Annotated in this window: 52 protein-coding genes and 1 pseudogene (1 of these 53 only partly in view); 25 read left to right on the top strand and 28 right to left on the bottom strand. The window is 72.5% G+C overall.

Features of this window, described 5'->3' with window-relative positions; translation table 11 throughout:
* Positions 1–939: the 5' portion of a glutamine synthetase family protein gene (locus ACIF80_RS06905; RefSeq protein WP_399800315.1), read on the bottom strand. It extends 423 nt beyond the left edge of the window; the window shows 939 of its 1,362 coding nt (coding positions 1–939); it begins with the start codon at positions 937–939; its stop codon lies beyond the left edge, outside the window.
* Between the two features lie 409 nt (positions 940–1,348).
* On the opposite strand from ACIF80_RS06905, the gene ACIF80_RS06900 reads away from it, so the two are divergent.
* Positions 1,349–2,536, top strand: coding sequence for a globin domain-containing protein (locus ACIF80_RS06900; protein ID WP_399800313.1), 1,188 nt, complete (start codon positions 1,349–1,351; stop codon positions 2,534–2,536).
* A 26-nt stretch (positions 2,537–2,562) separates the two neighbouring features.
* On the opposite strand, the gene ACIF80_RS06895 is transcribed toward ACIF80_RS06900, so the two are convergent.
* Complete coding sequence (locus ACIF80_RS06895) at positions 2,563–3,024, bottom strand: RrF2 family transcriptional regulator (protein WP_399800310.1); 462 nt, start codon at positions 3,022–3,024, stop codon at positions 2,563–2,565.
* A gap of 114 nt (positions 3,025–3,138) precedes the next feature.
* Between ACIF80_RS06895 and ACIF80_RS06890 the strand changes: the two genes are divergently transcribed.
* Positions 3,139–4,893: an NAD+ synthase gene (locus ACIF80_RS06890; RefSeq protein WP_399800307.1), complete on the top strand. Its 1,755-nt coding sequence runs from the start codon at positions 3,139–3,141 to the stop codon at positions 4,891–4,893.
* A gap of 69 nt (positions 4,894–4,962) precedes the next feature.
* Here ACIF80_RS06890 and ACIF80_RS06885 read toward each other — a convergent pair whose 3' ends face one another.
* The 3 genes from ACIF80_RS06885 to ACIF80_RS06875 all read right to left on the bottom strand — a co-directional run bounded on the left by ACIF80_RS06885 (position 4,963) and on the right by ACIF80_RS06875 (position 8,662).
* Positions 4,963–6,018, bottom strand: coding sequence for an endonuclease/exonuclease/phosphatase family protein (locus ACIF80_RS06885; protein ID WP_399800306.1), 1,056 nt, complete (start codon positions 6,016–6,018; stop codon positions 4,963–4,965).
* A 247-nt stretch (positions 6,019–6,265) separates the two neighbouring features.
* Positions 6,266–6,919 (bottom strand): TetR/AcrR family transcriptional regulator, encoded by a 654-nt coding sequence (locus tag ACIF80_RS06880; protein ID WP_399800304.1) that lies wholly within the window; start codon positions 6,917–6,919, stop codon positions 6,266–6,268.
* Positions 6,920–7,027: 108 nt separating this feature from the next.
* Entirely contained in the window at positions 7,028–8,662 is a 1,635-nt protein-coding gene (locus ACIF80_RS06875; RefSeq protein ID WP_399800302.1) for an MFS transporter, read from the bottom strand.
* A gap of 193 nt (positions 8,663–8,855) precedes the next feature.
* Here ACIF80_RS06875 and panB point away from each other — a divergent pair, with 193 nt between their 5' ends.
* The 3 genes from panB (at position 8,856) to ACIF80_RS06860 (ending at position 11,963) form a co-directional block, all read left to right on the top strand.
* A complete protein-coding gene (panB, locus tag ACIF80_RS06870) occupies positions 8,856–9,731 on the top strand; it encodes a 3-methyl-2-oxobutanoate hydroxymethyltransferase (RefSeq protein WP_399800300.1) in 876 nt (291 codons plus the stop codon).
* Between the two features lie 310 nt (positions 9,732–10,041).
* Positions 10,042–11,067, top strand: a complete 1,026-nt coding sequence (locus tag ACIF80_RS06865) for an ATP-binding cassette domain-containing protein (RefSeq protein ID WP_399800297.1) — start codon at positions 10,042–10,044, stop codon at positions 11,065–11,067.
* Positions 11,064–11,963: an ABC transporter permease gene (locus tag ACIF80_RS06860; protein WP_399800294.1), complete on the top strand. Its 900-nt coding sequence runs from the start codon at positions 11,064–11,066 to the stop codon at positions 11,961–11,963. Before ACIF80_RS06865 ends, ACIF80_RS06860 begins: the two co-directional genes overlap by 4 nt.
* Positions 11,964–12,043: 80 nt before the next feature.
* Here the strand turns inward: ACIF80_RS06860 and ACIF80_RS06855 are convergent, their stop codons facing one another.
* A complete protein-coding gene (locus ACIF80_RS06855; protein WP_399800292.1) occupies positions 12,044–15,544 on the bottom strand; it encodes an AfsR/SARP family transcriptional regulator in 3,501 nt (1,166 codons plus the stop codon).
* 301 nt (positions 15,545–15,845) lie between these two features.
* Here ACIF80_RS06855 and ACIF80_RS06850 point away from each other — a divergent pair, with 301 nt between their 5' ends.
* The gene (locus tag ACIF80_RS06850) at positions 15,846–16,646 is read left to right on the top strand and encodes a site-2 protease family protein (protein ID WP_399800289.1); all 801 of its coding nucleotides are present in this window, start codon (positions 15,846–15,848) and stop codon (positions 16,644–16,646) included.
* 52 nt (positions 16,647–16,698) lie between these two features.
* Here the strand turns inward: ACIF80_RS06850 and ACIF80_RS06845 are convergent, their stop codons facing one another.
* Both ACIF80_RS06845 and npdG read right to left on the bottom strand, forming a co-directional pair.
* Entirely contained in the window at positions 16,699–16,926 is a 228-nt protein-coding gene (locus ACIF80_RS06845) for a hypothetical protein (protein WP_399800287.1), read from the bottom strand.
* Positions 16,927–16,981: 55 nt separating this feature from the next.
* The gene (gene npdG / locus ACIF80_RS06840) at positions 16,982–17,716 is read right to left on the bottom strand and encodes an NADPH-dependent F420 reductase (protein WP_399800285.1); all 735 of its coding nucleotides are present in this window, start codon (positions 17,714–17,716) and stop codon (positions 16,982–16,984) included.
* 147 nt (positions 17,717–17,863) lie between these two features.
* Here npdG and ACIF80_RS06835 point away from each other — a divergent pair, with 147 nt between their 5' ends.
* Positions 17,864–18,466: a hypothetical protein gene (locus tag ACIF80_RS06835; protein WP_399800283.1), complete on the top strand. Its 603-nt coding sequence runs from the start codon at positions 17,864–17,866 to the stop codon at positions 18,464–18,466.
* A 41-nt stretch (positions 18,467–18,507) separates the two neighbouring features.
* Here ACIF80_RS06835 and ACIF80_RS06830 read toward each other — a convergent pair whose 3' ends face one another.
* On the bottom strand, positions 18,508–18,747 hold the full coding sequence (locus ACIF80_RS06830) for a hypothetical protein (protein ID WP_399800280.1): 240 nt from the start codon (positions 18,745–18,747) through the stop codon (positions 18,508–18,510).
* 60 nt (positions 18,748–18,807) lie between these two features.
* On the opposite strand from ACIF80_RS06830, the gene map reads away from it, so the two are divergent.
* Both map and ACIF80_RS06820 read left to right on the top strand, forming a co-directional pair.
* Positions 18,808–19,665 carry a type I methionyl aminopeptidase gene (gene map, locus ACIF80_RS06825; RefSeq protein ID WP_399800277.1) on the top strand — a complete coding sequence of 286 codons (858 nt, stop codon included), beginning with the start codon at positions 18,808–18,810 and terminating at the stop codon, positions 19,663–19,665.
* Positions 19,666–19,813: 148 nt separating this feature from the next.
* Positions 19,814–20,461, top strand: coding sequence for a heme oxygenase (biliverdin-producing) (locus ACIF80_RS06820; protein ID WP_399800275.1), 648 nt, complete (start codon positions 19,814–19,816; stop codon positions 20,459–20,461).
* Positions 20,462–20,590: 129 nt separating this feature from the next.
* Here ACIF80_RS06820 and ACIF80_RS06815 read toward each other — a convergent pair whose 3' ends face one another.
* A complete protein-coding gene (locus ACIF80_RS06815; RefSeq protein WP_399800273.1) occupies positions 20,591–21,733 on the bottom strand; it encodes an ROK family transcriptional regulator in 1,143 nt (380 codons plus the stop codon).
* Positions 21,734–21,824: 91 nt separating this feature from the next.
* Between ACIF80_RS06815 and ACIF80_RS06810 the strand changes: the two genes are divergently transcribed.
* On the top strand, positions 21,825–23,144 hold the full coding sequence (locus tag ACIF80_RS06810; protein ID WP_399800271.1) for a DUF1479 domain-containing protein: 1,320 nt from the start codon (positions 21,825–21,827) through the stop codon (positions 23,142–23,144).
* 83 nt (positions 23,145–23,227) lie between these two features.
* Here the strand turns inward: ACIF80_RS06810 and ACIF80_RS06805 are convergent, their stop codons facing one another.
* Both ACIF80_RS06805 and ACIF80_RS06800 read right to left on the bottom strand, forming a co-directional pair.
* Positions 23,228–23,815: a DUF4276 family protein gene (locus ACIF80_RS06805; RefSeq protein WP_399800268.1), complete on the bottom strand. Its 588-nt coding sequence runs from the start codon at positions 23,813–23,815 to the stop codon at positions 23,228–23,230.
* Entirely contained in the window at positions 23,805–24,989 is a 1,185-nt protein-coding gene (locus ACIF80_RS06800; protein WP_399800265.1) for an AAA family ATPase, read from the bottom strand. Before ACIF80_RS06800 ends, ACIF80_RS06805 begins: the two co-directional genes overlap by 11 nt.
* Before the next feature lie 20 nt (positions 24,990–25,009).
* Between ACIF80_RS06800 and ACIF80_RS06795 the strand changes: the two genes are divergently transcribed.
* Positions 25,010–25,447 carry a DUF5753 domain-containing protein gene (locus tag ACIF80_RS06795; protein WP_399801218.1) on the top strand — a complete coding sequence of 146 codons (438 nt, stop codon included), beginning with the start codon at positions 25,010–25,012 and terminating at the stop codon, positions 25,445–25,447.
* Positions 25,444–25,647, top strand: coding sequence for a DUF397 domain-containing protein (locus tag ACIF80_RS06790; protein WP_399800262.1), 204 nt, complete (start codon positions 25,444–25,446; stop codon positions 25,645–25,647). Before ACIF80_RS06795 ends, ACIF80_RS06790 begins: the two co-directional genes overlap by 4 nt.
* A 2-nt stretch (positions 25,648–25,649) precedes the next feature.
* On the opposite strand, the gene ACIF80_RS06785 is transcribed toward ACIF80_RS06790, so the two are convergent.
* Positions 25,650–26,294, bottom strand: a complete 645-nt coding sequence (locus ACIF80_RS06785) for a PhzF family phenazine biosynthesis protein (protein ID WP_399800260.1) — start codon at positions 26,292–26,294, stop codon at positions 25,650–25,652.
* Between the two features lie 162 nt (positions 26,295–26,456).
* Here ACIF80_RS06785 and ACIF80_RS06780 point away from each other — a divergent pair, with 162 nt between their 5' ends.
* Positions 26,457–26,879: a hypothetical protein gene (locus ACIF80_RS06780; protein WP_399800258.1), complete on the top strand. Its 423-nt coding sequence runs from the start codon at positions 26,457–26,459 to the stop codon at positions 26,877–26,879.
* 86 nt (positions 26,880–26,965) lie between these two features.
* Here the strand turns inward: ACIF80_RS06780 and ACIF80_RS06775 are convergent, their stop codons facing one another.
* Entirely contained in the window at positions 26,966–27,439 is a 474-nt protein-coding gene (locus ACIF80_RS06775; RefSeq protein ID WP_399800255.1) for a DNA-binding protein, read from the bottom strand.
* A gap of 211 nt (positions 27,440–27,650) precedes the next feature.
* Here ACIF80_RS06775 and ACIF80_RS06770 point away from each other — a divergent pair, with 211 nt between their 5' ends.
* Positions 27,651–28,820, top strand: a complete 1,170-nt coding sequence (locus tag ACIF80_RS06770; protein WP_399800252.1) for a serine hydrolase domain-containing protein — start codon at positions 27,651–27,653, stop codon at positions 28,818–28,820.
* A gap of 101 nt (positions 28,821–28,921) precedes the next feature.
* Here ACIF80_RS06770 and ACIF80_RS06765 read toward each other — a convergent pair whose 3' ends face one another.
* Together ACIF80_RS06765 and ACIF80_RS06760 are read right to left on the bottom strand one after the other, a co-directional pair.
* Positions 28,922–30,508 (bottom strand): HtaA domain-containing protein, encoded by a 1,587-nt coding sequence (locus tag ACIF80_RS06765; RefSeq protein WP_399800249.1) that lies wholly within the window; start codon positions 30,506–30,508, stop codon positions 28,922–28,924.
* Between the two features lie 71 nt (positions 30,509–30,579).
* On the bottom strand, positions 30,580–32,037 hold the full coding sequence (locus ACIF80_RS06760; protein ID WP_399800247.1) for an HtaA domain-containing protein: 1,458 nt from the start codon (positions 32,035–32,037) through the stop codon (positions 30,580–30,582).
* A 109-nt stretch (positions 32,038–32,146) separates the two neighbouring features.
* Here ACIF80_RS06760 and ACIF80_RS06755 point away from each other — a divergent pair, with 109 nt between their 5' ends.
* The 5 genes and pseudogenes from ACIF80_RS06755 (at position 32,147) to ACIF80_RS06735 (ending at position 36,466) form a co-directional block, all read left to right on the top strand.
* Complete coding sequence (locus tag ACIF80_RS06755; protein WP_399800244.1) at positions 32,147–33,190, top strand: hemin ABC transporter substrate-binding protein; 1,044 nt, start codon at positions 32,147–32,149, stop codon at positions 33,188–33,190.
* A 167-nt stretch (positions 33,191–33,357) separates the two neighbouring features.
* Positions 33,358–34,368 carry a FecCD family ABC transporter permease gene (locus ACIF80_RS06750; protein ID WP_399801216.1) on the top strand — a complete coding sequence of 337 codons (1,011 nt, stop codon included), beginning with the start codon at positions 33,358–33,360 and terminating at the stop codon, positions 34,366–34,368.
* Complete coding sequence (locus tag ACIF80_RS06745) at positions 34,365–35,186, top strand: heme ABC transporter ATP-binding protein (protein ID WP_399800242.1); 822 nt, start codon at positions 34,365–34,367, stop codon at positions 35,184–35,186. The genes ACIF80_RS06750 and ACIF80_RS06745 overlap by 4 nt, the downstream gene beginning before the upstream one ends.
* 148 nt (positions 35,187–35,334) lie before the next feature.
* Positions 35,335–35,466: pseudogene (locus ACIF80_RS06740) on the top strand (iron transporter); the annotation flags it as partial.
* On the top strand, positions 35,432–36,466 hold the full coding sequence (locus ACIF80_RS06735; RefSeq protein ID WP_399800239.1) for a hypothetical protein: 1,035 nt from the start codon (positions 35,432–35,434) through the stop codon (positions 36,464–36,466). The pseudogene ACIF80_RS06740 and the gene ACIF80_RS06735, both read left to right, overlap by 35 nt.
* Positions 36,467–36,557: 91 nt before the next feature.
* Here ACIF80_RS06735 and ACIF80_RS06730 read toward each other — a convergent pair whose 3' ends face one another.
* Entirely contained in the window at positions 36,558–37,298 is a 741-nt protein-coding gene (locus tag ACIF80_RS06730; RefSeq protein WP_399800237.1) for a bifunctional DNA primase/polymerase, read from the bottom strand.
* Between the two features lie 183 nt (positions 37,299–37,481).
* Complete coding sequence (locus tag ACIF80_RS06725; RefSeq protein WP_399800234.1) at positions 37,482–38,162, bottom strand: TetR/AcrR family transcriptional regulator; 681 nt, start codon at positions 38,160–38,162, stop codon at positions 37,482–37,484.
* A gap of 164 nt (positions 38,163–38,326) precedes the next feature.
* Between ACIF80_RS06725 and ACIF80_RS06720 the strand changes: the two genes are divergently transcribed.
* Entirely contained in the window at positions 38,327–38,545 is a 219-nt protein-coding gene (locus ACIF80_RS06720) for a DUF6243 family protein (protein WP_399801214.1), read from the top strand.
* A 2-nt stretch (positions 38,546–38,547) separates the two neighbouring features.
* On the opposite strand, the gene ACIF80_RS06715 is transcribed toward ACIF80_RS06720, so the two are convergent.
* The 3 genes from ACIF80_RS06715 to ACIF80_RS06705 form a co-directional block, all read right to left on the bottom strand.
* Complete coding sequence (locus tag ACIF80_RS06715) at positions 38,548–39,573, bottom strand: small ribosomal subunit Rsm22 family protein (protein ID WP_399800232.1); 1,026 nt, start codon at positions 39,571–39,573, stop codon at positions 38,548–38,550.
* Positions 39,574–39,673: 100 nt separating this feature from the next.
* A complete protein-coding gene (locus ACIF80_RS06710) occupies positions 39,674–40,792 on the bottom strand; it encodes a serine hydrolase domain-containing protein (protein WP_399801212.1) in 1,119 nt (372 codons plus the stop codon).
* A gap of 11 nt (positions 40,793–40,803) precedes the next feature.
* Positions 40,804–42,285: a multidrug effflux MFS transporter gene (locus tag ACIF80_RS06705; protein WP_399801210.1), complete on the bottom strand. Its 1,482-nt coding sequence runs from the start codon at positions 42,283–42,285 to the stop codon at positions 40,804–40,806.
* Between the two features lie 210 nt (positions 42,286–42,495).
* Here ACIF80_RS06705 and ACIF80_RS06700 point away from each other — a divergent pair, with 210 nt between their 5' ends.
* On the top strand, positions 42,496–43,521 hold the full coding sequence (locus ACIF80_RS06700) for a Gfo/Idh/MocA family protein (protein WP_399800229.1): 1,026 nt from the start codon (positions 42,496–42,498) through the stop codon (positions 43,519–43,521).
* A gap of 314 nt (positions 43,522–43,835) precedes the next feature.
* On the opposite strand, the gene ACIF80_RS06695 is transcribed toward ACIF80_RS06700, so the two are convergent.
* On the bottom strand, positions 43,836–44,162 hold the full coding sequence (locus ACIF80_RS06695; protein ID WP_399800226.1) for a nuclear transport factor 2 family protein: 327 nt from the start codon (positions 44,160–44,162) through the stop codon (positions 43,836–43,838).
* 126 nt (positions 44,163–44,288) lie between these two features.
* Between ACIF80_RS06695 and ACIF80_RS06690 the strand changes: the two genes are divergently transcribed.
* Together ACIF80_RS06690 and ACIF80_RS06685 are read left to right on the top strand one after the other, a co-directional pair.
* On the top strand, positions 44,289–44,831 hold the full coding sequence (locus ACIF80_RS06690; protein WP_399800224.1) for a DoxX family protein: 543 nt from the start codon (positions 44,289–44,291) through the stop codon (positions 44,829–44,831).
* Between the two features lie 138 nt (positions 44,832–44,969).
* Positions 44,970–45,398: a MazG-like family protein gene (locus ACIF80_RS06685; protein WP_399801208.1), complete on the top strand. Its 429-nt coding sequence runs from the start codon at positions 44,970–44,972 to the stop codon at positions 45,396–45,398.
* On the opposite strand, the gene ACIF80_RS06680 is transcribed toward ACIF80_RS06685, so the two are convergent.
* The 4 genes from ACIF80_RS06680 to ACIF80_RS06665 form a co-directional block, all read right to left on the bottom strand.
* On the bottom strand, positions 45,365–46,027 hold the full coding sequence (locus tag ACIF80_RS06680; protein ID WP_399800222.1) for a response regulator: 663 nt from the start codon (positions 46,025–46,027) through the stop codon (positions 45,365–45,367). The two genes, ACIF80_RS06685 and ACIF80_RS06680, sit on opposite strands and share 34 nt — an antisense overlap.
* Entirely contained in the window at positions 46,015–47,346 is a 1,332-nt protein-coding gene (locus ACIF80_RS06675; protein WP_399800219.1) for a sensor histidine kinase, read from the bottom strand. Before ACIF80_RS06675 ends, ACIF80_RS06680 begins: the two co-directional genes overlap by 13 nt.
* A 206-nt stretch (positions 47,347–47,552) precedes the next feature.
* Positions 47,553–50,102 carry an FtsX-like permease family protein gene (locus ACIF80_RS06670; RefSeq protein ID WP_399800216.1) on the bottom strand — a complete coding sequence of 850 codons (2,550 nt, stop codon included), beginning with the start codon at positions 50,100–50,102 and terminating at the stop codon, positions 47,553–47,555.
* A 3-nt stretch (positions 50,103–50,105) separates the two neighbouring features.
* Positions 50,106–50,942, bottom strand: coding sequence for an ABC transporter ATP-binding protein (locus tag ACIF80_RS06665; protein WP_399800214.1), 837 nt, complete (start codon positions 50,940–50,942; stop codon positions 50,106–50,108).
* A gap of 173 nt (positions 50,943–51,115) precedes the next feature.
* Here ACIF80_RS06665 and ACIF80_RS06660 point away from each other — a divergent pair, with 173 nt between their 5' ends.
* Positions 51,116–51,277 carry a hypothetical protein gene (locus tag ACIF80_RS06660; RefSeq protein WP_399801278.1) on the top strand — a complete coding sequence of 54 codons (162 nt, stop codon included), beginning with the start codon at positions 51,116–51,118 and terminating at the stop codon, positions 51,275–51,277.
* A gap of 153 nt (positions 51,278–51,430) precedes the next feature.
* Here the strand turns inward: ACIF80_RS06660 and ACIF80_RS06655 are convergent, their stop codons facing one another.
* Positions 51,431–53,746, bottom strand: a complete 2,316-nt coding sequence (locus tag ACIF80_RS06655) for an N-acetylmuramoyl-L-alanine amidase (RefSeq protein WP_399800211.1) — start codon at positions 53,744–53,746, stop codon at positions 51,431–51,433.
* Between the two features lie 302 nt (positions 53,747–54,048).
* On the opposite strand from ACIF80_RS06655, the gene ACIF80_RS06650 reads away from it, so the two are divergent.
* Positions 54,049–54,342, top strand: a complete 294-nt coding sequence (locus ACIF80_RS06650; RefSeq protein ID WP_399800209.1) for a hypothetical protein — start codon at positions 54,049–54,051, stop codon at positions 54,340–54,342.
* Between the two features lie 63 nt (positions 54,343–54,405).
* On the opposite strand, the gene ACIF80_RS06645 is transcribed toward ACIF80_RS06650, so the two are convergent.
* Positions 54,406–54,729, bottom strand: a complete 324-nt coding sequence (locus ACIF80_RS06645) for a hypothetical protein (RefSeq protein WP_399800206.1) — start codon at positions 54,727–54,729, stop codon at positions 54,406–54,408.
* Between the last annotated feature and the right edge of the window lie 439 nt (positions 54,730–55,168).

Genomic DNA, 55,168 nt, shown 5'->3' with positions numbered 1-55,168 from the left:
CGAGGGGGCCTCGCCGCCCGCGCCCGCGGTGCGCTCGGAACCGCCCCAGATGCGCTTGTAGGAGTTGACCCACTGGTTGGTGACCGCGGAGACCTCCGCCGCGTGCCGCAGCAGGCCCGCGATGAAGGAGCGGCCGACCTTGGAGAGCTGGTACTCCGCGCCCGACTCGTAGAACGCGTTGCGGTCGCCCTCGAAGAGGGACAGGTGGGTGTGCATGCCGCTGCCCGGGTACTCCGAGAACGGCTTCGGCATGAACGTGGCCTGCACGCCCTGCTCCAGCGCCACCTGCTTCATGACCAGACGGAACGTCATGATGTTGTCGGCCGTGGACAGCGCGTCCGCGTAGCGCAGGTCGATCTCCTGCTGGCCGGGGGCGCCCTCGTGGTGGGAGAACTCCACCGAGATGCCCATCGACTCCAGCATGGTGATCGCCTGCCGGCGGAAGTCCATGCCCACGTTGTGCGGGGTGTGGTCGAAGTAGCCGGAGTTGTCCGCCGGGGTCGGGCGGCTGCCGTCGACCGGCTTGTTCTTCAGCAGGAAGAACTCGATCTCCGGGTGGGTGTAGAAGGTGAACCCCTGGTCGGAGGCGCGGGCCAGCGCACGCTTGAGGACGTAGCGCGGGTCGGCGAAGGAGGGGGAGCCGTCCGGCATGAGGATGTCGCAGAACATGCGGGCCGTGCCGGGGGCCTCGGCGCGCCACGGCAGGACCTGGAAGGTCGACGGGTCCGGCTTGGCGATCATGTCGGACTCGTACACCCGGGCGAAGCCCTCGATGGCGGAGCCGTCGAAGCCGATGCCCTCGTCGAACGCCTGCTCCAGTTCGGCCGGGGCCACGGCCACGGACTTCAGGAAGCCCAGTACGTCCGTGAACCACAGGCGTACGAACCGGATGTCGCGCTCCTCCAACGTCCGGAGCACGAACTCCTGCTGCTTGTCCATCTTCCGCTTCCCCATCCTCGCCGGTCAGGCCGCCAGTCTCTCCCGCGCCGGGTGGCCTCCTCGGGCGGCGGTCGGGCACTCGGGCCATCCCACCACATCCGGGTTTCGCCCGTGTTGCCGACCTTGATCGTTCCACGGGCCCCGACCGCGCGTACGCACACGGCTCGACGCCTCGTCCACACCGGACGTGTCGCTCTGCGTACCACCCTGCGGCCCGTCCGGCCCACTGTCCATCCTGCCCCCACGGACCGGCGTCCGTAACAGCGGGAGCGGGCCCGCCTCCGGGATTCCTCTTGTACACGGTCCCCCCGACGGCACGACACCCGCCCCCCCTTAATTGGTATTTAAGATGCAAGTTTTAATGGGTGGCGCAGACAGTCGAGAAGGCAGTCGAGAACGAGGAGACCCGATGCTGTCCGAGCAGTCCGCCGCCACCGTCCGCGCCACACTTCCCGCCGTCGGCGGGGCCCTCGGCGAGATAACCGAGCGGTTCTACGCCGGGATGTTCGAGGCCCGCCCCGAGCTGCTGCGCGACCTGTTCAACCGCGGCAACCAGGCCGCCGGCACCCAGCGCGAGGCCCTCGCCGGGTCCATCGCGGCCTTCGCCACGCACCTGCTGGCGCACCCCGGCACCCGGCCCGACGCGATGCTGGGGCGCATCGCCCACAAGCACGCCTCGCTCGGCATCGCCCCGGACCAGTACGCGATCGTCCACGAGCACCTGTTCGCCGCGATCGTGGAGGTCCTGGGCGAGGCCGTCACGCCCGAGGTCGCGGCCGCCTGGGAGGAGGTCTACTGGCTGATGGCGAACGCCCTCGTCGCCATCGAGAAGCGGCTCCACGAGGAGCAGGGCGGGCCCGGCTGGCGGGAGTGGGAGGTCGTCGAGCGGGTCACCGAGACCGCCGACGTCGTCTCCTTCCGGCTGCGCCCCGCCGACGGGGGCCCGGTGCGGCAGTTCCGCCCGGGCCAGTACGTCTCCGTCCGCGTGGCCCTCGACGACGGGGCCCGGCAGATCCGCCAGTACAGCCTCTCCGGCGCACCCGGCCCCGACGAGCGGCAGTTCAGCGTCAAGCGCGTGCACGGCGACGGAACGCCCGGGGGTGAGGTCTCCGGCCACCTGCACGCGCGCGTGCGGGCCGGCGACGTCCTGGAGCTGTCCGAGGCGTACGGCGACCTCGTCCTCGACACCGAACCCGCCGCCCCCCTGCTGCTCGCCTCCGCGGGCATCGGCGTGACCCCGATGACCGCGATGCTGGCCCACCTCGCCGGCCACGGCCACGACGCCCCCGTCACCGTCGTGCACGGCGACCGCTCCCCCGCCGACCACGCCCTGCGCGCGGACCACGAGGCGTACGCGGCGAAGCTGCCGGACGCGGCGGTGCACCTCTTCTACGAGCAGGACGCCCCGGCCGGCACGTCCACCGGTTACGTCGACCTCACCGAGGTACCGGTCGCGGCGGGCACGCGTGCGTACCTGTGCGGGCCGCTGCCGTTCATGCGCACGGTGCGGGAGCAGCTGATCGGCAAGGGCGTCGCGCCGGCCGACATCCACTACGAGGTGTTCGGCCCGGACCTCTGGCTGGCCAAGCAGGGCTGAGCGCGCGGCCGTGGCCGCAGCGCGCGCTACGACCGCGGCGCGCGGGAGATCTCCAGCAGCAGCGGGCCCGTCGGGCCCGTGACGATGTCCGACACGGTGAGCGGGTCCAGCGAGGCGAAGAACGCCTCCTGGGCCTGCCGCAGCGCGCCCCGCAGCCGGCAGGCGGAGCGGAGCGGGCAGGGCGTGCCCGTTCCGGACCCGGACGCGCCGTCGCAGTCGACGACGTCGCCCTCCCCCTCGAAGGCGCGGACGAGGGCGCCCACCGAGGCCGTACGGCCCTGTTCCGTGAGGGTGAGGCCGCCGCCGCGGCCGCGCCGGGCCGTGAGCAGTTCCATGTGCTGGAGTTCGGCGACGACCTTCGCGGCATGGGTGTACGGCACGCCCATGGCCTCCGCGACATCACGCGTCGTCGGGTTGGCCTTCTCTCCGGCCACGGCCAGGCGCATCAGGACCCGCAGGGCCAGGTCGGTGGAGCGCAGCAGCCTCATACCGGCAGCGTAGGTAATACGCATCCCGCGTTCAAATTTTCCGGCCCGGGTGATCCAGGGCTCACCCGGGCCCGTCCACCCCATAGTGTCGAATTGACGATTACACTGGGCCGCGTGCCTCAACTTCGTCTCGCTCTGAATCAGATCGACTCGCGTGTCGGCGACCTCGCCGGCAACGCCGACACGATCGTCCGCCGGACCCGGCACTCCGCCGAGCAGGGAGCCCACCTCGTGGCGTTCCCGGAGATGGCGCTGACCGGGTATCCCGTCGAGGACCTCGCACTGAGATCGTCCTTCGTGCAGGCCTCCCGCGAGGCCCTGCGGGCCCTCGCCGCGCGGCTCGCCGAGGAGGGCTTCGGGGAACTGCCCGTGCTCGTCGGCTACCTCGACCGCAGCGCCGCCGCCCAGCCGAAGTACGGCCAGCCCGCGGGCGCGCCGCGCAATGCAGCGGCCGTGCTGTACGGCGGCGAGGTCGTGCTGGGCTTCGCCAAGCACCATCTGCCGAACTACGGCGTCTTCGACGAGTTCCGGTACTTCGTGCCCGGCGAGACGCTGCCCGTCCTGCGGCTGCACGGCGTGGACGTCGCCCTCGCCATCTGCGAGGACCTGTGGCAGGACGGCGGCCGGGTCCCGGCCGCGCGGTCCGCGAAGGCCGGGCTGCTGCTCTCCGTCAACGCCTCCCCGTACGAGCGGGAGAAGGACGACACCCGGCTCGAACTGGTCCGCAGGCGGGCCAAGGAGGCCGGCTGCACGACCGCGTACCTCGCGATGACCGGCGGGCAGGACGACCTGGTCTTCGACGGGGACTCCATCGTCGTCGACCGTGACGGCGAGGTCGTGGCGCGCGCACCGCAGTTCACCGAGGAGTGCCTGGTGCTCGACCTCGACCTCCCGGCGGCCGCCGCGGACGCTCCCCCGGCCGGCGAGGTGGTCGACGACGGGCTGCGGATCGACCGCGTCGTCCTGTCCGAGGCACCGCTGCCCGCGTACCCGCCGGAGCGGCCCGGGGCCTGCGCGCAGCCCCTCGACGACGACGAGGAGGTGTACTCGGCGCTGGTCGTGGGGCTCCGGGCGTACGTCGAGAAGAACGGGTTCGAGTCGGTGCTGATCGGCCTGTCCGGCGGGATCGACTCGGCGCTCGTCGCCGCGATCGCCTGCGACGCGGTGGGCGCGGAGAACGTCCACGGCGTGGCCATGCCGTCGAAGTACTCCTCGGACCACTCCAGGGGCGACGCGGCGGAGCTGGCGCGGCGGACCGGGCTGAACTTCCGGACCGTCTCCATCGAGCCGATGTTCGACGCCTACATGGGGGCGCTGGGGCTGTCCGGGCTGGCGGAGGAGAACCTGCAGTCCCGGCTGCGCGGGACGATGCTCATGGCGATCTCCAACCAGGAGGGCCACATCGTCCTGGCTCCGGGCAACAAGTCGGAGCTGGCGGTCGGTTACTCGACGCTGTACGGGGACTCGGTGGGGGCCTACGGCCCCATCAAGGACGTCTACAAGACGTCGGTGTTCCGGCTCGCGGAATGGCGCAACCGCTCCGCGGCGGCACGGGGCGAGACCCCGCCCATCCCCGAGAACTCGATCACGAAGCCGCCGAGCGCGGAACTGCGGCCGGGCCAGGTCGACACGGACTCGCTGCCGGACTACCCCGTCCTCGACGCGATCCTCGAGCTGTACGTGGACCGGGACCGGGGCGCGGACGAGATCGTCGCCGCCGGGTTCGACGCGGAACTGGTGAAGAAGACGCTGCGGATGGTCGACCGGGCCGAGTACAAGCGGCGGCAGTACCCGCCGGGGACGAAGATCTCCCCGAAGGGCTTCGGCAAGGACCGCCGGCTGCCGATCACGAGCGGCTGGCGGGAGTAGGGCCCTTCGCCGGGCGCGCAGGACACGGGGCGGCCCCGGGGACCGAGTCCCCGGGGCCGCCCCGCCGTCTCAGCCGCCCGGCGTCGCGATCTTCACCCGGGCCGCGACGGGGAGGTGGTCGCTCGCCGTCCGGGGCAGCGTCCACGAGCTCTCCGGTTCCGCGCCCTTGACCATGATCTGGTCGATCCGCGCCATCGGGAACTCCGCCGGCCAGCTGAAGCCGAAGCCGTCGCCCGCCGCGCCCTGGGTCGACCGCATCTGGGAGGTGACGGCGTTCAGGGCACGGTCGTTCATCGTGCCGTTCAGGTCGCCGAGCAGCACGACGTTCTCCAGGGGCTCCCTCGTGATGGCCGCGCCCAGGGCGTCGGCGCTCTTGTCCCGCTGGCGGGCGGTGAAGCCGGCCTCCATCTTCACCCGTACGGAGGGGAGATGAGCTACGTACACGGCGACCCGCGCCTCAGGGGCCGCCACCGTGGCCCGCATCGCGCGCTTCCAGCCGAGGCGTATGTCGACGGCCGCCACGTCGCTCAGCGGGTACTTGCTCCACAGCCCGACGGTGCCGACCACCGCGTGGTACTTGTACGTCGACGCCAGCGCCTCCCGGTACGTCGGGACCGCCGACGCCTTCAGCTCCTCCAGCGCCAGGACGTCCGCCCCCGAGCCCGCGACGTCGCGGGCGGTGCCGGCCGGGTCGGGGTTCTGGGCGTTGACGTTGTGCGTGGCCACCGTGAGGTCGCCGCCGGAGCCGGTCCGGTCGATGAGCAGGCCGCCGAAGAGGTTCAGCCAGACGACCGCGGGCAGCAGCACCGCGATCAGCGCGGTGGCGGACCTGCGGACGAGGGCCGACACCAGCAGCACCGGGATGGCCAGCCCCAGCCACGGCAGGAACGTCTCGAGCAGACTGCCCAGGTTGCCGACCACGTTGGGGATCCGGGCGTGGATGCCCATGACCAGGGCGAGCAGCACCGCGCACACGGCCAGGATCACGCCCCGGCGCCAGATGCGGCGGTCTCCGCGCCAGCCTCTGGTCAGTCGGTCCCACAGGCGCCGAAGCCCGGGGGTCCGGCGTTGCTCGGGCCCCGAGCCGCCGTCGTCCGTCTCCGTCACGTACGCCTGCTGCGCCATACCGTCGCCTCACACCTTGCCGTGCACACCGTCGCTCCCCGTGTGCGTAGACCCTAGGGGATGATCGGCGCCCTTTCCGCCGTCTGTCGACGGCCGTACGGAGGCGAGGACGAACGGAACCGCTCCGGGAGTTCCGGGCGAGGCCGGGGAAAGCGTGCTCTGTGACGAAACGCGCACAACGCGGCGGCCGGGAGTCATGGGGCGGCGGGGGCACGGGGCGGCGGGGAATCACGGGGCGGCCGGGGAATCACGGGGCGGGGCGCAGTCCCTGGAGCAGGGTGTCGACGACCTGTTCGGCGAGTCCGTCCGGCAGACCGGCGTCGGGGCGCAGGAGGGTGCGGACGAGCAGGGGGCCGACGACGATGTCGTTCAGCAGCTCGAGGTCGACGTCGGCACGGAGTTCGCCGTTCTCCCTGCCGCGGCGCAGCACCTCCAGGCCGAGCCTGCGGCGCGGCAGGACGACGGTGTTGTGGTACGCGGCCCAGATCTTCGGGCTGCTCTTCATCTGGGCGTGGACGTTGTGCAGGATCACCGAGGCCCTGCTGGCGAGACCGCGCCGGCGCAGGGACTCCAGCAGGGCGACGAGGTCGTCGCGCATGGAGGTACCGGGGAGTTCGGGGTCGACGGGTTCGGCGGCGCGCAGGACGTCGACGAAGAGTTCCTCCTTGCCGCTCCAGCGGCGGTAGATGGTGGCCTTGCCGACGCCGGCGGTGCGGGCGATCCGCTCGATGGACAGCTCCGCGAGGGGCACACCGTCCTCCAGGAGCTTCATCGCGCCCTCGATGATGGCCCGTTCGACGGCCTCGCTGCGGGGGCGGCCGCGCGCGGGGCCGCCCGGCCGGGGGACGGGGCCGGTGCCGGTGTCGCCGGGGTCGGTGGTGCCGGGGTCGGCGAGGCTCACGTCGCTGTGTCCTTTCCGTGGGCTGGGACGATTCTCCCCGGTGCGCCTCCCCTGCCCGAGCCCCGCGTCCCCCTTCCGCTCATCGGTCCCGCTCCTCGGTCCCGCTTCTCAGTCCCGCTTCTTCGTCGCGTCCGGCGCGCCCGTCGCGTCCTTCGCCCCCGTCGGCACCAACTCCTCTTCCCTCCCGTCCTCTCCGGGCTCCGGACTCCGGCCGGGCAGGAACAGGGCGACGACGATCGCGCCGAGCATCGCGACGCCCGCGCCCCACAACGCCGTGACGTGCATGGCGTGCAGGAACGCGTCGTTGGCCGGACCGGTCAGGGCGTCCCCGCGCGGTCCGAGCCGGGCCGCGGCGCCCAGGGTGGCCTCGATGGACTCGCCGGCGGCGTGCCGGACGCCCGGGGGCAGCAGGACGAGCTTGTCCTCGATGTGCGTGCGGTACGCGGTGGAGAGCACCGAGCCGAGGATGGCGATGCCGAGGGCGCCGCCCACCTGGCGGAAGGTGTTGCTGAGCGCGGAGGCCGAACCCGCCTTCTCCCGCGGCAGCGTCTGCATGATCACGACGCTGACCGGCGTCATGATGTTCGCCATGCCGGCTCCCATCAGGAAGAAGACGACTTCGAGGATCCAGATGGGCGTGTCCGCGTCCAGGACCGCGAACGCGCCCAGCATCGCCGCGAGGAGCAGCATGCCGCCGGTGGTGGTCGCCCTGTTGCCGAAGCGGTCCACCAGCAGCCGGGCCCGCGGTGCGAAGATCATCTGGGCGGCGGCCAGCGGCAGCATCAGCAGGCCGGTCTCCAGCGGCGAGTATCCGCGCACGCTCTGGGTGTAGAACACGGCGAAGAACGTCACGCCCATCAGCGCGAAGAAGACCAGCGCGATCGCGATGATCGAGGCCGAGAAGACCTTGTTCCTGAAGTACGCCATGTCGATCGACGGATGGGTGCTGCGCTTCTCGATCACCACGAACGCGGCGAGTACGGCGAGTCCGGCGCCGATGGCCGTCAGCACCGTGGCGTCGGTGAAGTCGGCGAGCTGGCCGCCCTTGATGATGCCGTAGACCAGCAGGACCAGGCCGGCCACGGACAGGACGACGCCGACGGGGTCGATCCGGCCGGGGTCCGGGTCGCGGGAGTCCGGCACGAGCCACAGCATCAGGACGAGGGCGGTCAGCACGATCGGCACGTTGACGAGGAAGACCGAGCCCCACCAGAAGTGGTCCAGGAGCACTCCGCCGGTGACCGGGCCGATGGCGATGGCGAGGCCGACACCTCCCGCCCAGATGCCGATGGCCTTCGGCTGTTCGTCGCGTTCGAAGATGTTCATCAGGACGGCGAGGGTCGCCGGCATGACGAAAGCGGCGCCCAGACCCATCACCGCGCGGAAGCCGATCAGCTCCGTCGGGGAGCCGGAGAACGCGGCGAGTGCCGAGCCGATGCCGAACACGGCGAGGCCCCCGAGCAGCATTTTCTTGCGGCCGAGCCGGTCCCCCAGCAGGCCCGCCGTGAACAGCAGGCCCGCGAAGACGAGCGTGTAGGCGTTGATCGCCCACTCCAGCTCGCTCTGGGTGGCGCCCAGGCCGGTGGGGGCGGGTGTGGAGATCGTCTTGATGGCGACGTTCAGGATCGAGTTGTCCAGGACGACGATCAGCAGGCTCAGGATCAGCACGCCGAGGATCACCCAGCGGCGCCGGTGCACGTGTTCCGGTATGCGGCGGTCGGGGGCGGCGGCGGGGGAAGTCATACGGCCACCGTAGGACCATTTCGAAACGGTACCGTCTCGTATCGGAATTCCTTTGCCGAGGCCTTGCCGGGGCATTGCGCCGCCTTTCGGTGGCGCCCCTCCCCTTGGCACCGGCTCTCGCGAGGTGCCACCATGGAAGCGATCCGGGGACGCCGTCAGGGTGCCTCGAGATGACGTGTTAGGAGCCGTTGCAATGACGCAGCTTTCGGCTGCCCCGACTGGCAAACCGGTCCCCTCCGACGGCAGCAAGGCGCTGTACGGGGGCAAGGGCACACGCCGTATCACCGTCCGCGACATCGCCCTCGCCAAGGAACGCGGCGAGAAGTGGCCCATGCTCACCGCCTACGACGCGATGACCGCGTCCGTCTTCGACGAGGCCGGCATCCCGGTCATGCTCGTCGGCGACTCCGCGGGCAACTGCCACCTCGGGTACGAGACGACCGTCCCCGTCACCCTCGACGAGATGGCCGTGCTGTCCGCGGCCGTGGTCCGCGGCACCGGCCGCGCCCTGATCGTCGCCGACCTGCCCTTCGGCTCGTACCAGGAGGGGCCGGTGCAGGCGCTGCGCTCGGCGACCCGGCTGGTCAAGGAGGCCGGGGTCGGCGCCGTCAAGCTGGAGGGCGGCGAACGCTCGCACCGGCAGATCGAGCTGCTGGTCGAGTCCGGCATCCCGGTGATGGCGCACATCGGACTCACCCCGCAGTCCGTGAACGCCATGGGCTACCGCGTCCAGGGGCGCGGCGAGGAGGCCGCGCAGCAGCTGCTGCGGGACGCCAAGGCCGTGCAGGACGCGGGCGCCTTTGCCGTCGTCCTGGAGCTGGTGCCGGCCGAGCTGGCCGCCGAGGTGACCCGGACGCTCCACATCCCCACCGTCGGCATCGGCGCGGGACCCGAGACGGACGCGCAGGTGCTGGTGTGGACCGACATGCTCGGGCTGACCGGCGGCCGGGTACCGAAGTTCGTGAAGCAGTACGCGAACCTGCGTGAGGTCATGGGCAACGCGGCGAAGGCGTTCGCCGAGGACGTCGTGGGCGGAACGTTCCCGCAGGAGGAGCACTCCGTCCACTGAGCACCACTGGAGCAGCGCGGTGACGCTGCCGCTGAGCCAACGCCGCACATGACGGGCCCGCCGACTTCCCCCATCGGCGGGCCCGTCCCCTTTTGCGCCCAAGCCGGCGCCGCTTTCGCGGAGGTGGTGACTCGCCGTCGGGGTTGCTCAATTGGTGGTTGCGGTGGTCGTCGTGGGGGGGGGAAGGGAGAAGCGCGGCTGCCGGGTGTGTCGGCACAGTGTTTCTTCGGCAAACCCCCGACAGCCTCCCGACAACCCTCTGTCGGGCGGCTGTCGGGGGTTTGTCGGTGGGGGGTGCGAGAGTCTGGGCATGACGCGAAACGACAACGACTCCGGTGGCGCGGGCAGCGCCGTCACCGTGCGGGGGCTGGTCAAGCACTACGGCGAGACCAGGGCACTGGACGGTGTCGATCTGAAGGTCCGCGAAGGCACCGTGATGGGGGTTCTCGGGCCGAACGGCGCCGGCAAGACCACCCTCGTGCGCATTCTCTCCACCCTGCTCGCCCCGACCGCGGGCGAGGCCACCGTCGCCGGGTACGACGTGCTCCGCCAGCCCCGGCAGCTGCGCAGGGTGATCGGGCTGACCGGGCAGTACGCCTCCGTGGACGAGAAGCTCGCCGGCTGGGAGAACCTGTACCTGATCGGCAGGCTGCTCGACCTGTCCCGCAAGGAGGCCCGCGGCCGCGCCGACGAGCTGCTGGAGCGGTTCTCGCTCACCGAGGCGGCCCGGCGTCCGGCGGCGACGTACTCCGGCGGTATGCGGCGCCGGCTGGACCTGGCCGCGTCGATGATCGGCCGGCCCGCGGTGCTGTTCCTCGACGAGCCGACCACGGGACTGGACCCGCGCACCCGCAACGAGGTGTGGGTCGAGGTCAAGCGGCTGGTCGGGGACGGGGTGACCGTGCTGCTGACCACCCAGTACATGGAGGAGGCCGAGCAGCTCGCCTCCGAGCTGACCGTCGTGGACCGCGGCAAGGTCATCGCGAACGGCGGCATCGAGGAGCTGAAGGCCAAGGTCGGCGGCCGCACCCTGCGGATCCGCCCGGCCGACCCGCTCCAGCTGCGCCCGCTCGCCTCCGCGCTCGACGAGCTGGGCATCACCGGGCTCGCCACCACCACCGTGGACTCCGAGCGGGGGGCCGTCCTGGTGCCGATCCTCAGTGACGAGCAGCTGACCGCGGTGGTCGGCGCCGTCACCGCGCGGGGCCTGACCCTCGCCTCCATCACCACCGAACTGCCCAGCCTGGACGAGGTGTTCCTGTCGCTCACCGGCCACCGTGCCAGTACCCCGCAGGACACCGAGCCCGCCGAGACCCACGAGGAGGCCGCCGCATGAGCTCCGCGACTTCCGCGAAGACCACGACGACCGCAACGACGACGGCCACGACAGCTACGACGACCGCGAAGACCGGTCCCGCTCCGGCCGGGACCTCCCGCGCGACCGCCGCCGACGGCCGTATCCCGCTGCGTTCCCATCTGCGTCACACCAGCGCCCTGGTGCGCCGCAACCTGCTGTGGATCCGGCAGGACCCGGAGTCGATGTTCGACGCCGTGCTGTTCCCGATCGTGTTCACCCTGCTGTTCGTGTACGTCTTCGGCGGCTCGATCGGGCAGTCGCTGGGCGGCGGGCAGGAGGCGTACGTGCAGTACATCGTGCCCGGCCTGATGGCCATGATGGGCATGAACATGGCCATGGGGGTGGGTACCGGCTTCAACCAGGACTTCAACACGGGCGTCATGGACCGTTTCCGGTCGCTGCCCATCGGCCGCGGCTCGGTGCTGTTCGCCAAGATCGCGGTCGAGGTGCTGCGCATGCTGATCGCCACCGCGATCCTCATGGTCGTCGGTGTCCTGGTCGGCTTCGACATCACCAACTGGCCGGGACTGTTCGCCGCCGTGGGGCTGGCGGTGCTGTTCGGCTCGGCCCTCATGTGGATCTTCATCACGCTGGGCGTGGCGATGAAGAACGCGCAGTCGGTGCAGGCGATGGGCTTCCTGGTGCTGATGCCGCTGCAGTTCGGTTCGTCGATCTTCGCGCCGACCCAGTCGATGCCGGGCTGGCTGCAGACCTTCACCGACGTCAACCCGCTGTCCTCGCTGGCCGACGCCGCGCGCGGCCTGATGGTGGGCGGCCCGGTCGCGGACGACCTGTGGCTGACGGTGGCCTGGTCGGTGGGGATCACGGCGGTGATGGCTCCGGTCGCCATCCACAAGTTCCGCACGAAGAGCTGACCCCGCGTCCCCGTGTACCCGCGTCCCGCCGTCCCCGCGTGACGGGTCGGACCGGGCCGGTCGGACCAGTGCGGTCGGACTCAGACCAGGGCGGCCGCCTCCTCGGGAGAGAGGCGGCCGCCCTCCGCGTACGCGGTCTCGTACGCCGTGTCGCCGAGGGCGTCCCGGGTCCGCCGCTCGGCCAGGTCGCGCACCTCGCGCTCCATGCGCCCGGCGACATGACCGGGTGGCAGCGAGGCGTCGGCGGCGCCGAGACAGCGGGCCGCGTCGCGGGCGCGCCGTCCGCCGTCCACCGTGGCCAGGGCGGTGGCGCCCATGGTCAGGTGCGCGGCACGCATGTGGGTGGCCATGGCCAGGGTCAGGGGATTGCCGGACTGCTCGAGCGCCGCGCGGATCGTGACCAGCGCCCGTTCCTCCTGGCCGTCGAGGACGTCGAGCCAGCCTTCGGCACCGAGGATGAACGCGTCGAAGACGACGTAGCGCGCGATACGGAACTCCTCGCGCAGTACGCGCAGTTGCTCCCGTGCCTCGGCGGTGCGCCCGCTCATGCCGAGCCAGCCGGCCAGGAAGAGCCGGGCGGCGGGCAACGCCGGCTCGTGCCTGCCACCGCCCTGGTCGATGACCTCGCGCAGCAGCCGCTCGCCGCGCTCCTCCTCGCCGGACTCCAGCAGTACGCCGCCCAGCCGGGCGGTGAGCACGGCCGCCTGGGCGCGGGCGCCGAGGCGTTCGGCGTGCTCGATCGCCGCCTCGTAGTCGGCGGCGGCGAGCGCGCACTCACCGCGGCGTTCGCGTGCCTCGGCGCGGGCGGAGAGGGCCTCGGCGGTGCCCCAGGCGTCCCCGAGACGCCGGTAGATCTCCAGGGCCTCGTCCGCGTCGCGCAGCGCGTCGCCCGCCCAGTCGCTGCGGTTGGCGAGGAAGTTGGCCCTCATCTGCAGATTGGAGGCCAGCTCCCAGTCGAATCCGGGGGTCTGCCGACAGGTGCGGACGGCGTCGTCGACGACCGCGCGCAGGGTGTTCATCTCGCCGGTCAGCATCAGGGCGAACGCCCAGAACGTGCCGGGCGGGCGGCAGGTCTGCGGCTGGCCGGGCTCGTAGGCCGCGGCGATGACCCGCAGTCTGTGCTGTGCCTGCGGGGTCATCCAGTCGTCCAGCTCCGTGTCCATGCACGCCATGTGGGACAGGTGCACCCCGCGTCGGGCCTCGGCGAGCATCTCGTCGCTCATCGGCGGCGGGGCGTCGGTGCAGCGCTGCCACAACGAAGGGACGGGGCCCACCGGTCCGGCGAAGGGGTCCGGGCCCAGCGCCATCACCTCACGGCACCAGTTCCGGGCCTCGATGCGCTGGTCGCGCATCTGCCAGTACCAGGTCAGCGACAGTGCCAGGCACAGCGCCTCCTGCTCGTCGCGGGCGGCGACGGCGTGGCGCAGCGCGGTGCGCAGGTTCTCGTACTCGCGCTCCAGCCTCTGGATGGCGGCCAGCTGGTCCGGGCCGCGCAGCAACGGGTCGGTGGTGCGGGCGAGTTCGCGGTAGTGGGTGAGGTGGGCGCGTTCGGCGCCGGTCCGCTGTCCGGCCTCGTCGAGCCGTTCGGAGGCGTACTCGGCTACCGTCTCCAGCAGCCGGTAGCGCATCTCGTCGCCTCCGGCGAGGTCGCCCGAAGGGGACGCCACCACAAGGGATTTGTCCACGAGTGAGCCGAGCACGTCCAGGACGGCGGGCCCGCACACGGCCTCGGCGGCGGCGAGGTCGCAGCCGCCCGCGAAGACGGACAGCCTCCGCAGGACGTCCCGTTCACCGTCGTCGAGCAGGTCCCAGGACCAGTCGACGACGGCCCGCAGGGTCTGCTGGCGGGGCCGGACGGTGCGGCTGCCGGAGGTGAGCAGCCGGAAGCGGTCGTCGAGCCGGTCGGCGATCTGGCGCGGGGTCAGCATCCGCAGCCGGGCGGCGGCGAGTTCGATGGCGAGGGGCAGCCCGTCGAGCCGGTGGCAGATCTCCGCGCACGCCTCCGGGTCGTCGTCGACGCGGAAGCCGGGGCGGGCGGCGGCCCCACGGTCGGCGAGCAGCCGCAGCGCGACCGGTTCCGGCAGCGGTTCCACCGGGCGCAGCACCTCCCCCGGGACGCCGAGGGGTTCACGGCTGGTGGCGAGCACGGTGAGGCCGGGGCAGCGTTCGAGGAGCGTCTCGACCAGCCGGGCGGCGGCGTCCACGACGTGCTCGCAGTTGTCCAGGACGAGCAGCATGCGCCGCCGGCCGCAGTGTTCGGCGAGGCGGTTCACGGGGTCGTCGCCGCGTTCGGTGGCGGCCCGCATGCCCTCGGCACCGGCGCCGTACAGCACGGTCTCGCGGGCGCCGACGGCGGTGACCACCGCTTCGGGGACACCGGCGGGGTCGTCGACCGGGGCGAGTTCGGCGACCCGGACTCCGTCCCGTACACGGTCCAGGAGTCCGTCCTGTGCGCGGACGGGGAGTCCGTCCTGTGCGCGGGCCGGGAATCCGTCCTGTGCTCGGGCCGGGAATCCGTCCCAGGTCGTCCCTGCACCGTTTCCGTTGTGTGCGGCGGCCTCCCGCAGGAGGGCTTCGGCGGCCTCCTGCGACAGCCGGGTCTTCCCGGACCCGCCGGGCCCGAGGAGGGTGACCAGGCGGGCCGAGGCGAGATCGCCCCGGACGGCCTCGAGGTCGGCCTCCCGGCCGACGAAGGAGGTCAGCCGGGCCCGCAGGCTGCCGGGAGGGGGCGGGAGCGGGGCGGCGCCGTCGGGCTGGGAGACCCGGGTGGGCCGGGAGGGGCCGATGGGCTGCCGTGTTCCGGACGCCCCCGCCTCCGCGGGCCGTGACACCGACGCGGGCGCCGCCGCCGCGTCAGGTCTCAGCAACTCGACGTGCAGGGCGCGCAGTTCGGCCCCGGGGTCGGAGCCGAGGCGGTCGGCGAGCAGCCGGCGTACGCCCTCGTAGGCGGCCAGTGCCTCGGCGGCGCGGCCGGCGTCGCGCAGGGCGCGCAGCCGCAGCACCTGGAGGGGTTCGTCGAGCGGGTGGCTGTCGCACAGGGCGGTCAGCTCGGGCAGCGACCGCTCGGCCTCGCCGAGGGCGAGGGCGGCGCCGTGCCGGGCGCGCAGGGCGTCCAGGCGCCGGGCGTCGACGCGGGCCGCCTCGGCGGTGCGGCAGGGCAGATCGGCGAGGGCGGGGCCCCGCCACAGGGCGAGGGCGTCGTCCAGGACGAGGCCCGCCTTGGCCGGGTCCCCGTCGGACAGCGCGCGCAGGCCCTCGCCGGCCAGCCGCTCGAACCGGTGCAGGTCGATGTCGTCGGCCGTGGCGGTGAGGCGGTAACCGCCGTCGTCGGAGGCCACCGCGTCCGCGCCGAGCGCCCGGCGCAACCGGCCCACCAGCGCCTGCAGCGCCCCCGTCGCGTCGGCCGGCGGTTCGCCGTCCCACACCTCGTCGACGAGCAGACGCACCGGCACGGTACGGCCGGCCCGCAGCGCGAGCACGGTCAGCAGCGCACGCGACCGTGCCCCGCCGACCGGGACAACGGTGCCGTCGGGGCGGAGTGCCTGGGTGGTACCGAGGATGCGATAGCGCACGGGGTCCATTGTCTCCGGTGGGCCGGGGGCGGTCACAGGGTGGGGGCGGGTGGGCGGGTCGGCGGCCCTTCCGCACGCCCCTCCCCTTTTCCGCAGTCCCCTTCAGGCCCCCCATGTCCCTCCATGTCCCTCCATGTCCCTTCGGGTCCCCGTCCCCCACCCTCTCCGGAACCGGTGGCCGACGCGAGACGTTTTCCGGGTGCGCCCGGTACGGTCGGGCAGTCCGCGCGCGGCGCCCCGCGCGTCCCGCCGTCCGCCCGACGGCCCTGTGCCGACGGGCCGTGGCCCGACAGTCAGCCCAGGGAGCCCCATGACCACCGCCACCACCCGCCACAGCGACCGGAGGGTCAGCCCGGTGTTCCTGGGCATCCTGGCCGTCACGGCGGTCACGGGATGGGCCACCTGGACCGGGTTCGCCGACCAGCCGGGCGTCGCCGTGTTCCTGTTCGTGACGGCCGCCTGGATCGTCTCGCTGTGCCTGCACGAGTACGCGCACGCCCGCACCGCGCTGCACAGCGGCGACATCTCGATCGGCGCGAAGGGCTACCTCACGCTGAACCCCGCGAAGTACACCCACGCCCTGCTCAGCATCGTGCTCCCCGTGCTGTTCGTGATCATGGGCGGGATCGGTCTGCCGGGCGGGGCGGTGTTCATCGAACGGCACCGGATCCGGGGACGCTGGCGGCACAGTCTGATCTCGGCGGCGGGCCCGCTGACGAACGTCCTGTTCGCCATCGTGTGCACGGCGCCGTTCTGGCTGGACGCGCTGGACGGCGTGCCGGCCGACTTCCGGTTCGCGCTGGCGTTCCTGGCGCTGCTCCAGGTGACGGCCGCGATCCTGAACTTCCTGCCGGTGCCGGGCCTGGACGGCTACGGCGTGCTCGAGCCGTGGCTGTCGCGGAGCCTGCGGCGCCAGGTGGAGCCGTTCGCGCCGTTCGGCCTGCTGTTCGTGTTCGCGCTGCTGTGGGTGCCGGCGGTGAACGGCGTGTTCTTCGACGTGATCGACTCGATCCTGTCGGCCCTGGGCATCCACGAGGTGGAGACGTACTGCGGCCTGGAGCTGTTCCGCTTCTGGCAGGGGGAGAACGAGTTCTGCTCGGTCGCCGCGTGAGGGAACCGACCGGCGAACGGCCACGGCGCGTGACCGGCCGGCTCTTGACCGGTCAGCCCTGGACGGACCGGCCGCCCTGCGCCGTCTCCGCCCCCTGCGCCGCCTCGGCGGCCTCCCGCTCCATCTTCCCCCGCCGCACGTAGTACCAGGTCATGTTGGACGACAGCCCCGCGAGCAGGATCCAGACGACGCCCAGCCAGCTGCCCTGGACGAAGGACACGACGGCCGCGGCGACGGCGAGGAGGCAGACGGTGAGGGCGTAGAGAGCGAGTCGGGGCATGACGCTGGGCTCCTGTCGGGGGACACTGCTTCACCGACCAGTGTCCCCCATGAGGTCATACGTCCGTCACGCGGAGCCCGGCGTGTGCCTTGTAGCGGCGGTTGACGGAGATCAGGTTGGCGACCAGGGACTCCACCTGGTGGGCGTTGCGCAGCCGCCCGGCGAAGATGCCGCGCATGCCGGGAATGCGTCCGGCGAGGGCCTGCACGATCTCCACGTCGGCGCGGGCCTCGCCGAGCACCATCACGTCGGTGTCGATCGTGTCGATCTCCGGGTCCTGGAGCAGGACCGCGGACAGGTGGTGGAAGGCGGCGGCGACCCGGGAGTCCGGGAGGAGGGCGGCGGCCTGCTGGGCGGCGCTGCCCTCCTCGGGCTTGAGCGCGTAGGCGCCCTGCTTGTCGAAGCCGAGCGGGTTGACGCAGTCGACGACGAGCTTGCCGGCCAGTTCCTCGCGCAGGCTCTCGAGCGTCTCGCCGTGGCCGTCCCAGGGCACGGCGACGATCACGATGTCGCTGCGGCGGGCGGTCTCGGCGTTGTCGGCTCCCTCGACGCCGTGGCCGAGTTCCTCGGCGGCGGCCCGCGCGCGTTCGGCGGCGCGCGAACCGATGATCACCTTCTGGCCGGCCTTGGCGAGCCGGAAGGCAAGTCCCTTGCCCTGCGGCCCGGTTCCGCCGAGCACGCCGACGACGAGCCCGGAGACGTCGGGCAGGTCCCAGGGATCCTTGGCGGGTGCCTTCGCGGGGGCGTTCTGAGGCTGCTGTGCGCTGTCGCTGGGGGTACTGGAGGTCATGGCCCGACTCTACGGGCGCGGGGCGCCCGTTTCCGGCTCACCCGGGCCCACGTGAGCCCCGTCACTGCGCCTCCCGGCACCCCTCGGTCGGGTGAATCGGGGTCGAACACCGGATCCCCAAGGTCCGGTGGGGGCAGGGTGCGGCCCATGGATGCCGTACGGGTCGCGCTGCTGCGGGACGTGCTCGCCGGGACCGAGTGGCTGGGGGCCACCCGGCGGTTCGCGGGAGCCCTGAGGGGGTCGGTGGTGTCGCACGGGGGCGGGCTGCTGCTCGTGGGCACGCGGGAGTACGAGCCGTGGCACCTGGCGGCGCATCTGGTGGACGAGGCGGCCTGGTCGGGCACGCCGGAGCTGGTCCCGACGCTCGTACGGCACGACGCGCGCCCCTCGGACCCCGCGCATCTGGCGGTGGGCCTCGGCCGGCTGGAGGCGGCGCGGCGGGGCGAGACGCTGCTGGTGGTGGCGCCCGGGGAGCCCACGGCCCCGCTGCTGGAGCGGGTGTCCGACGCCCGCCGGGCCGGCGCGACCCTGCTGGCCCTGGGCCCCGGTGACGGCGAGCTGCCGGCACTGGCCCACGAGACGCTGGCCGTCCCGCCGGGCGCCGAGCTGGACCTGGACACCGTGCAGCACCTGGTCGGCGCGGCGGCCGGCGAGAACGCCCTGCCGCCGCCGCGGGGCCACCGCCGCTTCCGGGACCGCATGTCCCGCCTGGCCGACCTCCTGACGGCCCCGCCCCCGGCCCGCTGGTAGCCGGAGCGGGCCCGCCCGGCACTCAGGGCTCAGCCCTCACCTCAGCGGTCGCGATCGCCGTCGCCGGTGTCGGTGTCGGCGTCGTGCCATCTGGGGTCGTTCTCCCACTGGAGGTTGCGCTCACGTGCCGTCGCCATGGCGTGCTCGGCCTCGGCGCGGCTCGTGTAGGGACCGAAGCGGTCCTTGTTGGGGCAGTCCGGGCCCTCCTCGACCTTCTGGTGTTCCAGGCAGTAGTACCACTCGCCCGGCTTTCCGACCGTCCGCTTCTTGAACAGGGGCATGACCGGCTCCTTTCTCCACGGAAGATGGTCCCCCGTAAGCACTGAATTAGACTCGCCGCCATGTCTGGCCAGTCGCTGCTCATCCCAGGGGAGCTGTCTCCCACCCGTTCCGTACCCGGAAACATCCGCCGTCCCGAGTACGTGGGGAAGCCCGCTCCCGCGCCGTACACCGGGCCGGAGGTGCAGACCCCCGAGACCGTGGAGGCGATGCGGACCGCCGGGCGGATCGCGGCGCGCGCGATGGCGGAGGCCGCCGAGCTCATCGCGCCCGGCGTGACCACCGACGAGCTGGACCGGGTGGCGCACGAGTACATGTGCGACCACGGCGCGTACCCGTCGACGCTCGGTTACCGCGGTTTCCCCAAGTCCCTGTGCACCTCGGTCAACGAGGTGATCTGTCACGGCATCCCGGACTCGACGGTGCTGCGCGACGGCGACATCGTCAACCTGGACGTGACGGCGTACATCGGCGGGGTGCACGGCGACAACAACGCCACGTACCTGGTGGGTGACGTGGACGAGGAGAGCCGCCTGCTGGTGGAGCGGACCCGGGAGTCGCTGAACCGGGCGATCAAGGCCGTCAAGCCGGGCCGGCAGATCAACATCATCGGCCGGGTCATCGAGTCGTACGCCAAGCGCTTCGGCTACGGCGTGGTCCGGGACTTCACCGGTCACGGCATCAACTCCTCGTTCCACTCCGGGCTGATCGTCCCGCACTACGACAGCCCGCACGCGACGACGGTCATCCAGCCCGGCATGACGTTCACGATCGAGCCGATGCTGACCCTTGGTACGCACGAGTACGACATGTGGGACGACGGCTGGACGGTCGTGACGAAGGACCGCAGGCGGACGGCCCAGTTCGAGCACACCCTGGTGGTCACGGACACCGGCGCGGACATCCTGACCCTGCCGTGACCGGCACCGGGAGCCCAGGCCCCCGGCTTCGAAGCCCGCTCTCTTCGGAAGGCGGGCTTTCGTCGTTCCGTCATGGGGTAGGAAGTTACCGACAAAGCGTCGGCAAGCTATTGACTTAGGTAAGCCTAACCATAGAAGATCTGGACTCATGGACTCCTTCTCGACCCTCATCCGCACCGCCTCCCACGAGCAGCACGTGGAGGCGGAGACCTCGACGTTCATGAGTGACCTGCTCGGCGGCCGGCTGGGCATGGACGCGTACGCGCGCTACACCGAGCAGCTGTGGTTCGTGTACGAGGCGCTGGAGTCCGGCGCGCAGCGGCTGGCGGCGGACCCCGTGGCCGGCCCCTTCATCCGCCCGGAGCTGCTGCGCCTGCCCTCCCTGGAGCAGGACCTGGCCCACCTGCGGGGCCCCGGGTGGCGCGCGACGCTGACGGCACTGCCCGCCACGCAGGCGTACGCGGACCGGGTCGCGCACTGCGCGAGCGAATGGCCCGCGGGCTACATCGCCCACCACTACACCCGCTACCTCGGCGACCTCTCCGGCGGCCAGATCATCCGCGACAAGGCGGAGCGCACCTGGGGCTTCCCGAAGAAGGGCGACGGCGTCCGCTTCTACGTCTTCGAGGGCATATCCAACCCGGCCGCCTTCAAGCGCGAGTACCGCGAACTGCTCGACGGCATCCAGGCGGACGACCTGGAGAAGCAGCGCGTCATCGCCGAGTGCAAGCGCGCCTTCGCCCTGAACACCGACGTCTTCCGCGCCCTGGGCGAGGAGTTCCCTCTGTCGGCGTAACTCCTGGCGGCGTAACTCCTGGCGGCGTGACTCCTGCCGACGCGGCTCCTGCCGGAGTCACGGGAAGCGCGAGGCCGGCGACGGCCCGTTCCCCTCACTGCCCCCGCCGGAAATGAGGGGAACGGGCTGTCAGCCGGACGCTTCCGGGCGCGGTGTGGTGATGATGGCGGTGCGCAGCGCCTCCACGGCGCGGGCGCGGGCCCCGGCGAGTGCGGGTTCGGCGACCTGTGCCGCCGCGACCGGCACGCTGCGGGGCAGTCCGGCGAAGTGCTCGCGGATCGCCTCGGCGATGCCCGGTTCGGCGCCCCAGAGGCCTCCGAGGACGATCAGCCGAGGATCCGCCAGGGCGACCGCCGCCGCCAGTACTCCGCCCACCGCGCGCGCGAGCGCGCCACGGGTCCGGCGCGCCGTCGCGGAGTCTCCGAGGGCGGCCCCCAGCAGGGCGTCGACGTCGATGGCGGTGGACGCGTCCCGGCGCAGGCCCAGTGCGGCGAAGACCTCGATGAGGGGCATCGCCCTGCCCCGGGGCCCCTCGGTGCAGAGGTGAGCGATCTCGCCGGCCAGCCCGTGGTGTCCGCGGCGGACCTCCGCATCGGTGACCACGGTGCAGCCCAGTCCCTCGCCGAGATGGACATAGACGAAGTCGTCGACACCGAGGGCGCATCCGGTGGCGCGCTCGGCGCGGGCGGCCCAGTTGATGTCGTTGTCGACGAGTACCGCCCCGTCCACCAGTCCGGTCAGCACCGCGGCCGGGTCCAGGTCCCCGACCAGGAACGGGGCGTCCGGCAGATGCACCAGACGGCCGGTGGCACGGTCGACCGGATCGGCCGCGCTGATCACGGCCGTACGCAGCCGGCCGTGCACCCGGGGCCGGACCAGCGTGACCGCTTCGGTCAGGGCCCGGGCGGTCGCGTGCGGGCCCGGGGCGCGCCCCAGGCCGACTTCGGCGCGGGCGGTGGCGGTGCCGAAGGCGTCGACCGTCTCCGCGACGACGCCGTCGGGGCTGATGCTCGCCACCAGCGCCGCCCCGGTGTCCGCGGCCAGCGAGTAGTAGGTGCCGACCCGGCCGCGGCCGGTGGTGCGTTCGCCCGTGTCGGCGAGCAGGCCGGCCTCGCTCAGCCGCCGCACGCTGTCGGAGACCGTCGGTTTGGAGATCCCGGTCCGGGCGGCGATCTCCGCGCGGGTCAGCCGCCCTTCCTCCATCAGCGCGCGCAGCACGTTCTCGTCGGTCAGCGTGCGCAGCATTTCGAGTGACGGCTTGGCCAGTGACATGCCGGGAATTTTAGTCAGGAGTCTTGCCCAAATGTGGGCGCGCGGCTACGTTGACCATCTAGTAAGGGGTCCTGACCAAAGGAGCCGAGCAATGACGCTCGCAACTGGTACACAGCAGGCCGGTCTCCCCGTCCTGCCGCACTGGGAGACCGTCCCCGACGACCTCGCCGCTGCCATCCGCGAGATCAAGCCCGCGCTGCGCGCCCGCATCGAGTCCTCCGGACGCACCGTCGAGGAGGTCTTCGCCGTCGTCGAGGAGGTCTTCGCCGTCGTCGAGGAGCGCGTCCGCGCCCGCCTGGCCGAGATCCGGGCGGACCAGGAACGCGGCGAGAGCGTGTGGCCGGTCATCGACTACGCGGACATCGCGAACGGCACCGTCACCCCGGAGCAGTTCGACAAGCTCCGCCGCCGCGGCTGCCTCGTGGTCCGCGGCCACTTCGAGCGCGACCAGGCCCTCGCCTGGGACGCCTCGATCGTGGACTACGTGGAGCGGAACGAGTTCTTCGAGAACTACCAGGGCCCCGGCGACGACTTCTTCGGCAGCGTCGGCTCCAAGCCGGAGATCTACCCCATCTACTGGTCGCAGGCCCAGATGGAGGCCCGCCAGAGCGACCGGATGGCCACCGTCCAGTCCTTCCTCAACTCCCTATGGAAGCACGAGTCCGAGGGCGTGCGGTGGTTCGACCCGAACCGCGACGCGTTGTACCCCGACCGCATCCGCCGCCGCCCCCCGGGCGCCGACTCCAACGGGCTCGGCACCCACCTCGACCCCGGCACCCTCGACCTGTGGCTGACGCAGGCCTACCAGCAGGCGTTCCGCCACCTGTTCGACGGCAGCGTCGAGGAGTACGACCCTTGGGACGCCGCGCACCGCACGGCCGGACCCCAGTACCCCGGCACCACCATGTGCTCGGCGTTCCGCACCTTCCAGGGCTGGACCGCCCTGTCGGACATGGACCACGACCAGGGCGTCCTGCACACCGTCCCGATCCCCGAGGCCATGGCGTACCTCATGCTGCGGCCGCTGCTCGCGGACGTCCCGGACGACGACATGTGCGGCGTCACCACCAACCAGGTCTTCCCCGCCGACGAGAAGTGGCACCCGCTCCTCATGGAAGCCCTCACCGGTATCCCCGACGTCAGGGCGGGCGACTCCGTCTGGTGGCACTGCGACATGATCCACAGCGTCGCGCCGATCACCGACCAGAAGGGCTGGGGCAACGTCATGTACATCCCCGCCGCTCCCTGGTGCCCCCGCAACGAGGAGTACGCGGCGAAGGTCCGCGAGGCGTTCCTGACCGGCTCCAGCCCCAGTGACTTCCCCGAGGAGCACTACGAGCGCACCTGGCCCGACCGCTTCGACGTCGGCCGGCTGAACGAGACGGGCCGACGCGGCCTGGACCTCGACTGACGGACACTTCCCCGAACCCCGATGCCTTCCGCGCCCTCCGGCCCGGGCAAGGAGTCACCCCGTCGACATGACTCCTGCCGGAATCACAGGAAGCGCAATCGCTCCATGGCCCTGCGAAGCTCAGCGGTCCAGGCCCGGTACGCGGGAACCTTGCGCAGGGCGTCGAGCGCGACCGTCTGCCCCAGCCGCCCGAAGTCCCGTTCCGCGTCACGCCGCCCACCCAAGGCCGTTCTCAGCACGGCCTTCGGGTCGGCGGCCTTCTCCACGTCACCCGGCACCGCCCACACGGCGTCACGCGTGGGCGCCGCCTCCCTGAGCGCTTCGGGGTCCGCCAGCATCCACGCCTCTGTCTCCCTTACGGGCACCAGGGCCACGATCCGGTGGGCCTCGTCGGGGAAGCGCTCGCGAACGGCATCGACCTTGCTCCGCTCGTTGTGGTCGTGGTGGACCATCACGATGTCGAAGTAGCGGAGCAGGTCGGTCACTTCACACACCACCCGGTCCCGGGGCGCCACGGTGAAGCACTCTCCGACATCCACTCCCGAGTAATCGAAGCCGGCCGGCGCTTCAAGGGCGAGTTCGGTGATCTGCCGGTCGATGAGTGGAACAAGGAACCACTGGTCACTGGCCCCCTCGGTCAGGAGAGCAACACTGAGATACCTACGCCCCACGCGCGTACCGCCCTGTGGGGTCAAGGTATTTCCGTACCTCGAGAGGGGTGACGAACGTCCCGCGCTCGCCGCTGTCGGCCACCTTCCGCGCCCGGGTCAGCCGGCGTGGCGGGAGTCCGTCACCGAACCGGGTCACCGTGTCCAGGAACACCACCGAGTCCGGAGCGTCCTCCAGTGCGGCGGCGAGCGCGACCGGGGAATGCGTGGTGATCAGGATCTGCCTTCCGTCACCGGAGGTGAGCGTCGCAGGATCGCTGGTCCTGGCCTTCAGCCGGGACAGCAAGTGCGGAACCCGGGTGGGATGGAGACCGTTCTCGGGCTCCTCGATCAAAAGGAGCCCTTCGTGGGCGGGATCGTGAGCGGCGGCGAGCAGAGCCAGGATGCGCAGGGTGCCCGCCGACGCCGCGCCAGGAGGTACACGGTGCTCGTGCCTGTGCTGAAGCCAGACGTCCCACTGCCCCCACTCGGCATTGGCCGCCACCGCGATGTCCACGAGGTCGGGGAGCAGCGCCACAGCGTCGGCACGGAAGTCGTACCAGGCCTCGGGGTCCCGGGCGATCCGCCCGAGAACGGCACCGAGGTTCTTTCCGTCCTCTGCAAGAGGCGCGGTGTCGTAGGTGGAGGAGACGACACGCATCGCCTTGGGTGAGGGTTCGAGGATCCGCCAGTTCCCGGAGGTCTCGGCCAGCTCTGTGCGGTATGCGGCCTCCTGCACGGGAACCTCCGTGCAGTGCAGCTGACCGGTTTCGTCGGGGCTCAGGTTCGGTGAGGGCGGGATCCAGTCCGCGTCCCCCGCGTAGTGATCGTGGACGTTCAGGACTTCGGTGTCGACGCGCAGGGGGTCCGGCGGATCCGCGTACGTCACCCGCGCTTCCACCCTGAGGTGGCAGTACCCGGCGTAGCCGTGCACGAGCACATGGGCCGCGATCCGCATGGCCCCGACCGGTACACCGTCCGGACCACGCCGGAACAGTTCCTTCGGTCCTCCCCGGCGGGCGTGGTCGACGATCGTCTGACTCGTCGGCTCCCGGATCAACTGGCCCAGCAGGTCCACGGCCTCCAGCAGATTGGACTTGCCCGAGGCGTTGGCTCCCACCAGAACGGTGAACGGCGGCAGGTCGAGGGCGAAGTCGTCGAACGACTTGTACCCGTCGATCTCGATTCGTGTGATCACCCTGCCACCTCCTCTCCGCACTGCCCCATGCGCATGGCGCCACATTATCCGGAGCACTCGCCCGTCAGGAGCGCCTCGTCAGTGACTCACCGCTCCAGCTCTGGGCGGTGCTGTCCGAAGCCGTACTTCTTCAGCAGGTGGGAGGGCCCAAGGTGATGTCCGCGCAGTTGGAACAGCTTCTGACCGCATCCGAGCGGCCCAACGTAACCATCCAGGTCCTGCCGTTCTCCCGCGGAGCCCATGCGAATATGTTCGGGCCGTACGTAGTGCTGGGCTTCCCCGAGGAAGCTGCGCTGGACGTGGTGCCGGCGGACAATCCCACCGGCTCGATGTGGCTGGAGCGAGAGGCCGAAGTCGGCCGCTATCAGGAGTTGTTCGGCGCAGCCCGCACTTCCGCGCTCTCCCCCGTGGAATCCCGCACGGTCATCCGACGCAGAGCCGAGGAGCACAGGGCATGAACACCGCACGCCATGGCACGCCGGATCTGTCAGGCGCGAAGTGGCGTAGCAGCAGCTACAGCGGCGGCAACAACAAATGCCTCGAACTCGCCCACGGTGTCCCTGCTCTCGCCCCCGTCCGCGACAGCAAGGACCCGGCCGGCCCGGTGATCGTGTTCGGGCGCGACGCCTGGCGTGTCTTTCTCACGCACCTGGGCTGACGTCAGCGTTCCAGGACCACCCGGCCCCCGATCTCGGTCCAGCCGTGCGGCTGGGGTGCCGTGAGGATCTGGGAACCGGCGCCCTGGGTGATGTTGAGGGCGCGGCCCAGTCGGTCGGTGAGGAGCAGGGCGGCGGCGCCGGTCGCCTCGTCCTCGTCGATGCCGTCGTCGCGGCCGGGGAAGGCGCGGGCGCGGATCCGGCCGGCTGACTCGTCCTCCCAGGCCCAGGCGTAGATCCACTCCCCCTTCGGGGGCACGGCCAGGTCGTCGACCTCGGCGGCGGTGGCGTACTGGCGCAGGGTGCGCGGCGGCACCCACTCCGCGCGCGCCTCGATCCAGCAGAACTCCCCGTCCTGCCGGGCCCCTACCGTCCCGGCGGACGTAACCAGTTCGGGGACGTCGAGCAGCCAGGCCGCGCCGACACAGGGGTGGCCGGCGAAGGGCAGGCGCAGGGTGGGGGTGTAGATGTCGATCACCCCGCGCTCGGGGTCGTCGACGAACACGGTCTCACTGAAGCCGAGCTTCTCCGCGAACATCTGGCGCTCGCTCGGCTCGGGCATGAAGGAACCCTCCCGGACGACGCCGAGTTCGTTGCCGTACCCACCCCGGGGGCCGCAGAAGACGCGCACCACGTCGTAATCGCTCACGGGGGCATTCAAGCAGCCCACACGCCACTTCGGGACGAAGAGGCAGCTCCGTCGGGGTGCACCGGCCGACCGTCTGCTGCCTCTCCTCCTGCCGTCGTGAGAAGTGCGCTAACTTCCGGCGTCATGAAAAGAATGGGGGCGGGAACCCTTGCAACTGCCGTCGTGGCCGTTGCAGGACTGCTGCTGGTGGGGTTGCCCGCGGTGTACTTCCTGACCGCCTACGGCTGCGGTGAGGAAGAGGACCGGCTCGCCGAGGCGATAGCCGGCGAGGCGGTACTGGGTACGGCGCCGGAAGGGGCCGGCCGGGCGAGCCGCTACCAGGGGTGCGACGACGACGATCTCTTCGTGACCGTGGGGACGCAGTACCAGTACGCCGGTTCACCGAAGACGGCCCTGCGGCACTACCGGGAGGCAGCTCGGGCCGACAGTTGGCGGCCTCGCACCACGGCCGACGGCGAGAAGGTGCCGGAGTGCTTCACCAAGCCGGTGGACGGAACGACCGCATACCTCAGTGTGGAGATCCTGGAGAAAGGCGTTCTCCACGTGGACATCATCGCGGACCACGCGGAATCGGAATGGTGCTGAGTCCACGATGACCGTCTGATCGGACTCCTTGGAGCGCGTCCCGCAGCCCCGGGGACGGGCCACGGGAGGGTGGACGGCGGGCCCTTCTACTCCGGGCCTTCCTCGGTGGGCGCCGTGCGGTCGGCCAGGCGTTCGTAGCGTTGCCTGGCGGCTTGCGGAGTGCCGAGGCCGAGGCCGAAGGCGATGTCCTGCCAGGTCATGCCGCGGCCGCGGGCCATCTGGAGGAGCCCGGTCTCCAGTTCGTCCATCTCTCCGCGCATCAGCGGGACGAGGCTCAACGCAGCGGTGATGTCGGCCCGGTCCACCTCCGGTTCGCCGTCCTCGTGCTGCGCGGCCCCGCTGAGCAGGAATGACACCAGCCGGACGGCCTCGTGCGGGCCGAGGACCGTGGGGTGGACCTGCCGGCGGCGCTGCTCGTCGGTGGCCGCGTGCCGTTCGGCGACACGGAACAGGGAGGCGTGGACGCGCTGTGCCCGCGCCTGCTCGGGCTGCGGAGGCGTGAAGGGGTCGGGGGCGGAGTTGGGGTTGGGGACGGGGTGCTGTTCGGGAGTCGGCAGCATGGGACAAGGCTGCGGCACTACACAACCCCATGTCAACGGATCGCTTTAAACAACTCGTTCAACCGGTTCGTGCAACTAGGGGTCACCCCCGAGAACTGGCTCCGGAAGATGAGGGGTTGGTCTCCTCTGTGCGCAGGATCTGGAGGGCGTACGTGATCACCAGGATGGGGACCGTCCGAAGCGCCACCCCCTGAAAAGACGGAGTCCGCCCATGACCGCCCGTACTCGTGCCCGCACCGCTGTCGCCTCCGCCCTGCTGGCCGCTCTGGTCCTCGGCCCGCTCGCCGGAGCGGCCGGCGCCGCCCAGCCCGGCGCTGCGGCGCCCGCCGCCGTGTCGTCCGCCGGGGACGCCCCGACCGTCGGTGGCCCCGACATCGCCGCTCTGGAGGAGGCCCTCGCCGGAATCCCCGACGGGGACGTCTCGGCCGCCCTCGTCCGGGTCGGCGGCAAGGGCAGGTGGACGGGGACCGCCGGGGTGCGGGACCTGCGGACCGGGGCGCCGGCTCTGGAGAACGCGCGGTTCCGGGCCGGGTCGACGACCAAGGTGGTCACCGCGGCGCTGGTGCTCCAACTCGTCGCGGAGGGACGGGTCGAGCTCGACGCGCCCCTCACCCGGTATCTGCCCGGCCTGCTGCCGGCCTCCTTCACCGAGCCGCCGACCGTACGGCACCTGCTCACGTACACCAGCGGCCTGCAGCCCGGCGCGGACCTCGGCTCGACCACCGAGGAGATGTACCCCCACCGGTTCGAGACCCTCAGCCCGGAGCGGGTGGTGGCCACGGCGGTCGCGAAGGGGCCGGCGTCCGCCCCCGGGGAGCGGCAGAAGTACCAGAACATCGACTACACCGTGCTCGCTCTGCTGATCGAGAAGGTGACGGGCGACCGTTACGAACACCAGGCGGACGTACGGATCTTCCGTCCGCTGGGCATGCGGCACACCGGCTTCCCCGCCGGGGCGGACCCGCGCATCCACGGCCCGCACCACCGGGCCTACACGGACATCGGCGGCCGGACCACCGATGTCACGGAGTGGAACATGTCCGACCGCTGGGCCGCCGGGAACATGATCTCCACCACCGCCGACCTGGAGCGGTTCCTGGTGGCCCTGTTCCGGGGCGAGGTGGTGCCGCAGCCGCTGCTGGACCAGATGTTCGTCGTCCCCGACGTCGAGGGCGCGTCCTACGGCATGGCGCTTCAGCGCTTCGTCCACAACGGGACGGAGATCTGGGGCAAGACGGGGTCCCGGCCCGGCTACCACACCGTGCTGGCCGCGACCCGGAATCTGTCCCGGACGGTGGTCTACTCGGTGAACGCCAAGAGCGCCCGGGAGGACGGCTTCCCGCTCGTCGCCCGGTTCGCCCTGCCCGCCTTCAACCAGTAGGGGATTCCCCGGGGCGCGTCCGCGACTCGACTCCACGCACGAAGGGTGCCCCCGATCGAGGGGCACCCTTCCCGGTCACGCGGTGACCGCATCCACGCGGTTCACTCCGTCGTCGTACGGCGCCTGCGGAGGGCGAAGACCACGGCCGCGCCCGCGGCGACCGCCGCTGCCGCCGCGCCGCCGACGGCCGCGACCGGGGTGTCCGAACCGGTGCTGGCCAGGGCGCCGTTCAGGCCGCCCGTGGTGGAGCCGGTCGTGGAGCCGATGACGCCGCCCGTGCCCCCCGTGGTGCCACCGGTGCCACCGGTGCCGCCCGTGCCGCCGGAGGTGCCCGTGCCGCCGGTACCGCCGCCGCCCGTGCCGCCCGGGAGGTCGGCGTCGTCGCTCAGGGCGACCGCCAGGTCGACGGGGTCGAGGGCGGTACCGGCCGTGTAGAAGTCGCCGAAGGCCTTCGCACCGGCCTCGGTGAGGGTCGCGGCGACGTCGTCGACGGTGATGACGTCGTCCTTGGCGGTCAGTGCGGACGACTTCGCCTTGAGGGTGGCCAGGACCACGTCCTCGGACTTCTCACCGAGGCTGCCGACGTCGGCGGACAGCTTGCCCGTGCCGCCGTCGAGGGACGCCTTCAGGTCGGTCAGGGTGAGGTCGAGGCCGTACTTGCCGGCGCTCTCCTCATGGCCCTTGAAGTTCACCGCGCCCTTGAAGGAGGCGTTGAGGGTGCCGGCGTCCGTGTCGTAGGTGCCGGACGCGTCGGTGAAGGTGAAGGCGCCGTTGCCGGAGGCCTGGGCCGCGCCGTCGGACGCGGTGACCTTGCCCTTGGCGACCGGGCCCACCGCGTACGAGCGGAAGGACTCCTTCACGCCCCAGCCCAGGGTGCCGTCGGCTATCTCGCCCTTGGCGGGCGCGGGAGCGGGTGCGTCGGAGGTGGTGGACGCCGACGGGGACGGGGAGGACGAGGAGGGGGACGACTCCGACGGGGACGGGGACTGCGACGGGGAAGACGGCTCGTCCGTCGGTTCCTTCGTGGGCTCCTTCGTGGGCTCCGGCGAGGTGGGCTCGTCCGTGGGCTCCGGGTCGGTCGGCTCGGGTTCGGTGGGCTCCGGCTCCGTGGGGGTCGGCTTGGTCTTCTGGACGACCGTGAGCGGGTCGCCGGCCGCGCCCGCGTAGCTCGCGCTGCCGAAGACCTCGCCGGCCTTCTCGGTCAGTTCGGTCGCCATGTCCGTCATCGAGCGGGACACGGTGACGGTCGCGAGGGGGACGTCGTCCTCGGTCGTGCCGCCCCGGGTCACGTCCGCGGTGATCTCGGCGGCCGCGCTGTCGAATGTGACGTCGGAGAGGGTGAGGGCGAAGCCGTGCGCCGTGGACTCGATCGCCAGACTGCCCTCGAAGCCGATCTCCGTCCGGTGCGAGGTGGAGTCGTAGCTGCCGGTGCCGTTGACGAAGGTGAAGGCACCGTTGCCGGCGGCCTGGGTCGCGCCGTCCGCGGGGGTGAAGGTTCCCTTCGCGTAGGTGGCGACGTAGTTCCGGTACGACTCCTTGATGCCCCAGGTCAACTCGTATCCGGTGAGGGGGACTTCGGCCGCGGCGGCGGAGGTCGCACCGGTGAGGGCGGTGGTGCCGAGGGCGGCGGCCGTGGCCACGGCGGTGGCGATGGCGGTGGCGGTGGAGCGGCGTCGTCTTGCGGGCATGGTCGGGCTTCTCCTTGCTGTGGGTTCGGTGGTTCTGCGAAGTGCCCTACGGGGGTGTCCTGCGAAGTGCCTTACGGGGTGTTCTGCGAGGTGCCCTGCGAAGGTCCCTGCGGGGTGGTGTCCGTGGCCGGTCGTGCACGGCGCCTGCGGACGAGGAACGCGGCCGCTGCGGCGAACGCCGCCAGAAGTCCGGCCGCGAGGGGGAGGGTGGGGAGGCCGCCGTCGTCGTCCTTCGCCGCGCTCGCGACGGGCTCGGCGGACGGACCGGCCGCGGCCTCGGACGGTGCGGCCTCGGGCGTCGGAGTGCTGCCGAGGTCGGGGAGGGCGGGGAGTTCGGCGTCGTCGGTGAGGGCGACGGCCAGGGAGACGGGGTCCATCGCGGTGCCCTCGGGGTACATCCCGCCGAACGCCTCGGCGCCGTCGGCGGTGAGCTTCGCGGGGGCCTCGGTCAGGAGGGCCAGGCCGTCCTTCGCCGTGAGGCCCTTCGCCGTGAAGGTGACCAGCGGCACCTTCTTCCCGCTGTGGTCCGGGCTCTTCACATCGGCGTACAGGGTGCCCTCGTCGTCCTCGACGGTGACGCGTACGGCGCTCAGCCGCAGGTCGAGGCCGTTCTTGCCGGTGAAGCGGACCGTGCCGTCGAAGGCGGCGGTCAGGTCGCCGTCCTCGAACGTGCCCTCGCCGCCGGGGAAGCGGTAGAGGGCGCCGCCGTCGAGGGCGCCGGAGGAGAGGGTCCACTCGCCCCGGGCGATGTCGCCGGTGACGTACTCGCGGAAGGTGCGGCGCACGCCCCAGTCCACTGCGCCGTCGGCCAGTCCGGCCCTGTCCTTCGCGGCCGGCTTCTTCTTCGCCTTCTCCGTCGTCTTCGGCTCGGGCGACTTCGGCTCCGGCGTGCTCGACGGCCGGGCGGCCGCCTGCTGTACGTCCGCCGAGAGGCTGACCGGGTCCAGTGCGGTGCCGGCGGTGTAGTAGCCGGCGAAGGACCGGGCGCCCTGGGAGGTGAGGGTGGCGGGCAGGTTGTCGAGGACGACGGAGGTGCCGCCGCCGCGCAGGTCGATGCCGCCCAGGGAGAGGGAGGCGAAGGGCACCTGACGGGACGTCGTGACCGCCCCGGTGTCCCTCGCCCTGCTGACGACGTCCACGGAGAGCGTGCCGGAGGAACCGGAGACGCTCACGGTGGGCGAGCTGATGGTGAGGTCGAGCTGGTGGCCGCCGGATTCCGTGGCGTGCCCGAGGAAGCGCACTCCGCCGGAGAAGGAGGCGCGGAAGCTTCCCGTGTCCCCGTCGTGGGTGCCGGTCGCCGAGTGGAAGCGGAAGCCGCTGCCGCCGACGGTGGCCGCGCCGCCGGTGAGGGAGAAGCTCCCCTTCGCGACGGGCCCGGTGATGTAGCTCTGGAAGGACGACTTGATGCCCCAGTCGAGCCGTCCGCCCTGGACGGTGCGGCTCTCGGCGTGCGCGGTGGCGGCCGGGAGGAGGGCTCCCAGGACGGCCGCGCACAGCACGGTCACGAGAGCACGCAGGCGCGTGGGCATGGCAAGTCCTCCGGGGCGACGACCAGTAGAAAGCAAGGTAAGGCTAACCTAAGCTGCATCACAGGCAACATCCGCAGTGACGAAAGGAACGGACGGAACCGTGCGACCCTTGCGCACCCGACTGGCGGGAGCACTGCTGTCCGTGCTCGCCCTCACCCTCACCACGACCGCCTGCGGAGGGCCCTCCGGCACGGGCTCCGGCACGACGGCGGACGGGGCGGACGGCTCCTCGCGGGGCTCCCGGAGCAGCTCCCCGGTCTCCGACCGCCTGGAGCCCCTGGCCGGCACCCCGAGCCCCGAACTCCCGGTCACCGTCCGCTCCGCCGACGGCCGGAAGGTGGCCGTCGAGCGGGCCGACCGGCTCGTTCCGCTCTCCGGCAGCCTCGGCGAGATCGTGTTCACCCTCGGCCTCGGGGACCGGGTCGTCGCCCGCGACGTCACCGCCACCTTCGAGGAGGCCTCCGAACTCCCCGTCGTCACCAGGGGACATGACGTCTCCGCGGAGAGCGTGCTGTCGCTGCGCCCCGACCTGGTGATCGCCGAGGCCACCACCGGACCGGCCGAGGCGATGGACCAGATCCGCGCCGCCGGCATCCGGATCCTGGTCGTCGATCCGGCGGCCGGTCTCGACGACGTGGGCCCGCGCATCCGGGCCGTCGCCGAGGCGCTCGGCGTACCGGACGCGGGCAGGGAACTGACCACCCGCTCCGAGCGGCGGATCGGCGCCGTCACCGGCTCGGTCCCGGACGAGGAGCCCCGGCCCCGGGTCGCCTTCCTCTACCTGCGCGGCTCCGCCTCCGTTTACCTCATCGGCGGCAAGGGCTCGGGCGCGACCTCGCTGATCGAGGCCGCCGGCGCGGTCGACGCCGGTGCCGAGTCCGGACTGGAGAAGGACTTCACCGCCATCACCAGCGAGGCGCTCGTGAAGGCGGCGCCCGACGCGATCCTCGTCATGGCCAAGGGACTCGAGTCCGTCGGCGGCGTGGACGGGCTGGTCGAGATCCCCGGTGTCGCGCAGACCCCGGCCGGGATGGACCGGCGCATCGTCTCCGTCGAGGACGGGGTGCTCCTCAACTACGGTCCCCGCACCGACCAGGTCCTCACCTCGGTCGTCGAGCAGCTGTACGGCACGGACACGGACGGTGCCGCGTGACGCTCCTGGAGAAGCCCGCACGACCGGAGCCGGAGCCGCGACCGGGACCGAAGCCGGGACCGGAGCCGCGACCGGAGCCGGGACCGGGACCGGCTTCCGCGCCCCCGCCCACCGCCGCCTCCTCCCCCTCCCCCGCGAAGCCCCGGCAACGGCGCACCACCGCCTGGCTGCTGACCGCCGGACTCCTCGCCGGCCTGCTGGTCCTGATCCCCGTGGCCGCCGCGACCGGCGCCTACCACGTGCCCGTCGGTGACGTCCTGGCCTCGATCCAGCACCGCGCCGGGCTCGGCGGCACCCCGTTGGACCGGGTCGCCGAGTCGGTTCTGTGGAACGTACGGTTCCCGCGGATCGTGCTCGCGCTGCTCGTCGGCGCCTCCCTGGGCTGCGCGGGCGCCCTGATGCAGGGCGTGTTCGGCAACCCGCTCGCCGAACCGGGCGTCATCGGCGTCTCCTCCGGCGCGGCGGTGGGCGCGGTCGGCGCGATCGCGCTCGGGCTGAACTTCGCCGGCAACTGGACGGTGTCGGTCCTGGCGTTCGTCGCCGGCCTCGTCACCGTGCTGCTCGTGTACGTGATGTCCCGCTCGGGAGGCCGCACCGAGGTGGTGACGCTGATCCTCACCGGTATCGCCGTGAACGCCTTCGCGGGCGCGCTGATCGGACTGTTCCTCTTCTTCGCCGACACCGCGGCCGTCAACCAGATCACCTTCTGGCAGCTGGGCTCGCTGTCCCAGGCCACCTGGCCGAAGGTCCTCGCCGTCCTGCCGTGCGCGGTACTGGGCCTGGCCGTGGCCCCGCTGTACGCCCGCCGGCTGGACCTGCTGGCGCTCGGCGAACGGCCCGCCCGGCACCTGGGCGTGGACGTGGAGCGGCTGCGGATCATCCTCGTCCTGGTCATCGCGCTGCTGACGGCGGCGGCCGTGAGCGTCTCCGGAGTCGTCGGGTTCGTCGGTCTCGTCGTCCCGCATCTGCTGCGGATGGCCGCCGGCCCCGGGCACCGGTTCCTGTTGCCGGGCAGCGCTCTGCTCGGCGCGCTGGTGCTGCTCGCCGCCGACCTGACGGCCCGTACGGTCGCCGAGCCCGCCGAACTTCCCCTCGGTGTCCTCACGGCGCTGATCGGCAGCCCGTTCTTCTTCTGGCTGCTGCGCCGCACCCGCCGCAAGCAAGGAGGCTGGGCGTGATCCGCCTGCGTCGTCGTCTCGTCCCGCCGTCCGCACCGGAGCCCGGTGACGTCCTCGCCGAGACGGCGGGGCTGTCCGTCCGGCTCGGTGCCCGTGAGGTGCTCACCGGAGTGGACGTCGCCGTCCGGGCCGGTGAACTGCTGGCCCTGGTCGGCCCCAACGGGGCCGGGAAGTCCACCCTGTTGAGCGTCCTCGCCGCCGATCTCCCGCCCACCTCGGGAGCGGTACGGATCCACGGGCGTCCGGCGTCGGCCTGGTCCGCGCCCGAACTCGCGCTGCGCCGCTCGGTGCTGCCCCAGTCGGCGTCGCTGTCCTTCCCGTTCACGGTGGAGGAGGTGGTCCGTATGGGCCGGGCGCCCTGGGCCTCGACCCGTCCCGAGGACGACGACGCGGCCGTGGCCGAGGCGATGGCCGCGACCGAGGTGACCGGCTTCGCCGCGCGCCCGTTCTCCGCGCTCAGCGGCGGTGAGCGGGCCCGGGTCGCCCTCGCCCGGGTGCTCGCCCAGCGGGCTCCCCTGCTGATGCTCGACGAACCGACCGCCGCCCTCGACCTCCGGCACCAGGAGCTGGTGCTGCGGCTGTGCCGTGAACGGGCGCTCGCCGGGGACGCGGTGGTCGTCGTCCTGCACGATCTGGGACTCGCGGCGGCCTACGCGACCCGGGTGGCGATCCTGCGCGCCGGCGAGGTCGCGGCCGACGGGCCGCCGGACGAGGTCTTCTCCGAGCGGTTGCTGTCGGAGGTGTACGACCAGCCCGTCGAGGTGCTTCCGCATCCCCGGACGGGTGCCGTCCTGGTCCTCCCGAACCGGGACGGCTGACCCTCGCGTCCCACGGTTCGCTCCGGCCCGGGACGGCCGATGTCCGTCCCGGGCCAGGCCGGCCGCCCCCGTCCCGCCCCGCCCCCGATCCTCCCGGTCCCTCCGATTCCCCCTGCCCTCCCGCCCCTCACCTGGGCGTGTTCCGCGCCGGGTCACGGTGTGGCCGCTGTATCCGGTCCCGGCGTTCCCGCGGCATCTCGCCCCGGTAGGGTTCGCCTCCGGGAAGGGGAAGGTGAAGGAACCGGATGAGCAGGTATCTCGGCCTTCGAAGGCTCCACGGGTTCCGCGGGTTCGGCAGGTTCGGCGGGTCCGGCCGGAGCGCGCTGATCGCGGCCTCGGTGACCGCGCTGTCGTTGACGACGAGCGGCTGCGTGGTGGTGCACGGTGAGCGGGAGGTGTTTCCGGCCACCACCCGCGCCGAAGCGGCCACGGCGCTCCAGGAGTTCACGGCCGCCTACAACAAGGCCGACAAGGCGTACGACAGTTCCCTGGACGCCGAGTACACCACCGGCGCGCTCGCCGACATCGACTCGGCGCGGCTGACGGCGGGGAAGGCCAACAGCCCGGACGGCAATGCCCGGCACACGCCGCTGAAGCTGACGGACGCGAAGTTCACCATCCCCAAGAAGGCCGGCTGGCCCCGCTGGTTCCTCGCGGACGCGGCCGGCAACAAGGGCGGCGACTCCCGCTGGCTGCTGGTGTTCACGCGCAGTGGTCTGGACGAGACCTGGGAGGCGGCGTATCTGACGCTGGTCGCCCCGGACGTCCTGCCGGAGTTCGCGGTGGACAAGGACGGGTGGGCCGAGGCGGTGCCCGCGAACGCGGCCGGCCTGGCCGTACCGCCGGGGGAGTTGAGCGCGGCCTACGCGACGTACCTGAAGGAGGGCAAGGCCGGCGGGGACGGCGACGCCGCCTTCGCCGAGGGACCGCACACCAGCGCGTGGCGGGCGCTGCGGACGAAGAAGTCGGCCCGGCCGGGTCTGGCCACGCAGTACATCGACGAGCCGATGACGAACGGCGACTACGCGCCGCTGGCGCTGCGTACCGAGGACGGCGGGGCGCTGGTCTTCTTCACCACGCGCTACTTCGAGAAGCAGACCGCCGCTGCGGGGGCGTCCGTGCCGACACCGAACAAGGATGTGCTGGCGCTGACCACCGGCGAGATCCGGCAGACCCTGACGATGGAGTTCGTGTCCAACGAGGTGGCTCTGAATCCGGGCGACGGCGAGGTGGAGATCCTGGGACGGATCCAGGGGCTGACCTCGGCGAAGGGCGAGTGACGCGGCCACGGCCGTACGGCCGGGACGGGACAACCGGGACGGCCGGACCGGACCGGGGTGGAGTGGACCGGGTGGACCGGGACGACAGGCCCTAGCGGCGCAGGGGCCAGGCCGCGGCGGCCGCCTGTTCGGGGTTTTCGCCGGCGTGGCGGGCACAGGCGTCGGTGAGGTATTCCAGCAGGCTCAGCGGATCGGGCAGCGGATGCTCCGGGCCGCGGACCCAGTGCACCGACCGGTTGTCGTCGCCGGGCAGTCGCGCGGGCGGTACCAGGACGTACGAACCGCGGCAGTGCCAGCGCAGGCCGGGATGCTCGTCCATCGTCTCGGGGTGGCAGTCCAGCTCGCACGGCCACCACTCGTCCTCGTCCTCGGGGGTGCCCCGGGTGAGGGTGAAGACCAGCATGCGGCCGTCGTCGCTCTCCGCGACGGGGCCGACCTCGACCCCGTCCTCCGACAGGCGCTCCAACGCCTCGCGACCGGCCTCGAGGGGCACGTCGAGTACGTCGTGCACCATGCCGGTCGCGGTGATGAAGTTGGCCTGCGGCTGGTGGCGGGCCCAGCGCTCGATCTGGGAGCGGTCGGTGGTGGACTGCGTCTGCCAGGCGAACGACACGGGGTGCCGGGCGGGAGTGGGACAGCCGACCCGGTCGCAGGAACAGCCGTATCCGGCCGGGTGGGCGGCGGGCGCGAGCGGGAGTCCCGCACCGGCGGCGGCGAGCAGCAGAGCCTCACGGTCGCCTTCGTCGACGACGGCCGGCTCCGGGCGGCGTCCGCGCAGCCACCGGGAGAGTTTGCCCTGCCTGCCGGTCCTACCGCCGAACTCCGCGCTCATCTAGCTCCTCGCCTCGCCGTCGTGCCCCCAGCATGCCTTATCGTCCCACCATCCTGCGCCTCGGGGGGCCGGGGCACATAATCGGCGCAGCCGGGACAAGCGGGACCCGGACGTGACGAGGGGCGCTCCGCGGGGCGAAAGGTATGCCCGCCAGGCGCGGTCGCCCTTCGGTATCGGTCCTGGTCAGCGCGGGGCGAGGCCGTTGAGGGCGTAGTCGACGAGGGTGTCGGTGTACTCGTAGGTGATCGGCCCCGTGTACTGGAGCCAGCGCTGGGCGAGTGGCGAGACGAACAGTTCCAGGGCGATGCGCGGGTCGATGCCGGGGCGCACCTGGCCGGCCTCCTGCGCGGAGCGCAGCCGGTCGACGTAGAGCTGGAGCTGCGGTTCCAGCAACTGGGCGACGAACCTCCGGCCCAGCTCCTCGTTGACGACGCCCTCGGCGGCCAGCGCGCGGGACGGCGCCTCGAACTTGGGGTCGCGCAGTTCGTCGACCGTGGCGCGCAGGACGAACCTGAGGTCGGCGGCGAGGTCTCCGGTGTCGGGGATCCCCTGGCTCTCCTGGCTCGCTCGGCCCTCCTGCCCCTCACGATCCTCCTGCCCCTCACGGTCCTCGCGTTCCTGCGCGGCGGTGCGGGCGGCCTGCTCGCTCAGGTCGAGGAAGGCCTCCAGCAGGACGTCCGCCTTCGATCCCCACCACCGGTAGATCGTCTGCTTGCCGACACCGGCGCGGGCGGCGATGCCCTCGATCGTGGTCTTCGGGTAGCCGACCTCCACGACCAGGGCGATGGCCGCGTCGTAGATGGCACGGCGGGAGCGCTCGCTGCGGCGGGTGGAGTCGGGGGGTGCGGGGTTGTTCGAGGCCATGGGCCGAATTTACCAGGTTGACAAGACGGTGCGTCTCGCTTGAGAGTGGTGAGCGTGACGAGACGGCACGTCTCGCCCATGGTTCAGTGGTCGTCAGTGGCCCTCAACGGCCGGCAACGGCCGGAAGAACGGAGATCACCATGTCCCGAGGCGGATCCGGAAACATGCTGGGCGTCGGCGGTGCCCGACAGCACCTCGGCCGCAAGGCCCTGCGCGGCGGCGGCCGCGACGGCCGCATCGGCGGCGGGCTCGACGCCCGGGCCCAGAAGCGCGAACTGCTGCGCAGGCTCCAGGAGCGACGGGAGCAGGAACAGGGGCAGCGACAGGAAGGCAGTGAAGGCAGTGAAGGAGGCGAGGAGAAAGGGTCCGGGAAGCGGGCCTAGCGCTACCCCTCGTCGTCGGCCGACGACGGCGACGGCGGCGGCCAGGCGTCGCCCCAGTCGGTGTCCCGGGCCGCCCGGTACAGGTCGCCGTGGCGCTTGGTGACGGTGGTGCGGCGCAGGGCCGGGTCCGTCTCGCACAGATCGAGGAGGACCTGGCCCTTGCGGATCTGCGGCTTGCGGACGACACGGGCGGGGGCGGGGCTCACCGGGAGGCGGGTGGCGGCGACGTAGCTGAACTTCTCGTCCTCGTAGGCGAGGGATCCTCCCTTGACCTGGCGGTGCAGCGAGGAGCGGCTGACCCGGGCCGAGAAGTGGCACCAGTCCGTGCCGGGGACGATGGGGCAGGCGGCGCTGTGCGGACAAGGTGCGGCGATCCGGAAACCGGCCTGGATCAGCCGGTCGCGGGCCTCGATGACGCGGGCGTAGCCGTCGGGGGTGCCGGGTTCGACGATCACGACGGCCCGCGCGGCCCCGGCGACGGCGTCGACGAGGGCGGCGCGGTCCCGGTCGGTCAGTTCGTTGAGGACGTAGGAGACGGTGACGAGGTCGGCGCTGTCGAGGGTGAGAGCGGTGCCGATCCGGGAGCTCTGCCAGCGGGTGTCCGCGAGGGCGGGGTGGGCGGCGGCGAGCTCTTGGCCGAGGGCGAGGGCGGGCTCGGCCCAGTCGAGGACGGTCACCGGCCGCTTCCCGTCCCACGTGGCGCTCACCGCCCAGGCGGCGGCGCCGGTACCGCCGCCGATGTCGAGGTGGTCGCCGGGGGTCCACCCGGGCACCGCGTCGGCGAACGCCGCCAGCGCGGACCGTACGGCCTCGAACGTGGCGGGCATCCGGTACGCGGCGTACGCGGCGACGTCCGCGCGGTCGCGCAGGATGGGCGCCGCGGTCGGGGTGGCGCCCCGGTAGGTGGCGATCAGCCGCTCGACGGCCTGCGCGGCCTGCCGCGGCGGGAGTCCGTCGAGCAGCCCGGCGAGCGCGCTGCGCAGGGTCTCGGCGGGAGAGGCGGAAGAGGCGGGAGCGGGGACGTTCACCTCGCGATTCTATGGCGCGGGGCGGCGGCGGTTCACCGGCGAGCGGCCCCGGCCGGGGCGCCGGCCCCTCCTCCTCTCGCCGCTTCCCCGTCCACGGCTCTCACCTTTCCCGTACCGCCCGCGCCACCCGCGTCGCCGCCTGCGCGCGCGGGGTGTTGTCCGGGGCGCGGGGGCGGCGGGGGTGGGCGGTGTTGGCGAGGAGGACGAGGTAGGTGTCGGTGGCGCGGTCCAGGACCAGGGAGGTGCCGGTGAAGCCGGTGTGACCGGCCGCGCCCCGGCCCGCCAACTCCCCCATGAACCACGGTTGGTCCAGGGCGAAGCCCAGGCCCGGCGGGGTGAGGAGCAGGTCCACGAAGTCGGGGCCGAGGATGCGGGCGGGGCCGTACGAGCCGCCCGCGAGGAGCGTGCGGCAGAAGACCGCCAGGTCGGGGCCGGTGGAGAAGAGGCCGGCGTGGCCCGCGACGCCGCCGAGCGCCCAGGCGTTCTCGTCGTGCACCTCACCGCGCAGCATGCCCCGGTCCGCCTTGGCCCGGGGTCGCCGCTGGTCCTCGGTGGCCGCCGCGCCCGGACACGGGCCGAAGCCGGTCGCGGTCATGTCGAGCGGCCGGGTGATGCCGTCGCGGACGAGCGTGTCGAGGGTGCGGCCGGTGAGGCGCTCCAGGAGGTGCTGGAGCAGCAGCATGTTCAGGTCGGAGTAGCAGTACGTGCCGGGCACCCCGATCGGCTGCTCCGCGCGGAGCCGGGCCAGGCGCTCGGCGTCGTCGGCGCAGTCGTACAGCGGGAGTTCGGGGCGCAGCCCGGAGGTGTGGGTGAGCAGTTGCCGGACGGTGATGCCGTGCCGCACGGCCGCGGGGAAGTCCGGCAGATACGCGCCCACGCGGGCGTCGATGCCCAGGGTGCCGCGCTCGATCTGCTGCACGGCGGCCACCGAGGTGAACAGTTTGGTCAGGGACGCCAGGTCGAAGGGGGTGTCCACGGTCATCGGCACGCGGTCGCCGGGCGGCAGTTCCACCGCGGTGCCGGTCCGTTCGTCGTACGCCGCGTACCGTACGGCCCAGCCCGCCGCCTCCTGCACGGCGAGCACCGGGCCACGGCCGGTGACGACCACGGCGCCCGCGGCCCAGGGGTTTTCCCCGGTGGTACGGGCGCGGACCTCCCGGACGAGGGCGGCGAGTTCGCGGGGGTCGAGCCCGGCCCGTTCCGGTGTGCCGTGGCGCAGTCTCGGTGCGCTCAGCTGTCCGCCCCCGCTCTCTCGGTTCCACCGGGTCCACCGGTTCCGTCGGTCCCGTCGGGTCCGCCCGCCGCGTCGGCTCCGCCCGCCGCACCGGTTGTGCGCCGGCGGAGGGTGATCCCGTCGCCCGTGTCCGTTCGTCCGCCCCAGGGACGGCACATTCCCATGAAACAGGCCAGGGCCACCAGAGCGGCGGCCAGTTGGACGATGCCCATCGGGACGGCGGTGTCCTCCCCCGCGATGCCGACCAGCGGGGAGGCGATGGCACCGATGAGGAAGGACGAGGTGCCGAGCAGGGCGGACGCGGAGCCCGCGGAGTGCTTGGTGCGCATCAGGGCGAGCGCCTGGGTGTTGGGCATGGTGATGCCCATGGCGGACATCAGCACGAACAGCGCCACGGCCATCGGCGCCAGCCCGACGTCCCCGAAGACGCCCAGCGCCATCAGCAGGATCGCGGTCGCGGCGGCCACGACGACGAGGAGGCCGAGGCCGAGCACCCGGTCCAGCCGGACCCGCCCGACCAGCACCTTGCCGTTGATCTGGCCCATGACCATCAGCCCCACCGAGTTGACCCCGAACAGCAGGCTGAACGTCTGCGGGGAGGCGCCGTGGATCTCCTGGATGACGAACGGGGAGGCGGCGACGTAGGCGAAGAGGCAGGCGAAGGCGAAGCCGCCGGTGAGGACGTAGCCGCTGAAGGCCCGGTCGGCAAGCAGCCGGCGCATCGAGCCCAGCGCCTCGCCGGCCCCGCCGCGGTGACGGTCGGCGGGCTCCAGCGTCTCCGGCAGCTTCAGCCACACCACGGCCGCCATCAGGATGCCGAGGACGGTGAGGACGGCGAACACTCCCCGCCAGTCGGTCACCCGCAGCAGTTGCCCGCCGATCAGCGGGGCCACGATCGGGGCGACGCCGGAGACCAGCATGAGGGTGGAGAAGAAGCGGGCCATGGCCACGCCGTCGTACAGGTCGCGGGCGACCGCCCGGGCGATGACGATGCCGGCCGCGCCGGCGAGACCCTGAACCAGCCGGAAGGCGATGAGGAGTTCCACGGTGGGCGCGATCGCGCACAGCGCGGTGGCCACGATGTAGACGGCGAGACCGGCGAGCAGCGGACGGCGGCGCCCCCACCGGTCGCTCATCGGGCCCACCACCAGCTGTCCGAGCGCCATGCCCGCCAGGCAGGTGGTGAGGGTGAGCTGGACGGTGGACGCGGTGGACCCCAGCGCCCGGGTGACCTCGGGGAGCGCGGGGAGGTACATGTCCATCGCCAGGGGGGCGGTGGCGGTGAGGCTGCCCAGGATGAGCGTGACCAGGAGGGTCGCCCGTCCCGGGGTCCCGGGCTCCCCGCTCCGGCTCCCCCTGCCGGCGGCGGGTGGCGGAGCGGCCGTTGCCGGCGCCGTGCTCGACGCCGGTCCGGATGCCGTTGCCGTGACCCGTCCGGATTCCGGCCTGGACGCCGGTCCGGAATCCGGTCCGGACATGGACGCCTCGCCCTCGGACATGTGGCCCCTCCCTTTTCGAGTCGTGCGCTCCTTATGTTCTCAGCCCGTACGGGGTGCTCGTCAGGGACGGCGGTCTCGGGTGAAGATGTTCGCGAAGACGTCATGGGAGCGCTTCCACGGAAAGGCGCGGACGCTCGCACGAGAGCACGAACCACGAACCACGAACGACGAACGAGCAAGGTGGGGCGGATGACAGGGCAGAACGTGCGCTGGGGAATTCTGGCGACGGGCGGGATGGCCGCGACGTTCACGGCGGATCTGGTGGCTGCGGCGAACAGCGGCTCCGCCGCGGGGCCGAACGCGGAGATCGTGGCGGTGGCCTCGCGGTCGCCCGAGCCGGCGAAGGCGTTCGCCGAGCGGTTCGGGATACCGCGGGCGTACGGCGACTGGGAGTCGCTCGCGCGGGACGAGGAGATCGACATCGTCTACGTCGCCACTCCGCACTCGGCGCACCGGGCCGCGGCCGGGCTGTGCCTGGAGGCCGGGCGGAACGTGCTGTGCGAGAAGCCGTTCACCCTCAACGCGCGCGAGGCGGCGGAACTGGTCGGCCTGGCGCGCGACGGGGGGCGCTTCCTGATGGAGGCCATGTGGATGTACTGCCATCCCATGGTGCGGCGGCTGAAGGCACTGATCGACGACGGCGCGATCGGTGAAGTGCGTACGGTGCAGGCCGACTTCGGACTGGCGGGAGACTTCCCGGCGTCGCACCGGCTGCGGGACCCGGCGCTGGGCGGCGGTGCGCTGCTGGACCTCGGCGTGTATCCGGTGTCGTTCACGCAGCTGCTGCTCGGGGAGCCGTCGGACGTCGTGGCGAAGGCCACGCTCTCGGAGGAGAGGGTCGACCTCCAGACGGGCGCGCTGCTCTCCTGGGAGAACGGGGCCATCGCGTCGGTGCACTGCTCCATCGTCGGCGGTACGTCGACGTCCGCGTCGGTCACCGGTTCCGCGGGCCGGATCGACATCCCGTACGGCTTCTTCTTCCCGGACCGGTTCGTACTGCACCGGGACGGCAAGGACGCCGAGGAGTTCGTCGCCGACCCGGCGGACGGGGCCCGCAACAGCCTCAAGCACGAGGCGGCCGAGGCGATGCGCGCCCTGCGGGCGGGTGAGACCGAGTCCCCGCTCGTCCCGCTGGACGGCACGCTCGCGGTGATGCGGACGCTCGACGCGATCCGGGAGCGCATCGGGGTCCGCTACCCGGGGGAAACCCGCTGAGCGATCCGGGCGCCAGCGAGCCGGCACGCCGTCTCAGGTGACCGTCGGCTCCACAGACTTCACAGGCTTCACAAGCGGAATTCAACAGTCCGCAGCATCGCGGCCGGTGGCGGACATATGCTCAACTCTCCTGCACCAAAGCTTCACATATGAAGTGGGCAGCTTCCGCGGACTCCGCAGGCCACATCCAGGGGGAGGAGGCGGCAGTCGTTCCACCGCACCGGCAGGGGGGCGGTCCCGCGGGACCGCGGGGTACGCGCCGGCAGGTGGGACGACTGCCGCGTCAAGCCATGGCGTCGGGCCGGATCGGCGTGTCACGCCTGTCCGGTCGCGAAGTGGCTGATCCTGCCGTCGCCGTCGACGGTGAAACTCCAGCGGGTCCGCATCTCGCCCCAAACGTCGTTCCGGTAGCGGACGACGAGGGCACGGCCGCCGTCGGACTCCCGGTCGACGTCCATGTGACCGTGGGAGGAGAAGATCTCCCGGTCGGTCCAGTCCGTGAGGTCCCGCTCGGAGCCGTCGTCCGTCATGGTCGCGCCGGGCGCGAGAAGGGCCATGAAGCCCTCGCGGTCGTGGTTGTTGACGGCGCCGACGAAGGCGCGGACGGTGGGGTCGCTGAGGCGGGTGGTCTGAATCGTCATGTCCGCAGCGTCCTCCCGGCCACCGCACGGCGCCAGCCGCGCCACCCGAACGGCGGACGGCCGCAGGCCGGGCCGGACTCCGGGGTGCGACGGTGGTCACGCCAAGCGACTGCTCCGGGAGACGACGTGACCTGTTACGACCGAGGTGATCTGGGCCTGCTGCTGCTCCGGCTGGGGGCGGGCGGGGCACTGGCGGCACACGGCGCGCAGAAACTGTTCGGGTGGTTCGGCGGGGGCGGGATCGAGGGCACCGGCCAGTTCATGGAGACCATCGGCTACGCACCGGGCAGGGCCAGCGCCACGGCGGCGGGCCTCGCGGAGGCGGGCGGCGGCGCGCTCCTCGCGCTCGGCCTCGCCACACCGGCGGCGGGTGCGGCGGCGGCCGGTGCGATGGCGGGCGCGGCCGCCGTGCACGCGCCCAACGGCTTCTTCAACCAGGAGGGCGGCTACGAGCACGCCGCGACCCTCGGTCTGACGGCGGCCGGCCTCGCCGTCGCCGGGCCCGGCCGCCTCTCGCTGGACCACGCCCTCGGCCACACGGTCAACCGGGGCTGGATGGTCCCGGTGGCCTTCGCGGCGACCGCGGCGGCCACGGCGGTGGTCGTGGGGGCGCGCAGCCGGCGCCTGCGCAAGGCACGGGAGGGTGAGCAGGAGGCTCTGTTCGACTGACGGCCGACGTGCCCACGGCGGTCGGACGCCGCCCGGAAGGCCGGGGGCCGGACGTGGTCGGCGCCCTGTGCCAGGGTCTGCGGTATGAGCGATCCCAGCCCGATGCCCAGCCCGAGCCCGAGCCCGATGCCGATGCCGATGCCGAGTCCGCCCGCGCCCCTCTCCCCTGCCCCGTCTTCCTCGTCGTCCTCGTCGTCCTCGTCGTCCGGCGGTCTCTGGGATTCCGTCGACGGACTGCACGCCTGGCTGGACGCCCACGGTGCGGTCGACGGCCGGGAAGCCCTGCTGCTGCGCGTCCTGAAGCTGTCCGAGGAGGTCGGCGAGGTCGCCCAGGCGGTGATCGGCGCGACCGGCCAGAACCCGCGCAAGGGCACCACGCACTCCTGGGACGACGTGGGTTCGGAGTTGTGCGATGTCGCTCTCACGGCGCTCGTCGCCCTGCGCTCCCTCACTCCCGACGCCGGTGAGGTCTTCACGCGGCACGTGGCGAAGGTCGCCGCGCGCTCGCTCGGCGGGGACGCCCGTGACGCTGGTCAGGAGCGCCGGACGGCGTCGCCCTCCAGGTAGTGGAGGACCGCGGCGACCCTGCGGTCGGTGCGGTCGGTGGGGGCCAGGTCCAGCTTGGCGAAGATGCTGCGGATGTGCTTGTGGACGGCGCCGTCGGAGACGACGAGGCGTTCGGCTATGGCGGCGTTGCCGAGACCTTCGGCCATGAGGGCCAGGACCTCGCGTTCGCGGGGGGTGAGCCGTCGCAGCCGCTCGTCGGGGCGGCTGCGGGCGAGGAGTTGGGCGACCACCTCGGGATCGATGGCGGTGCCGCCCTCCGCCACCCGGTGCAGGGCGCCGAGGAACTCCTCGACCCGGCCGACCCGTTCCTTCAGCAGATAGCCGAGCCGGGCGCTGCCCCGGACCAGGAGACTGGTGGCGAAGGCCTGCTCGACGTAGGCGGACAGGACCAGGACGGCCAGGTCCGGGCGGCGCCGCCGGGCCTCCACGGCGGCGACGATGCCCTCGTCGGTGTGGGTGGGCGGCATACGGACGTCGACGATGGCGACGTCGGGCCGTTCGGCGTCCACGGCTTCGAGGAAGGCGTCGGGATCCCCCGCCGTGGCCACGACGTCCAGGGACTCCGCGCGCAGCAGCAGCGCGAGCCCTTCGCGCAGCAGGGCGTCGTCCTCGGCGATCACAATCCGCATGGCAGGGTCACTTCCAGGGTGGTGGGGCCGCCGGTGGGGCTGGCCAACTCCATGGTTCCGTCGTGTGCTTCGGTGCGCCGGCGGATGCCGGTGAGGCCGGACCCCCCGGTCTCCTCCGCGCCGCCGCGGCCGTCGTCGTGGATCGTCAGGCACAGCCGGTCGTCGCGGCGCCGGACGGTGACGGTGGCCCGGCTCGCGCCGCTGTGCTTGGCGATGTTGGTGAGGGCCTCGGCGACCACGAAGTACGCGGTCGCCTCCACCGACACGGCGCACCGGCCGGGCACGTCCGCGTCGATGTCGCAGGGGACGGGGCAGTCGGCGGCGAGCGCGGTGAGCGCGTCGGGCAGGCTGCGGTCGGCCAGGACCGGCGGGAGGATGCTGCGCACCACGGCGCGGAGTTCGGCGAGCGCCTGCTCGGCGGCGTCCTGGGCGCGGTCGAGGGCGGCGTCGGCATCGGCGGGGTCGCGGGTCAGGGCCCGGCGGGCGGCCCCGATCAGGACGGTGACGGCGACCAGCCGGTTCTGGGTGCCGTCGTGCAACGAGCGTTCAATGCGCCGGAGTTCGGTGGCGTGGGCGTCGAGGGCGGCGGCGCGGGTGGCGGTGAGTTCGGCGACCCGCAGGACGAGGTCGGTGTCGGCGTCGGGGCGGAGCAGCCGACGGCCGGGCCACGCCTGGAGCCGGGCGAGGGCGGGCATCCACAGCAGGATGACGGCGAGCCACCCGGCACCCATCAGCAGGACGAAGAGGGCGCCGGGCCAGTCGCGTACGGGCCACCAGCCCGCGGCGGCGGTGGCCGCGCTCTCCGGTACGAGCTGCCACCACAGCGGGAAGCCGATGTCGTGGGCCGCGTTCAGCGGCAGGGTCAGCCCGACCGCGCCGAGGAACATGCCGAGGGTGCCGTGCGCGGCCACCCAGTACGCCTCGCGCCGGACCGTGCGGTCGGTGACGGCGGCGCGCAGCCCGGACGGGAGCGGTGCCGGGCCGATGATCTCCGGGCCCCAGCGGGACAGCCGGGCCCGCTCCCGGTCGGCGACGGCGCGCACCGCGTGCAGCGCGGAGGGCAGCAGGAGCAGGCCCACCCCGACGAAGCAGGCGACGGCGGTGACGGCCAGCCAGAGCAGGACGACCAGGGCGAGGATGCCGGTGCCGAGTCCGCTGACCAGGTGTTCGAGGGCGTCCAGCGCGAAGCGGGCGCGGGCGGAGACGGGCGCGGGTGCCGACGCGGCGGAAGCGGATGCGGATTCCGGTGACGGCGTGGGGGCGGGTCTCGGGCGCGCCGGGGTGTCGGCCGTCCTCCTCGACGGGTCGTGCGTCCCCATCTGCACCGCCTGCCCTCGCCCCGCGCACACCTTCCGGAGCAGTGAGGATAGGGGGCGCGGGCGGTCCCGTGCGCGCCCATCCGTCGGTTGGACGCGGGGAGACCGCGTGCGGCGCGCGGGGACACCGTGCCGCCCGGCGGTACGGGACCGGCCCCGTCGCCGCGGCGACGGGGCCGGTTCACCGGTTCCGGCTCAGCCCGCTTTTCTCACTCGCGGATGCCGATGCCCCGGACCGGCGGGGTGCGCAGGAGCCGGCCGACGGGCAGCATCGTGGCGATCAGCGCGAGCGCGACGGTGCCGCCGACGATGCCGAGCCAGCCGGCGGCCGGGACGTACGGGATGCGCTGCCCGGCGACGGCGTTGACGACCGAGGTGAGGGTGACGGCGGCGATCGTCCCGCCGATGGCGAGCGCCACCCCGAGCAGGCCGGCCTGTTCGGCGTGGACCATCCGTTTGACCTGGCCGCGGGTGACGCCGACCAGGCGCAGCAGGGACAGTTCCCTGGTCCGGGCGAGGGCCGCCATGATCAGGGTGTTGGCGGCGGCGAGCACCGCGTAGCCGACCAGGACGGCGATGAGCAGCTTGTTGAGCCAGCCGCTGATGGCCAGGTCCCGGGCGAGTTCGCCGGTGAGGGTGTCGGTGCCGGCCACCGAGGCGGCCGGGTACCGGGCCGCGAGGTCGCTCAGGGCCTCGAGGGTGCCGGCGTCGGCGTTCGGGGCGGTGCGGACGAGGACCTGGTCGTCGAGTCCGGTGACGGTGTGTCCGGCGAGGGTGGCGGTGTGGAGGGTGACGTCGCCGAAGCCGAAGCCGCGTTCGTACAGTGCGACGACCTTCAGCGTGACGGGGGTGCCGTCGCCGAGCCACAGCCGGGCCCTGCCGCCGAGCTCCCAGCCGGCCGCGTCCGCCTGCGCGGTGGACACCGCGACGGTGCCCTCCGCCAGGCCGGTGAGACTGCCCGACCGTACCCGCAGGTCCAGGGTGCGGTCCGCGCCCCGCGGGTCGATGCCCTGCGCGACGACGATCTGGGACTCGAGGTCGCCCTTCACGACGACCGACGTACGGCGCACGCCCGTCGCGGCGGCCACGCCGGGGATGCGGCGGGCCTCTTCGGCGGCGGACCCGGGCAGGCCGGTGCGGGAGACGAGCGCGTGCTGGGCGAGTGTGCCGTCGCGGCTCTGCACGACGGTCTGGCGCCGGAGGTTGTCCTGGAGGAACCAGACGGAGCCGCCGAGGCCGACGGAGAGCACGAGCGCGGTCAGGACGGCGACCGTGCCCCGGGCGTTGGCGCGCAGGTTCGCGGCGGCGAGGTAGCCGCTGTCGCCCCACACGGCGTGGAGCACGGGGCCGAGGAACCGGGCCGCGGCCTGGTTGATCCAGGGAGCCAGCAGGGCGGTCGCCAGGACGAACGTGTAGAGCATGCCGACCGCGGCGCCGAGGGCGGTCTGGCCGTCGGTGGCGCCGGTGAGGCCGATCAGGGACACGGCCCCGGCGAGGAACACCAGGCCGGTCACCCTCCGTGCCCTGCTGCCGAGGCCGGGTTCGACGGCGGCCTCGCCGAGCGCTTCGGTGGGCCGGATGCGGGTGGTGCGCAGCGCGGCGATCCAGGCGGACGTCAGTGCCAGGGCGGCGACGGCGACGGTGACCGCCGCGCCGGACAGCAGGCCGCCCTGCACGGTGAAGCTGTCGGGGGCGAACCCGCGGGCGACGAGTTCGTCGCGGATCCGACCGGTGGCGACGAGTCCGAGGGGAACGCCGGCCAGTGCGGCGAACAGCGCGAGCAGGCCGACCTCGGCGAGGATCATCCGCCGCACCTGGCCGGGGGTCGCGGCGACGGCGCGGAGCAGGGCGAGGTCGCGGCGGCGGTGCCGCACGGAGAGGCCGACGGTGCCGGCGACGACGAAGACGATGATCATCGCGGCGTAGCCGCCGAAGGCGCCGCCGGCCTGCAGGACGAAGTCCCGGGCGGTCCTGGCCTCGGGCTCTTCGGCCAGGCCCCGGTCGCCGCCCGTGTAGACCGCCGCCTCCGCCTCGTCGGTCACCTCGCGGATCCCGGCGAGGAGGGCGTCACGGTCGGCGTCCGGTGCGGCGAGGACGCCGATGGCGTCGAAGCGCCCCCGGTGTGGGTCGAGCCGGGCGGCGTGCGCGTCGGTGAAGAAGAGCGCCGCGCCGCCGGAGGCGCCGGCGCCCGGCGTGCCGTCGCCCGCCGCCTCGACGACTCCGCTGATCCGGTACGTACGGCTCGCTCCCCCGGTGACGATCTCCGTGGAGTCGCCGGGGCCGAGTCCGGTGCCGGCGAGGAGGCGGGCGTCGACGGCGATCTCCCCGTCGGAGCGGGGCGGGCCGCCCTCGACCGTCCGGTACGGGGCGAGGGCGGCGCTCGCCCAGCCGTGGCCGGTGGCCGGCACGTCCGGTGCGCTCGTGGCGGTGACGGCGAGGAAGCGGTCGCCGACGGCGCGTTCCACGCCGGGCACGGCGGCGAGCCTGCCGGCCAGCGCGGCGGGGACGCTGCCGCGTTCGGGCAGGGTGACGGTGGTGCGCTCGGTCTCTCCGAACAGTTCGGTGGACACGGTCAGGTCCCGGTCGGCGACGACGGCGACCGTCTTCGCGTACCGCTGCGACTGGCCCTGATAACGCCAGCCGGACTCCGCGAGCAGCGCGCACGCCATGAGCACGGCGACGCCGGCGGCGAGGGCGACGAACGTCGCCGTGAAACTTCCTTTGCGGTGGCGCAGCATCTGCGCGGCCAGAGTGAGCACGGTTCAGCCCTCCCCGCGCACGGCGGGCTGCGCGGCGGCCCGCGCGAAGGACTGCGCGGCGGGCCGTGTGGCGGGTTGCGCGGCGAACGGTGCGACGGGCTGCCGGCTGCCGAGGTGTGCGAGGTGCTCGGCGATCCGCTCGGCGCCGGGCTGGGGCATGTCCTGCACGATCCGCCCGTCGGCGAGGACCACGACCCGGTCCGCGTAGGACGCGGCGACCGGGTCGTGGGTCACCATGACGACGGTCTGTCCGGCCTGGTCGACCACCGACCGCAGCAGCGACAGGACTTCGGCCGCGGTGCGGGTGTCGAGGGCGCCGGTGGGCTCGTCGCAGAAGATCACCTCGGGGCGGGTGACCAGCGCCCGCGCGATCGCGACCCGCTGCTGCTGGCCGCCGGACAGCTGCGCGGGCCGGTGCCGCAGCCGGTCGCCCAGTCCGACCCGGTCGACGACCTCGACGACCCACGCCGGGTCCGGACGCTGCCCGGACAGTCGCGAGGGCAGCAGGATGTTCTGCTCCACGTTCAGGGCGCCGACCAGGTTGAACACCTGGAACACGAAGCCGACCCGGCTGCGGCGCAGTTCGGTCAGCCGCTTCTCCGGCATCGACGCCAGGTCGGTGGACCCGATCCGTACCGTCCCCGCGTCGGGCCGGTCCAGGCCCGCCGCACAGTGCAGCAGCGTGCTCTTCCCGGAGCCCGACGGCCCCATCACCGCGGTCGCCGTGCCCCGTGCGAAGCGGACGTCCACGTCGTCCAACGCCACCACCGGCTGATCACCGCCGTACGTCTTCCGTACGTGTTCGAGGCTGACGGCGACGTCGGCCGAGGTCACTGACATGGTGAAACGCCTTCCGGGCGGGGCGCGAAGCGGGAACAACACGACGCTAGAACTCCCGGCCCGGCCGTCCCATCCCGCCAGTGCCCCGGTCCGGGGTAGCGCGGGCACTACCACCGGGCGGGACACCGGACGCGGGCTGCGGAGGTGAGGACTGCGGGGGTGGGAACTGCGGGGTGGGGATCAGACGCCCAGGCGGCGGGTCAGACGAACGCGGCCTGGTCGACGACGTCATCGACCCGGCGGAGACCCGCACGGTCCTCGTCCGCTCCCTCGCCATGCCCCGCACCGAGAACACCCCTCTCCCGGAACGCACACACGGCAACCCCCCGATGTGACCGCCCGGCGGACGGCACCGCGGGACGCGCCGGGGCCCGGGAGCGGCATCCCGCTCCCGGGCCCCACGAGGTGTCAGCGGGTTTCGCCCGGGGCCCGTTCGCGCGCGTGCGAACAGGCCCCACGCCGTTGTGCTCCGCCGGGGCGGGTGGTGGTCACTTGAGGTACACGAGACCGTCGGTGGTGACGGTCGGCCGGCCGCTGGTGCCGACGACGACGATCTTGACGGTGTGCTTGGCGCTCGTGCTCCAGGTCTTGGTCCAGAGGGCGTCACGGTATTTGGTGGCGGAGGACTTCAGGTCCACGGTGGTGAGCTTCTTGCCGTCGACGTAGATGTGCGCCTGGCCGGAGGTGGCGGCGCGGGAGGCGACCCAGGCGACGGAACGGCCGGTGAAGGTCCAGCTCAGAGAGGCGTTCTTGGCGGAGCTGGTGTACGACTTGCCGCCGAGGTAACTGGCGGACGACTTGGCCGTCCACTTCCCGGACTTCGTGGCGGAGGTCTCCTGGAGGACGACCGGGGTGCCGGTGACCGAGGCGGTGGCGGTGTTGCCGGCCCGGTCGTACGCCTTCAGCGACCACTTGGTGGCCGTGGCGGACTTGGCGGCGTGCTGGGCGCTGGTGATGGTGGGTCCGTAGGTCTTCGCGGTCGGGGCGGTGAGCCGGACCTCCTTCAGCGCGGCAGCGTCGGTGGCCTTCCACTTCAGGGTGAGGGGGACGGCGGTGGTGTTGACGGTGCCGGTGCGCAGGGCCAGATTCGGCTTGGTGGTGAAGGCGGGGGCGGTGGTCTCGGCGACGACGGTCGCGGCGGCCGTCGTGGTGGTCCTGCCGGACTGGTGGACGGCGCGGACGGCCACCTTGTGGGTGCCGGCGGTCAGGGTGGCCTTGGCGGAGGTGGCGGTGCCGGCCGTGGTGGCGGCCACCTTGCCGTCCACCAGCAGTTCGTACTTCGCGAGGAGGGCGGCCGGGGTGGTGGCCGCCCAGTTCACGGTCACCGAGCTCTTGGTGTAGGTCGTCGAGCCGACCGTCCCGGCGCCGGTGACCGACTTCAGGGTGAGGCCGGAGACCGGTCCGCCGGCCCAGGCCCGGACGGTGGCGAGCTTGTTGTAGAAGGCGTCGCCGGGGCACTGGGTGTTGTAGCCGTCGCGGTGGCCGTGGATCGCGGGCAGGGACATCTGGGCGCCCTTGGCCCAGGTCTTCCCGAAGTAGTTGCGTCCGCTGTCGCCCGCGGTGAGGGTGGCGGTGCCGGCGGGGTCGACACCGTACTGGCCGAGCTTCCAGGCGGCGATGCGGGCGACGGAGGTCATGGCCGCCGCGGAGGGCGCGGTGGACGTGTAGGTGCCCAGGACGGAGATTCCGGTGGTCTCGGCGTTGAAGCCGTAGGCGTGGGCGCCCATCACCGGCCGGTCCGTCCCGCCCTTGCGGCCCTCGTAGACCGTGCCGCACTTGTCGACCAGGAAGTTGTAGCCCAGGTCTTTCCAGCCGAGCTGCTTGACGTGGTACGCGTAGATGCCGCGGACCACGGCCGGGCCCTGAGCGCAGGTGTAGTCGTTGGACTCGGCGGTGTGGTGCACCACGACCGCCTTGACCTGGCCGCCGGGCAGATAGCCGGGTTCCTCCGGGCTGATCGATTCGTCCGCGCCCCAGGCGGCACGGGTGGTGATGGGCGGGCTCGGCGCGGTGGACGGCGGTGCGGGCGGCACGCTCACCGAGGGGCTGGGCGAGGCGGTGGGCGAGGAGGAGGCGGACGGCTCGGACGGCGAGGGTTCCGGTTCCGACGGGGCGGAGGAGGACGGGTCGGAGGCGGACGGTTCGGGCACCACCGGCTCGGAGCTGTCGGAGGCAGGGGGCTCGGAGACGGTCGTGTCCGGCTGCGGATCGGCACCCGGGTCCGTGCCCGGTTCCGGCTCGGAGACCGAGGGCTCGGGCGTCTCGCTCTCGTCCTCGTCCTCGTCGAGCGAGTACGCCGCCGGGTCCAGCGCCGTGACCTCCCCGCTGCCGGGGTCGACCAGGTCCAGCCGCAGGCCCTTCGGCAGCCGCGTGGTGCCCTCGCCGTCGACGCGCACCTCGACGCCGTCGGACGGGCCCGTCCAGGCCGGCTCGGTTCCACCGCGCAGCGCGCCGCTCTCCCCCTGACCGCTGTCGCCGTCCAGCCTCAGCCACGACGACCAGGTCTGCGTACCGGCCTGCCGGGTGCGGACCTCGACCGTGCCGGCGACGCGGGCGGACGGGGCGGACCAGGTCACGCCGAGCATGCTGAACGGTCCGGTGTCCCGCTTGCCCAGCGACGCGGAGGTACCGTCCCCGGACACGCGCAGCGCGCTCGTCTCGGCCTTGCTGGTCACGGGCCCCGGCGCGCCCGCCGAGGAATCGCCGGCGGTCTGCTGGCCCGTCATGCTCTGCAGGACGAGTGCCCCGGACAGTCCGGCCGCGACGACAGCGGCCGTCTTCCAGAAGTGACGTGGAGTGCGCATGACAGTCGCAGAGTCCTTCTTCATCAGGGTGGAGCCGAGCGGAGGCCGACCATCCGAATGAGGTGGCCGCACGGGAGACGTGCATGACGGAGAAAAAGTTGTACGACCGGATGAACACACGAAGCAGGAAGATCGAAAACCGGCCACGCGCTGATCACGCGGGCCCTTCCACCACCGGAGGGCGCGGAACCGGTCGCCCCGGCCGCCCGCGCCCTCCGTCACCATCGATCCACGGAGAACACGGCGCCATGCAGCACAAAGTCCTTTCCCCAGCCGGACAACGGATGCCGGTCCTCCGGGCAGTGGCCGTCTCACTCGACTTCGTCGTCACCTGCGTGACCGCCCTGGCCCTGGCCGGCATCGGTCTGCTGATGCCGGCGTTCACCGAGGACTACGACGCCGGTCTCACCCCCTCGGCCCCCGGCTTCCTGGCAGCAGCGGTGATCCTGCTCGGCTCCCTGGCCTCGAGCGTCACCGTGCTGCGCAGCCGCAAGGACGGCGCACGGCGAGCAGGCCTGCTGCCGGCAGTGTCGCGACTGGGCCTCATCACCCTCACCGCGATCGCGTGCGTCGTGTACGGCGCGTTCACCGTGTAGCCGGCCCGAGTCCTTCCACCGAACCGCTCGCCGGGAGCACGGAGTCGGGCGTGGTCGCTCCCCTCAGTGTTCCTTCAGGCCGCGGTCCTCGAGTTCGTCCGCGCACTCCTCCGGCACCGCCACGGTTCTGACCGTCGCGTTCGGGCGCCCGGGGGCCGCGGCCGGGTCGGGCGCCTCCCGCCGCTCACGCTCGGCCTCGGCGCGGGCCTGTTCGACGCGGTCGGCGATCTCCTGGCAGTCGACGGCGTACGTGCCGGCCGGTGTCGCCTTCCCGGCGGGAGACTCCGGTGCGTCCGTGGACGGCTCGGCGTCGAGGGCGAGGGTGGCGGCGAGACCGGTCAGGCACAGCACGGCCCATCCCGCGACGATCCGGCGGCGGGCGTTCACGCGATGCCGTTCCCTCTGATCCGCACGAAGCCCGAAGTCATGCGGTGAGCATACGTACCTTGGATGATCAAGCTGCCGCCCCCTCCGCTCCCGGCAGCCGCCCGAGCCATGGACAACCGTGGCCCCGGTCCCCGGACGTGACGGAGCCCGGGAGTCGTATCCAGCTCCCGGGCCCCTGGGGATGCCACCTCATTGCGCACGCCGGCGCGTTTAAGAGGGAGGATCAGTCATCAGGCCGTCGTGTTCTTCCTTTGAACTACCGCACCAGGCAGAGGTGCAGGCGAGAATTGAACTCGCATCCGACGGCAATCGTCCTTCCCCGGTCGTTCCGGCGATCGGCAGCGATGCTGAGACTGGAGCGAGAGTCTGAGATTGATACGGCCTTCACGTGCGGAACGCCGTTTCTTCAGGCTGAACGTCAGTTTCAGCTTGCGCTCGT

The sequence above is a fragment of the Streptomyces sp. NPDC085927 genome, assembly GCF_044540975.1.
Taxonomy (GTDB): Bacteria; Actinomycetota; Actinomycetes; order Streptomycetales; family Streptomycetaceae; genus Streptomyces; species Streptomyces hirsutus.
Note: the sequence above shows the minus strand (reverse complement) of the source record. Positions and strands in the feature narration are given on the sequence as shown.

Excerpts from the sequence above, each read along its gene's own strand:
- ACIF80_RS06760 (WP_399800247.1), bottom strand. The coding sequence starts at position 32,037 with ATGCCCACGCGCCTGCGTGCTCTCGTGACCGTGCTGTGCGCGGCCGTC.
- ACIF80_RS06765 (WP_399800249.1), bottom strand. The coding sequence starts at position 30,508 with ATGCCCGCAAGACGACGCCGCTCCACCGCCACCGCCATCGCCACCGCC.
- ACIF80_RS06665 (WP_399800214.1), bottom strand. The coding sequence starts at position 50,942 with ATGTCAGTGACCTCGGCCGACGTCGCCGTCAGCCTCGAACACGTACGG.
- ACIF80_RS06820 (WP_399800275.1), top strand. The coding sequence starts at position 19,814 with ATGGACTCCTTCTCGACCCTCATCCGCACCGCCTCCCACGAGCAGCAC.
- ACIF80_RS06770 (WP_399800252.1), top strand. The coding sequence starts at position 27,651 with ATGACCGCCCGTACTCGTGCCCGCACCGCTGTCGCCTCCGCCCTGCTG.
- ACIF80_RS06815 (WP_399800273.1), bottom strand. The coding sequence starts at position 21,733 with ATGTCACTGGCCAAGCCGTCACTCGAAATGCTGCGCACGCTGACCGAC.
- ACIF80_RS06845 (WP_399800287.1), bottom strand. The coding sequence starts at position 16,926 with ATGCCCCGACTCGCTCTCTACGCCCTCACCGTCTGCCTCCTCGCCGTC.
- ACIF80_RS06865 (WP_399800297.1), top strand. The coding sequence starts at position 10,042 with ATGACGCGAAACGACAACGACTCCGGTGGCGCGGGCAGCGCCGTCACC.
- ACIF80_RS06725 (WP_399800234.1), bottom strand. The coding sequence starts at position 38,162 with ATGGCCTCGAACAACCCCGCACCCCCCGACTCCACCCGCCGCAGCGAG.
- map (WP_399800277.1), top strand. The coding sequence starts at position 18,808 with ATGTCTGGCCAGTCGCTGCTCATCCCAGGGGAGCTGTCTCCCACCCGT.
- ACIF80_RS06850 (WP_399800289.1), top strand. The coding sequence starts at position 15,846 with ATGACCACCGCCACCACCCGCCACAGCGACCGGAGGGTCAGCCCGGTG.
- npdG (WP_399800285.1), bottom strand. The coding sequence starts at position 17,716 with ATGACCTCCAGTACCCCCAGCGACAGCGCACAGCAGCCTCAGAACGCC.
- ACIF80_RS06705 (WP_399801210.1), bottom strand. The coding sequence starts at position 42,285 with ATGTCCGGACCGGATTCCGGACCGGCGTCCAGGCCGGAATCCGGACGG.
- ACIF80_RS06860 (WP_399800294.1), top strand. The coding sequence starts at position 11,064 with ATGAGCTCCGCGACTTCCGCGAAGACCACGACGACCGCAACGACGACG.
- ACIF80_RS06900 (WP_399800313.1), top strand. The coding sequence starts at position 1,349 with ATGCTGTCCGAGCAGTCCGCCGCCACCGTCCGCGCCACACTTCCCGCC.
- ACIF80_RS06830 (WP_399800280.1), bottom strand. The coding sequence starts at position 18,747 with ATGCCCCTGTTCAAGAAGCGGACGGTCGGAAAGCCGGGCGAGTGGTAC.
- ACIF80_RS06695 (WP_399800226.1), bottom strand. The coding sequence starts at position 44,162 with ATGACGATTCAGACCACCCGCCTCAGCGACCCCACCGTCCGCGCCTTC.
- ACIF80_RS06775 (WP_399800255.1), bottom strand. The coding sequence starts at position 27,439 with ATGCTGCCGACTCCCGAACAGCACCCCGTCCCCAACCCCAACTCCGCC.
- ACIF80_RS06680 (WP_399800222.1), bottom strand. The coding sequence starts at position 46,027 with ATGCGGATTGTGATCGCCGAGGACGACGCCCTGCTGCGCGAAGGGCTC.
- ACIF80_RS06810 (WP_399800271.1), top strand. The coding sequence starts at position 21,825 with ATGACGCTCGCAACTGGTACACAGCAGGCCGGTCTCCCCGTCCTGCCG.
- ACIF80_RS06895 (WP_399800310.1), bottom strand. The coding sequence starts at position 3,024 with ATGAGGCTGCTGCGCTCCACCGACCTGGCCCTGCGGGTCCTGATGCGC.
- ACIF80_RS06655 (WP_399800211.1), bottom strand. The coding sequence starts at position 53,746 with ATGCGCACTCCACGTCACTTCTGGAAGACGGCCGCTGTCGTCGCGGCC.
- ACIF80_RS06675 (WP_399800219.1), bottom strand. The coding sequence starts at position 47,346 with ATGGGGACGCACGACCCGTCGAGGAGGACGGCCGACACCCCGGCGCGC.
- panB (WP_399800300.1), top strand. The coding sequence starts at position 8,856 with ATGACGCAGCTTTCGGCTGCCCCGACTGGCAAACCGGTCCCCTCCGAC.
- ACIF80_RS06875 (WP_399800302.1), bottom strand. The coding sequence starts at position 8,662 with ATGACTTCCCCCGCCGCCGCCCCCGACCGCCGCATACCGGAACACGTG.
- ACIF80_RS06685 (WP_399801208.1), top strand. The coding sequence starts at position 44,970 with ATGCCGAGTCCGCCCGCGCCCCTCTCCCCTGCCCCGTCTTCCTCGTCG.
- ACIF80_RS06885 (WP_399800306.1), bottom strand. The coding sequence starts at position 6,018 with ATGGCGCAGCAGGCGTACGTGACGGAGACGGACGACGGCGGCTCGGGG.
- ACIF80_RS06835 (WP_399800283.1), top strand. The coding sequence starts at position 17,864 with ATGGATGCCGTACGGGTCGCGCTGCTGCGGGACGTGCTCGCCGGGACC.
- ACIF80_RS06700 (WP_399800229.1), top strand. The coding sequence starts at position 42,496 with ATGACAGGGCAGAACGTGCGCTGGGGAATTCTGGCGACGGGCGGGATG.
- ACIF80_RS06790 (WP_399800262.1), top strand. The coding sequence starts at position 25,444 with ATGAACACCGCACGCCATGGCACGCCGGATCTGTCAGGCGCGAAGTGG.
- ACIF80_RS06735 (WP_399800239.1), top strand. The coding sequence starts at position 35,432 with ATGAGCAGGTATCTCGGCCTTCGAAGGCTCCACGGGTTCCGCGGGTTC.
- ACIF80_RS06855 (WP_399800292.1), bottom strand. The coding sequence starts at position 15,544 with ATGGACCCCGTGCGCTATCGCATCCTCGGTACCACCCAGGCACTCCGC.
- ACIF80_RS06720 (WP_399801214.1), top strand. The coding sequence starts at position 38,327 with ATGCTGGGCGTCGGCGGTGCCCGACAGCACCTCGGCCGCAAGGCCCTG.
- ACIF80_RS06730 (WP_399800237.1), bottom strand. The coding sequence starts at position 37,298 with ATGAGCGCGGAGTTCGGCGGTAGGACCGGCAGGCAGGGCAAACTCTCC.